Annotated in this window: 15 protein-coding genes and 1 pseudogene; 8 read left to right on the forward strand and 8 right to left on the reverse strand. The window is 71.5% G+C overall.

The features are described from left to right. Positions 1–205 precede the first annotated feature (205 nt). Positions 206–6,745 (forward strand): type I polyketide synthase, encoded by a 6,540-nt coding sequence (locus tag ACFW9Z_RS31100; RefSeq protein WP_384645969.1) that lies wholly within the window; start codon positions 206–208, stop codon positions 6,743–6,745. A gap of 90 nt (positions 6,746–6,835) precedes the next feature. Beyond that, positions 6,836–7,606 carry an SDR family NAD(P)-dependent oxidoreductase gene (locus ACFW9Z_RS31105; RefSeq protein ID WP_384645970.1) on the forward strand — a complete coding sequence of 257 codons (771 nt, stop codon included), beginning with the start codon at positions 6,836–6,838 and terminating at the stop codon, positions 7,604–7,606. Between the two features lie 32 nt (positions 7,607–7,638). Here ACFW9Z_RS31105 and ACFW9Z_RS31110 read toward each other — a convergent pair whose 3' ends face one another. Then, positions 7,639–8,547, reverse strand: coding sequence for a ScbA/BarX family gamma-butyrolactone biosynthesis protein (locus ACFW9Z_RS31110; RefSeq protein ID WP_384645972.1), 909 nt, complete (start codon positions 8,545–8,547; stop codon positions 7,639–7,641). Between the two features lie 108 nt (positions 8,548–8,655). Here ACFW9Z_RS31110 and ACFW9Z_RS31115 point away from each other — a divergent pair, with 108 nt between their 5' ends. Then, entirely contained in the window at positions 8,656–9,333 is a 678-nt protein-coding gene (locus ACFW9Z_RS31115) for a ScbR family autoregulator-binding transcription factor (RefSeq protein ID WP_384645973.1), read from the forward strand. A gap of 14 nt (positions 9,334–9,347) precedes the next feature. On the opposite strand, the gene ACFW9Z_RS31120 is transcribed toward ACFW9Z_RS31115, so the two are convergent. From ACFW9Z_RS31120 to ACFW9Z_RS31130, 3 genes are all read right to left on the reverse strand, one after another. Next, positions 9,348–10,178 carry a BTAD domain-containing putative transcriptional regulator gene (locus tag ACFW9Z_RS31120; RefSeq protein ID WP_384645974.1) on the reverse strand — a complete coding sequence of 277 codons (831 nt, stop codon included), beginning with the start codon at positions 10,176–10,178 and terminating at the stop codon, positions 9,348–9,350. A gap of 142 nt (positions 10,179–10,320) precedes the next feature. Then, positions 10,321–11,499 (reverse strand): IS701 family transposase, encoded by a 1,179-nt coding sequence (locus ACFW9Z_RS31125; protein WP_384645976.1) that lies wholly within the window; start codon positions 11,497–11,499, stop codon positions 10,321–10,323. Positions 11,500–11,976: 477 nt separating this feature from the next. Beyond that, a complete protein-coding gene (locus tag ACFW9Z_RS31130; RefSeq protein WP_384645977.1) occupies positions 11,977–14,832 on the reverse strand; it encodes a BTAD domain-containing putative transcriptional regulator in 2,856 nt (951 codons plus the stop codon). 98 nt (positions 14,833–14,930) lie between these two features. On the opposite strand from ACFW9Z_RS31130, the gene ACFW9Z_RS31135 reads away from it, so the two are divergent. Continuing rightward, complete coding sequence (locus ACFW9Z_RS31135; protein ID WP_384645978.1) at positions 14,931–16,496, forward strand: MFS transporter; 1,566 nt, start codon at positions 14,931–14,933, stop codon at positions 16,494–16,496. Between the two features lie 388 nt (positions 16,497–16,884). On the opposite strand, the gene ACFW9Z_RS31140 is transcribed toward ACFW9Z_RS31135, so the two are convergent. The 3 genes and pseudogenes from ACFW9Z_RS31140 to ACFW9Z_RS31150 form a co-directional block, all read right to left on the reverse strand. Beyond that, on the reverse strand, positions 16,885–17,505 hold the full coding sequence (locus ACFW9Z_RS31140; RefSeq protein WP_384645985.1) for a DsbA family protein: 621 nt from the start codon (positions 17,503–17,505) through the stop codon (positions 16,885–16,887). Positions 17,506–17,670: 165 nt separating this feature from the next. Continuing rightward, positions 17,671–17,820: pseudogene (locus ACFW9Z_RS31145) on the reverse strand (SnoaL/DnrD family polyketide biosynthesis methyl ester cyclase); the annotation flags it as partial. A 280-nt stretch (positions 17,821–18,100) separates the two neighbouring features. Beyond that, positions 18,101–18,697: a dihydrofolate reductase family protein gene (locus ACFW9Z_RS31150; protein WP_384645979.1), complete on the reverse strand. Its 597-nt coding sequence runs from the start codon at positions 18,695–18,697 to the stop codon at positions 18,101–18,103. 212 nt (positions 18,698–18,909) lie between these two features. On the opposite strand from ACFW9Z_RS31150, the gene ACFW9Z_RS31155 reads away from it, so the two are divergent. After that, positions 18,910–19,224 (forward strand): antibiotic biosynthesis monooxygenase family protein, encoded by a 315-nt coding sequence (locus tag ACFW9Z_RS31155; protein WP_384645980.1) that lies wholly within the window; start codon positions 18,910–18,912, stop codon positions 19,222–19,224. 150 nt (positions 19,225–19,374) lie between these two features. Next, the gene (locus tag ACFW9Z_RS31160) at positions 19,375–19,503 is read left to right on the forward strand and encodes a hypothetical protein (RefSeq protein WP_384645981.1); all 129 of its coding nucleotides are present in this window, start codon (positions 19,375–19,377) and stop codon (positions 19,501–19,503) included. Between the two features lie 50 nt (positions 19,504–19,553). On the opposite strand, the gene ACFW9Z_RS31165 is transcribed toward ACFW9Z_RS31160, so the two are convergent. Further along, on the reverse strand, positions 19,554–20,786 hold the full coding sequence (locus ACFW9Z_RS31165; protein ID WP_384645983.1) for a cytochrome P450: 1,233 nt from the start codon (positions 20,784–20,786) through the stop codon (positions 19,554–19,556). 1,018 nt (positions 20,787–21,804) lie between these two features. On the opposite strand from ACFW9Z_RS31165, the gene ACFW9Z_RS31170 reads away from it, so the two are divergent. Next, complete coding sequence (locus tag ACFW9Z_RS31170) at positions 21,805–43,851, forward strand: non-ribosomal peptide synthase/polyketide synthase (RefSeq protein WP_384645987.1); 22,047 nt, start codon at positions 21,805–21,807, stop codon at positions 43,849–43,851. Positions 43,852–43,934: 83 nt separating this feature from the next. Continuing rightward, positions 43,935–47,934: amino acid adenylation domain-containing protein (locus ACFW9Z_RS31175; protein ID WP_384645984.1), on the forward strand; the 4,000-nt coding region annotated here is incomplete at its 3' end.

The following is a 47,934-nucleotide window of genomic DNA, read 5'->3' on the forward strand; positions in this document are numbered from 1 at the left end:
CCCGGACCCCCCCTGCCGCCCCCACCCCCCGGCGGGCGTCGGAACCCCGGGCCGGGTCGGGGGGCAGCCTCCCCCCGCCCGCGGCCCCGGCCCCCCCTTTGCCACAGAGCCACCCCCCCCAGCAGCAACTGAGCCCCCGACCCCCCAGCCTTCGCCCTTCGCCCCCTTCGCTTTTCGCCCTTCGCCCGAGGAGAGCACGAACCCGATGTCGAACCCGTCGAACGAAGAGAAACTGGTCGAGTACCTGAAGCGGGTCACGGTCGACCTGCAGAAGGCGAACCGCAGGATCACCGCCCTGGAGACGGCCGCCTCCGAGCCGATCGCCGTCGTCGGCATGGCCTGCCGCTTCCCCGGCGCGGTGGCCTCACCCCAGGACCTGTGGCGGCTGGTTGCCGAGGGCGGCGACGCCATCACCGGCTTCCCCGCCGACCGGGGCTGGGACCTGGAGCGCCTCTACGACCCCGACCCGGGCCGCCCCGGCACCTCCTACACCCGCGAGGGCGGGTTCCTGCACGACGCCGCCCTCTTCGACGCCGGGTTCTTCGGGATCTCGCCCCGCGAGGCCCTGGCCATGGACCCCCAGCAGCGCCTCCTCCTGGAAACCTCCTGGGAGGCGCTGGAACAGGCGGGCATCGACCCCGACACCCTGCGCGGAAGCCGTACCGGCGTCTTCGCGGGCATCATCGAGCAGAGCTACCTGGGCCTGGAGGGACCCGAGGAGTTCGAGGGCTACCTGCTCACCAGCAAGCTCAGCAGCGTCGCCTCCGGCCGCATCTCCTACAGCCTCGGCCTGGAGGGCCCCGCCCTCTCCGTCGACACCGCCTGCTCCTCCTCGCTCGTCGCCCTCCATCTCGCCATCCAGTCGCTGCGCTCCGGCGAGTCCGATCTCGCCCTGGCCGGCGGCGTCACGGTGACCGCGACCCCCGGCGGGTTCGTCGACTTCTCCCGGCAGAGCGGCCTGGCCCCCGACGGCCGGATCAAGTCCTTCTCCGCCGACGCCGACGGCACCTCCTGGTCGGAGGGCGTGGGCATGCTCCTGGTGGAGAAGCTCTCCGACGCCCGCCGCAACAACCACCAGGTCCTGGCCCTCGTCCGAGGCTCCGCCGTCAACCAGGACGGCGCATCCAACGGCCTGACCGCCCCCAACGGCCCCTCCCAGGAACGCGTCATCCGCCAGGCCCTCGCGGACGCGGGCCTGGCCCCCGCCGACATCGACACCGTCGAGGCGCACGGTACGGGGACGAAGCTCGGCGACCCCATCGAGGCCCAGGCACTCCTGGCCACCTACGGACAGGACCGCCCCCACGACCGGCCCCTCTACCTCGGCTCCCTCAAGTCGAACATCGGGCACACCGTCGCGGCGGCCGGGGTCGGCGGCGTCATCAAGATGATCCAGGCCATCGAACACGGCGTGCTGCCCCGCACCCTGCACGTGCAGAGCCCCACGCCGATGGCCGACTGGGACTCCGGCGCCGTCGAACTGCTCACCGAGGCCCGCGACTGGCCGGACACCGGACGCGCCCGCCGGGGAGCCGTCTCCGCCTTCGGCGTCAGCGGCACCAACGCCCACGTCATCATCGAGGAACCCCCCGCACAGGAGGCACCCGCACCCGCCACGACGGCGCACCCGCCCGTCATCCCCTGGCCGCTGTCGGGCCGGACCCCCGAGGCCCTGCGCGAACAGGCCCGCCGCCTCCACGCCCACGTCTCCGCCGACACCACCCTCTCCGCCCTGGACATCGGCTTCTCCCTCGCGACCGGACGCGCGGCCCTGGAACACCGCGCGGTCGTCACCGGCCGCGACCGCGACGAACTCCTGTCCGGAATACAGGCGTTGGCCGAGGGCGGTACGGCACCGGGCCTGGTGCACGGTGAGCGCACCGGAGGCCGTACCGGCTTCCTCTTCACCGGCCAGGGCGCACAACGGGTGGGCATGGCAGGCGAGTTGCACGCCGCCTTCCCCGTCTTCGCGGCCGCCTTCGACGAGGTCTGCGCCCTGTTCCATTCCGCCCTGGACGGCTCCCTCCCCGAAGTGATCGCCTCGGGCGAGAGCCTGGACGAGACAGGCTGGACACAACCGGCCCTGTTCGCCGTCGAGGTGGCCCTGTTCCGCCTCGTGGAGTCCTGGGGCGTGCGCCCGGACTTCGTGGCGGGCCATTCGATCGGTGAGATCGCGGCCGCGCATGTGGCCGGGGTGTTCTCACTCAAGGACGCGGTACGTCTGGTGGCGGCCCGCGCGGCTCTGATGCAGGGCCTGCCGCGCGGCGGCGCCATGGTCGCCGTCCAGGCGACGGAAGCCGAAGTGGCCGCGCTCCTCACCGGCGGGGCGGCGATCGCCGCGGTCAACGGCCCCCGCTCCCTCGTCATCTCCGGCGAAGAGGCAGCCGTCCTCGAAGTCGCCCGGAAGATCGAGGAACAGGGCGGCAGAACAAAGCGCCTGACGGTCAGTCACGCCTTTCACTCGCCCCTGATGGATCCGATGCTGGAGGAGTTCCGGGCGGTCGCGTCGCAGATCACCTACACCGCTCCCCGTATCGCCGTGGTCTCCACCCTCACCGGCCGGGTCGCCACCGGCACCGATCTGCGCTCCGCCGGGTACTGGGCGGACCAGGTCCGGGGCACCGTCCGCTTCGCCGACGCTGTTGCCGCCATGGCCGCCCAGGGCGTCACCGCCACCCTGGAACTGGGCCCCGACGGCGTCCTGTCCGCCCTCGCCGCCGACCTCGTCCCCGCCGCCGTCGCCCTGATGCGCCGCGACCGCCCCGAGACCGGCACGGCCCTCGCCGCGCTCGCCCGGCTCCACCAGCACGGCGTCCCCGTCGACTGGGCCGGGTTCTTCTCCGGCACCGGCGCCCGCCGCATCCCCCTGCCGACGTACGCCTTCCAGCACCAGCGCTACTGGGTGGACCCGGCGGCCACCGCCCCCGACGCCTCCGGGCTCGGCCTGCGGCCCACCGGCCACCCCCTGCTCGGCGCCGCCGTCACCCTCGCGGACACCGGCCGGACCGTGTTCACCAGCACCTTCTCCGCCCGCACCCACCCCTGGCTCGCCGACCACACCGTCTCCGGCTCCGTGACGCTCGCGCCCGCCGTCCTCGTGGAGCTCGCCGTCCGGGCGGGCGACGAATCGGGGGCGACGGCCCTCGACGAACTCGTCCTGGACGCCCCCCTCGTCCTCGCCCCGGGCACCGCCCACCAGCTCCAGGTCGCCGTGGGCGCCCCCGACGCCACCGGCCGCCGCCCGCTCACCGTCCACGGCCGCCCCGACGACCCCGACGCACCGTGGACCGCGCACGCCCACGGCACCCTGAGCGCCACCGCCCAGGGCCCCGCGTTCGAACCGGTCCCCTGGCCGCCCGCCGCCGCCGAGGCCATCGACCTCGAAGAACTCCACGACCGGCTCGCCGGAACGGGCCTCGCCCACGGGCCCGCCTTCCGGACCCTCACCGCCGCCTGGCACCGGGACGGAGAACTCTTCGCCGAGGCCACCCTGCCCGAACAGGCCCCCGGCACCGGGACGTTCGCCCTGCACCCCGCACTCCTCGACGCCGCCCTGCGCCCCCTCCTGCCCGCCGCCGGGCAGCAGGGCGCCCCGCTCGCCGGGCACTGGCGCGGCGTACGCCTCTACGCGACCGGTGCCACCTCGCTCCGGGTCCGCATCGTCTCCCGGGACGGCGGCGGCGCCCGCGTCGAACTCGCCGACCCGGCCGGGCAGCCCGTCGCCCTCATCACCGAGGCACAGGTGCGCGGGGTCGACAGCACGGCGTTCGCGGCGGCCGCCGCCCGGCACGACGACGCCCTGTTCCACCTGGGCTGGACCCCCCTGGGCATGGAGGGCGCAGAGAGTGCGGCGGGTACGGGGGAGGAGACCCGCCCGGCCACGCTCGGCGACGGCGGCGACTTCACGGGCCCCGCCGAGGTGGCCGCGGCCCTCACCGCAGGCCGGGCGGTCCCCCTCGTCGTCCTGCGGACCCGGCCGGAGGCGGCGGGCTCGCTGCCCGGCTCGGTCCACGCCACGACGGAGAAGGCCCTCGCGCTGGTGGGGGAGTGGCTGGCCGATGAGCGGCTGGAGGGGACGCGGCTGGTGGTGGTCACCTCGGGTGCGGTCTCGACCGCGTACGGGGAGGACGTCACGGACCTGCCCGGTGCGGCGGTCTGGGGTCTGCTCCGCTCGGCCCAGTCCGAGGCCCCCGGCCGCATCGTCCTCATCGACACCGACACCGACATAACCACTGGTACGAGTACGGGTGCGGGTGCGGCCGTTCCCGAAACCCTCTCCGCCCTCCTGGCCACCGGCGAACCCCAGGCCGCCCTGCGCGCCGGGCAGGTGTACGTCCCCCGCCTCGCCCGCACCACCGCACCCACCCCCGGCACCACCGCCCCGGTCTGGAACCCCGACGGCACCGTCCTGATCACCGGCGGCACCGGCAGCCTCGGCGCCCTCTTCGCCCGCCATCTGGTGACCGGGCACGGTGTGCGCCACCTCCTGCTCACCAGCCGCAGCGGCCCCGCCGCGCCCGGTGCGAAGGAGCTGGCGGCCGAACTGACCGCCCTGGGCGCCCGGGTCACCGTCGCCGCCTGCGACACGGCCGACCACAGCGCCCTCGCCGAGCTGCTCCGTACGCTCCCGGCCGGTCTGCCGCTCACCGGTGTCGTGCACGCGGCCGGTGTCCTGGACGACGGCCTGGTCACCGCTCTCACGCCCGAGCGGCTGCACCGGGTGCTGCGGCCCAAGGTCGACGCCGCGTGGAACCTGCACCGCCTCACCCGGGAGGAGAACCTCACCGCCTTCGTCCTGTTCTCCTCCATCGCCGCGGCGGTCGGCGGGCCCGGGCAGTCCAACTACGCGGCCGCCAACCAGTTCCTGGACGCCCTGGCCCAGCACCGCCACGCCCACGGTCTGCCCGCGACCTCGGTGGCCTGGGGGCTGTGGGAGCAGTCCGGGGGGATGAGCGGCCACCTCGGTGAGAGGGACCTGGGGCGGATCGCCCGCAGCGGGTTCCGGCCCGTTCCCCAGGGGCAGGGGCCCGCCCTGCTCGACCGGGCGGTCGCGCTGGGCCGCCCGGCCGTGGTCGCGACCCCGCTGGACATCGCCGTCCTGCGTGAGCAGCCCGGCCGTATCCCGGTGGTCCTCACCGGCCTGGCCCCCGCCGCCGTCCGCCGGGACGCCGCGGACCGGGGCGGGCCGGGCGGGCAGGCCGATTCGCTGGCCGCTCTGGTCGCCGGGCTGGAGGGCCCCGCACGCGAACAGGCTGTCCTGGACGCCGTGCTGGGCCTGACCGCCGCCGTGCTGGGGCATCCCGACACCTCCGCCGTCCAGGCGCAGGCGCCGCTGACCAAGCTGGGCTTCGACTCGCTGACCTCCGTCGAGCTCCGCAACCGGCTGAGCGCCCTGGCCGGCTCCAAGCTGCCCGCGACGCTGGTCTTCGACCACCCCACCCCCGCTGCCCTGGCCGCCTTCGTCTCCGCCCGGCTCGCCGGAGGAGGCGGCCCGGCGGGCGAACAGGACCCGAGCGGCGTGGACTTCGCGGCCGAGACACACCTGGCCGACGACATCCGCCCGGCGCCCGGCACCACAGGCGGCCCGGCGCGGGAGCCGGAGTCGGTCCTGCTGACCGGGGCCACCGGCTTCCTCGGCGCCTTCCTGCTGCGCGACCTGATGCGCACCACCACCGCGAGGATCCACTGCCTGGTCAGGGGCGCCGACCAGGACGAGGCCAGGGACCGGCTGCGGGCCAACATGCAGTGGTACCGGCTGTGGGACGAGGTCGACGAGAGCCGGCTGAGCCTGGTCCTGGGCGACCTCGCGCAGGAGCGGCTCGGCCTCACCGAGGAGCACTTCGACTCGCTGGCCCGGACGGTCGACGCCGTCTACCACAACGGCGCCCGGGTCCACTGGCTGCACCCGTACACGGCGCTGCGCGACGCCAACGTCCGCGGCACCCAGGAGGTGCTGCGCCTGGCGGCCCGTCACCGCACCGTCCCCGTCCACTACGTGTCCACCGTCGGCGTCTTCGACGGCGTACGGGAGCCCGGCGTCCCGCTCGGGGTGGACGACCCGACCGGCCCCGCCGAGGCCCTGCCCAGCGGCTATCTGCAGAGCAAGTGGGTCGCCGAGCAGCTCGTCGCCGCCGCCCGGGAGCGGGGGCTGCCCGTCTCCGTCTACCGGGTCGACGTGATCTCCGGCGACACCCGCAACGGCGCGTGCCAGACCCGTGACTTCGTCTGGCTCAGCCTCAAGGGCATCCTCCAGTCCGCCGCGGTCCCGGCCGGGGTCGAGGGCCGCTTCCACCTGCTGCCGGTCGACTACGTCAGTGCCGCCATCACCACCCTGGCCCGGCAGGACGGCACGGCGGGCCGCACGTTCCACCTGTTCAACCAGAGCTCCCTCAGCCTGACCCAGTGCGTGGAGCACCTGCGGGCCCACGGGTACGCGCTGGCAGAGCAGGACTGGCACAGCTGGAACGAGAAGGTCGGCGCGAGCGGCGACAACGCGCTGCGGCCGCTGCTGCACGCCTTCGAGATGATGACGTCGGACACCGACGGCTTCTACCCGCCGATCGACACCTCCCAGACCCTGGAGGCACTGGAGGGCACGGGGGTGAGCTGCCCGCCCCTGACCGCCGAACTCTTCGCCCGGTACGTCGACTTCTTCGTCGAGGTGGGCCACTTCCCGCCCCTCCCCGGCCAGGAGCCCGGCCGGAAACAGGGCAGGGAGGCGGGCCTGAAGGCGGCGCGCGCGTGAGGCGTACGTACCCCTGAACCTGACACACCGTGCCCCTCATTTCCCGGGAAGGAGGCCGGGGGCCGGGTGCCCGGTGGGAGCATCGGCGCCATGACGGAATCGGGTTGGATACTGCGGGACAAGGTCGTTCTGGTCACGGGGGCGAGCAGCGGGATCGGTGCCGCGGCCGCGTACCTCTTCGCCCGCGAGGGCGCCTCGGTGGTGCTGGCCGCGCGCCGGGAGGACCGGCTCGCCGCCGCCGTGGAGGAGCTGACGGCCAAGGGGTTCCAGGCCTCCGCGGTGGTGTGCGACGTGACGCGGGCCGAGGACGCGCGGCGCGCGGTCGCGCACACGGTGGAGCGGTACGGCCGCCTGGACGGGGCCTTCAACAACGCGGGCGTCGGCGGGGACCAGGCCCCCCTGCACGAGATGGGGGACGAGGTCTACGACACCATCGTCGACACCAACGTACGGGGGCTGTGGAACTGCCTGCGCGCCCAGATCGGCGCGATGCTCGCGGGCGGCGGCGGGGCCATCGTCAACAACAGCAGTGTGGGCGGCCTGGTGGCGATCCCCACCGCCGCCCCGTACGTGGCGTCCAAGCACGCGGTCGTCGGCTTCACCCGCGCCGCCGCCGACGAGTACGCCCGCCGGGGCATCCGCGTCAACGCGCTGGCGCCCGGGTCGACGCGCAGCGAGATCACGGTGGACTGGTACGCGCGCAACCCCGGCCTGGAGGAGGCGATCCACGAGGTCACCCCCCAGGGCCGTACCGCCGCACCGGAGGAGGTGGCCGAGGCGGCGGCCTGGCTGCTGAGCGACCGCTCCTCCTACGTCACCGGCACCGTGCTGCCGGTGGACGGCGGATACGTCAACCGCTGAACCACACCTGAGAAGAAGGGGGGGGCGGGGTGTTACTGCGGGCAGTCCATGGTGGCGGAGAAGGTGCGCTCACCGTTCTGCACCCCGGTGACCTCGATACGGACGGTGTCCGCGTCCGTCGCCGGGACGAGGGCGGCGTCGATCAGGCAGGGCGCGTCGAACTCGACGTAGGAGTCGAAGGTGCTCATGACCCGGACGGGGCCGTGCCCGGGCCCGGCGACCGCGTGGGCGGCCTGGTAGGCCGCCTCGATCAGCACGAGACCGGGCACATGGTCGACCCGGTGGTCGTACAGCGCGGGGTTGGACACGTCCATGCGCAGCTCCCAGCGGTTCACCAGCCCGGTGGACGCGAGCAGGACCTCGTGGTCGTGGGCGCGCCCCACGGTGTGCGCGGGGACGGGGGAGGGCACGACGGCCTCGCCCCAGGGGATCTCGGCGTGTGCCCCGCGCAGCCGGCGGTAGGCGCCCGGAGCGATCCAGCTGAAGTCCAGGAGCGACTCCGCGACCAGGCACCCCTCGGACAGGATCGACAGCTCGACCCGCAGTGACCTGGGGTTGTTCCGCCTGAACGTCAGAAGAATGAACAGGTTGTCCGGTTTATTTTTCGGATCGTAAAAATCGCTGGAGACGCTGAAGTCCATCCACTCCATCAGCGTCTGGTGCGACAGCGGGACCGAGAGCTCGGCGTGCCCGACGAGCAGGCAGCTCTGACGGATCGTCTGGGCGAGCAGCAGCTGCACCGAGTCGCCGAAGATCCCGCCCCGGGGCCAGTGCGCGCTCACGGCGTAGCGGCCGGAGCCGAGGGTGGACCAGCTCGTGACCAGGACGGCTTCCGCCCGGTGCAGATGGACGAACTCTTTGGGAAGGTGCTGCGCTGATGTCGCGATCTCACGGACGACGTGGCTGTGCCGCTGGCGATCGGAAAGCAAAGTCTTAGGCATGATCCCCCCTGGGTCAGGCCGAGATGAGGTGCCGGGGTCCGGCGCGAGATAATATACCGCGCAAGCGGTCCTTTTTTCGATAGTTGGAACCAAGTGCTAGGGGTGGCTGTGGCGCAGCAGGAGCGGGCGATCCGGACCCGGAAGATCATCCTGGAAGCCGCCGCTCAGATCTTCGACGAGCGCGGCTACGAGTCGACGACCATCGCCGAGATCCTTGAGCGGGCCGACGTGACCAAGGGGGCCCTGTACTTCCACTTCCCCTCCAAGGGAGACCTGGCGCGCGGTGTCCTGGCCGCCGCGGTGACCACCGACGGCGTGCGCCCCCAGGCCGTCAAGCTCCAGGAGCTGATCGACATCGTGCTCCTGCTCGCCTACCGGCTGCCGCGCGAGCCCACGCTGAGCGCCGCCCTGCGCATGGCGATCGACCTCCAGTCCCGCCGCCAGTTCGGCACCCGCTGGCTGGACTGGGCCGAACTGCTCACCGGGTTCCTCAAGGAGGCCAAGGAGCGCGGGGAACTGCGCCCGGACGTCGACGAGGCACAGACCGCCCGCATGCTGGTGTGCTGCTGGACCGGTGTCCAGGTGGTCACCGAGGGCCTCCCCGGGGACTACGACCTGCCCAGCGAGATCGCCGCGCTCTTCGGGCTCATCCTGCCCACCATCACGGCCCCCGGCACCCTGCCCCTGCTGGAGGTCTCGGCCGAACGGGCCGCCCACCTCTACGCCGACATGCCCGCCTGGCGCGCCGAGACCCAGGACGCCGTGTCCGCCGGCCTGGCCCCCTGACCCCGCCGGGGGGCTCACCCGGACCGGGCCGACTGCCACAGCGGGACCACGACGCTGCTCCCGCACGGCGGTGTGGCGCCCGGCTGGGCCCGGGTGGGGCTGAGGACCCTCTCGTGCAGCCACTGGATGTCCGGCGACGGCTCCAGCCCCAGCTCCTCGCGCAGGATGCACCGCACCTTCTGGTACGCCTCCAGCGCCTCGGCCCGCCGGCCCGCCTGGTGCAGGGCGGCGATCAGCTGGCCGTGGAACCACTCGTTGAGCGGGTAGTCGTGCACCAGCGTGCGCAGTTCGGGGACGAGTTCACGCAGCCGCCCCAGCAGCCGCATCGCCTCGATCCGTAACTCCAGCGCCCTGATCCGCAGTTCCTGCAGATGGACGATCCGCCCGGCCAGCACATCGCCCGTCGGCACGTCGGAGAGGATCGGGCCGCGCCACATGCCCAGCGAGAGGCCCAGAACGTCGGCGGCCGCCTCGTACCGTCCGGCCCGCAGCTCCTCCCGGCCCCGGGCGACGAGCTGTTCGAAGACCTTGATGTCGATGGAGGAGTCGTCGACGTGCATCGTGTACCCGCCGAACCGTGTGGTCAGCAGGGAGTGCTCGGTGTCGGGGCGGGCGTCGTCCATGAGCAGTCTTCGCGCGTGGTGGACATAGGTCTGCACCGTGTTGAGCGCCGAGCGCGGCGGACTGTGCTGCCACAGCTCCTGGATGAAGGTGCCCGGTGTCACCAGGTCGTTGGAGTGCGTCAGGAGCACGGCCAGGATCTGGGAGACCTTGGGGGTGCTCATCGGCAGGAGCGCACCGTCGTCGGCGATGATCTGGAACGGTCCGATGAGGTTGAATCGCATGACGCACTCTCCTACAGAGCGAATACGGGGCGGACACGGGGCGGTACGGGGCGGGCATCTCGGGTGGTACGGGGCGTCCGGCGCGGGCGGTCCGCGCGGCGGGAAGTGCGGCGGGCGCGGGCGGGCGCGGGGTGTGGCCGGGTCAGCCGGGGCGTCCGGCCCCCAGCAGCAGCGGTGCCGGGGTATCCCGGTGCCGGGCCGTGGTTCCCAGGGCCGCCCGCACATAGGCGAGATGGGCCACCGAGGCCAGCGTGATGTGGCGGTGCCAGCCCTGGAAGGACCGCCCGGCGAAGTCCCGTAACCCCACGCGCGCGGCCACCAGGGCGTCGTCGCGGTCCACGACCCCGGCGAGATCGGCCAGCCGCAGCACCTCCGTACCGCGCAGCGATCCGTCCGCCAGCCACAACCGCGCGGCCGTCAGGTCGGATTCGGGCCACTGGGCCACCAGGAGCCGCTGCCCGCCCGCCCCGCCGCCCCCGCCCGTCCCGCCCGGCAGCGCGACCGGAACGGCCATGGACAGGACCCTGCCGCCGGAGGCGGACCGGGCCCGGGGCCGCCAGAGCCGGCGCAGCGAACCGACCAGCTGGCCCGCGGCCAGCGGCAGAGCACCGTGGCCGGGCACCATCAGGGGGTCCACCCGCAGCCGCAGGCGCTGCCCGACGCGCTGGACCAGCGGGATCCCGGCCTGCCCGAAGCACCGCCCCATCCGCAGCGGATCGAGCCCCGGGGCGTCCAGCACCACGGGCAGAGGCGCCCCCGGCAGCGCGCGCACGGCCCGCAGCGCGACCTCGCCCGCGCACTCCTGCGGGCCCACCGCCCGCCCGGCCGCCCGGACGGGGGCCCGCCGCCGGGAGAGGTCCACGGCCTGGCCGGCCGGAAGGACGAGCTGCCAGTTCACCGGCACACCCGCCGCCGGCGAGGCCAGCCAGGCCCCGAAGGACTGCTGCCCGGTGACGTTCCGCCCCAGCTGCGGCGCGAAGTACTCCGCCACCCCCACCGAGTGCCCGCCCGCCTTGGGCACCACCGTGGGCCGCACCACCCAGCCCCGGGGCGCGAGCAGTTCGCCCGCCCGGCGGGCCAGCGCCCGGCGCACCGGCTCCCACTCCCACGAGGACTCGCTGATGAAGTGATGGACGCTCTGCCGCCGCGCCGCCTGCCCGCCCAGCTGGTTGGCCACATTGCGCAGCGTCTTGCGCCCGTCGGCGCCCAGCAGCCCGGCCACGTACTCCCCGGCCTTGGACCGCTGGTCGTTCCTGGGCAGGGAGTCGAACAGATCGAGAGGTATCTCCGCGAGCGTCCGGTGGAACGAGGGCGAGTCCATGTCCGATGTCTCCCTGCGAAACCCTGGTGTCCTGTGTCCGGTCATGGCAGGCCGAAGGAACGCCGCGCCACGCGGGAAGCCGCACGACGAGCCACTGCTCAAATGAAACCACACACGCGGTTTGTTGTGGTGTCCTTGTGAATTCCCGCCCCTTCCAGCACGCCCCGCCCGCCCCGCCGCCCCCTCCGGCACCCCACGGACACAGACCTGCCGGGGCCGCCCGACACGCCCTCCGACCTGGAACCGGGCCGCCCCGGCGGCACGCCCGGCCGCCCGTTCCCCGGCAAGAAGCTGCCACCGCCGTGGCACGCGCACACCGGCCGCGCCCCACCGGCCCCCAGGGCCGGGAAAGTTGCCCGCACAGGCGGCACGGCTGCCGCAGGCCCCGCCCGCGACGCGCACGGGTCAGCGGGGGAGGGGGCGGGCCACCACACCACCCCCCTCATGCCCAAGAAACCAGCCCCCCCCCGGGGGGACTCACCCTCGGGGCACCAGGTCCAGTTCCGCCAGCGCGGCCGCGGCATCGGCACCATGACCCGACGCATCGCCCTTGGCCAGCGCCCGGTTCAGATGACGCCTGGCAGCCTCCCGGTCACCACGCAGCCGCGCGGCGAGCCCCAGACCGGTCTCCGCACGGATCTCACCCCTGCTGTAGGCCCGCTCCGCCGACACCGACAACGCCCGCCCGTACAGCTCCTCCGCCCGCCGGGCCTGACCACCGGCCAGAGCGGCCCGGCCCAGCCAGGTCAGCGCCTCGACGGCCTCCGTCCACAGCCCGAGCTCCTCCGCCACCACCAGACCCTCCCGGTGCAGCCGCTCCGCCCGCACCGGGTCACCCTCGCGCTCGGCCACGAGCGCGAGGGACCGGGTGGCCCTGAGCTGCCCCCACCGGTCACCCACCTCATGGAACAGCGCCGCCCCCAGCTCCGCCCGGGACGCACCCCGCTCCGGAGCCTGGACCGCGAGCTCCACCAGCGCCGCGGCCTCACCCCAGCGGTCCCGGGCCGCCCGCGCACCGGCCAGACTCGCCTCCACCAGCCGCCGCCCCTCACGCGGATGACCATGACCGGCCAGCCCCGTACCCACGAACCACTGCAACCGGGCCCGCAGCACCGGATCCCCGACACCGGCCGCCGGATCCCCGCCCGCCGCGAGCACCGCCACCCCGGCAGGGGACGTCCGCAGCTCCACCCCGGCCAGCCAGGCCTCCGCCACCACCCGCCCGCCCCGCCCCTCGGCCCGCCCGTCACAGGCGCCCAGCGCCGCCCGGAACGATCTGCGGGCCTCGGTGAACCGGCCCCGCAGGAACCAGTACCACGCCAGCGCGTTCACCAGCCGCACCGCATACCCGCCGGCCCCCTCCGCGACCGCCACCTCAAGCGCCCGGCGCAGATTCACCGTCTCCGCGTTCAGACACTCCAGCGACCGCCGCTGCTCCGGGCCGCGCAACCGCTCGCCCGCCCGCTCGGCCAGCTCCGTGCAGCAGCGCACGAACCGCTCCCGTACGGCAGCCTCCTCACCCGCCTCCGCCAGCCGTTCGGCACAGTAGGCGGCCACCGACTCCAGCAGCCGGAACCGGCCCCCCTCCCGCACCACCAGCGAACGGTCCACCAGCCGGGACACCACCTCGCCCACCCGCCCGGCGTCCAGGACACGGTCCGCGCAGACCATCTCGGCGGACGCCAGGGTGCAGCCGTCCGCATGCACGGCCAGCCGCCGCAGCACGGTCCGCTCGTCCGCCGACAGCAACTGCCAGCTCCAGTCGAGCATCCCCCTCAGCGTCTGCTGCCGGGCCGGAAGCCCTCGCACCCGGACTTCGGGCGGGGCGGCGAACCGGTCCTCCAGACAGACCGCCAGCTCCTGCGGGCTCAGCGCCCGCAGCCGCGGCGCCACCAGCTCCAGCGCGAGCGGAATACCGTCCAGACGACGGCAGATGGCCGCGACCGCCGCCGCGTTCTCCGCGTCGAGAACGAAACCGGGCACCGCCGCCGCGGCCCGCTCCACGAACAGCTCCACCGCACTGGACCGGGCCACCTCCTTGGCCCCCGAGTGCTCCGGCAGCGCCAGCGGCACCACCGGATGCACCACCTCACCCGGCACCCCGAGAACCTCCTGGCTGGTCACCAGCACATGCCCCGCCGGCACCGCCGACAGCACAGCCCCCGCGAACACGGCGACCGGCTCCACCAGATGCTCGCAGTTGTCCAAAAGGATCAGCAGCCGCTTGTCGGCCACCGCCCGGCACAGCCACCCCACCAGATCATCCAGATCCGGCTCCGTCGCCGCCGTATCGCACAGCCCCAGCGTCGTGATGACCCGCTCGGCGATGTCGTCCGGCCCCGACGCCCCGCCCAGCGCGGCCAGTTCGACCAGCCACACCCCGTCGGGAAACCGCCCGGCCATACCCCGCGCGGCGGCGATCGCCAGCCGCGTCTTGCCCACCCCGCCCAGCCCCGCCAGCGTCACCAGCCGCGAACCCCCGCCCGGACCCCCCGAGCCCAGCCGCGCCCGAACCTGCTCCACCGCCTCACCCCGCCCGACCAGCGCCGTCAGCGGCGCCGGAAGATTCGTACGGCACGACACCGCCCCGGCAGCAGGCGCCGCCAGCCCCGGCTCCTGACGCAGGATCGCCTCGTGCAGCGCACAGACCCCCGGCCCCGGCGACACCCCCAGCTCCTGCGCCAGCTGACGCCGCAACTCCTCGAAACTCCGCAGCGCCTCACCCTGCCGCCCCGCCCGGTACAGCGCCCGCATCTGCAGCGCCCGCAGCCGCTCACGCAACGGATGGAGCCCCACCAGCTCACCCAGCTCCGCCGCCACCGCCATGTGCTCACCCAGCGTCAGCCGCACCTCGGCCCGGTCCTCGACCACGGAAAGCCGCAGCTCCTCCAGCCGGGTGATCTCCCCCCGGGCGAACAGCGACCCGGCCACATCGGCATAGGCCGGCCCCCGCCACAACGCCAGCGCATCGGCGAACAGCCCGCCCTTCACCGCCGGCTCCTCCTCGGCCCGGGCCCGCTCGGCCAGCTCCTGGAACCGCAGCGCATCGACCCCGCCGTCCCCGAGCAGCAGCCGGTACCCGGCGGGCTCACGGACCACCTGCTCCCGCCCCAGCACCCGGCGCAGCTGGGAAACCTTGGTCTGCAGCGTATTGACCGACCCGCCCGGCGGACTGCTCGCCCACAGATCCTCGATCAGCCGGTCCGCCGAAACCGGCCCGCCCCCATGGACCAGCAGATTCGCCAGCAGGGCGCGCACCTTCACTTCGGGGACCTTCACCGGCCGCCCCTCGGCGTCCCAGACGGCCAGCGGGCCGAGCACCCCGTAACGCATGGTCACAGTCTATCGCCGGGCGACCCTCAGGAAACCGTGCGCGAGGCCCCGCACAGTGACCAGGCACGCATCTCGCACACGAACACCATGGGAGTGCCATGAGCACAACGACCGTACGCAGGGCCGGCGCCCGGGAGTGGGCAGGCCTCGCCGTCCTCTCCCTGCCCACCGTGCTGCTGGGCCTCGACGTCACCGTGCTGTACCTCGCCCTCCCCTCCCTGGCCGAGGACCTCCAGCCCAGCGGCACCCAGGAACTGTGGATCATGGACGCCTACGGGTTCCTCATCGCCGGCTTCCTCATCACCATGGGCACCCTGGGCGACCGCATCGGCCGCCGCAGACTGCTGATGATCGGAGCCGCCGCCTTCGGAGCCGTCTCCGTCCTGGCCGCCTACTCCGACAGCGCCGAAACCCTCATCGCCGCCCGCGCCGCCCTGGGAATCGCCGGCGCCACCCTGATGCCCTCCACCCTCGCCCTGATCAGCAACATGTTCGCCGACCAGCGCCAGCGCTCCCTGGCCATCGGCGTCTGGGCCACCAGCTTCGCCCTCGGCATGGCCCTGGGGCCCGTGGTCGGCGGCGTGATGCTCAACCACTTCTGGTGGGGCTCGGCCTTCCTCCTCGCCGTCCCGGTCGCCATCGTCCTCCTGGTCGCCGCACCCCTCCTCATCCCCGAATACCGCGCCCCCCGCACCGGCCGCTTCGACCTCCTCAGCGTCGCCCTGTCACTGACCGCGATCCTCCCGGTCGTCTACGCCGTGAAACGGTTCGCCAAGGACGGCCTCGACACCCCCACGATCGCCGCCGCCCTCACCGGCACCGCCTTCGCCGTGCTCTTCGTCCGGCGCCAGGCGCGCCTCACCAGCCCCCTGCTCGACGTACGCCTGTTCACCGACCGCACCTTCAGCGCCGCACTCAGCGTCCTGCTCATCGGCCTCGTCGGCGTCGGCGGCTCCATGCTGCTGATCACCCAGCAGCTCCAGTTCGTCGAAGGACTGCCCCCCGTCGAAGCGGGCCTGTGGATGGGCCCGCCCGCCCTGATGATGTTCCTCGCCGCCATCGGCGCACCCCTGGTCGCCCGCCGCGTCCCTCCGGGAACCGTCGTGGCCGCCACCCTCACCCTGTCCATGACCGGATACGTACTCCTCACCCAGGTCGGCGCTTCGGGCGGCATCCCCCTGCTGGTGACCGGCTTCGGCCTCGTCTACCTCGGTCTCGGCGCCATCGCGGCCCTGGGCACCGACCTGGTCGTCGGAGCCGCACCCCCGGAGAAAGCCGGATCGGCCTCCGCCATGTCCGAGACCGTCCAGGAACTCGGCCTCGCCCTGGGCGTGGCGGTCCTGGGCAGCCTGGCCACCGCCGTCTACCGCACCCGCATCGCCGGCGACATCCCCGCAGGCACACCCTCCGACGTGGCCGGCACAGCCGGCGACAGCCTCGCCGGCGCGGCCTCCTCGGCACAGCAGATGCCCCCGGGCTGGCTCGACCACGCCAAGGAAGCGGCCACCTCCGGACTCAACACCGCCATGCTCGTCGCCGCGGCCTGCACCCTGGTCCTCGCGCTCCTGTCCGCCGTCGTCCTGCGCCATGTCGGCACCATCGGCGGCGACGAACCCGAAACCGACGAAGCCACCCCGCCCGAACCCGCCACCACACAAGCCTGACCCCCCGGAGGGCCCGGCCGCTGCCCGGCGCCCTCCGCCACCGCATTCCGCGCCAACCGAACGAAGGAACGCAACGCCGGACACCGGTTGCCGGTTGCCGGACGCCCGGACCAGATGGACCGGCACCGCAGGCGCATCACGGACAGGGAGACAACGGATCTCCGCATGCGGATGCATCCAGGCAGCGGAGGCCGGCGTCACCCCGATACCGATCCCCGCGGCGAGCCGGAGCCCCATCACCGGCAACTCCTCATACAGACTCCGCCCCCGCGAACGCGCCCCCGAACTGCGCGACGTCCGTGTCCCCACGCAGGTGATCCGGGCGACCGAGGACCCGATCGCCCCACCGCCGCACTTCACCCGCCCCGGCGCCGACGACCGTGCCGTGTCAGCCGGGCATGTCGAAGCGGGGTTCCTCGTTCCGGCTGCGTTTGACCTCGTAGAAGCCCGGAACCGTGGCCATGAGGAGAAAACCGTCCCACAACCGGCCGGCCGTTTCCCCGGTGGGAGCCGGGGAGACGACCGGCCCGAAGAACCCGACCCGTTCGCCGCCGGGCCCGGCGAGCGCCATCACGGGGGTGCCGATGTCACCGCCGGCCAGGGCGACGGCCTGCGCGTGCGAGGAACGGATCGCCTCGTCGTAGTCGGTCGACCCGGCGACCTCCGCGAGCTCCTCGGGCAGTCCGGCATCCGCCAGCGCCGCCGTGAGGTTCCCCCAGTCCTCCTGAAGGTGGAAACGGGTGCCCAGGGCCGTGAAGAGGTCCCCCAGCGCCCGCTGCCCGAACCGCTCCTCCACTGCGGCGCAAACGCGCACCGGCGCCCACATGTCGTCCTCCCACTCGCCCTCGGGGTTGTCGTCCCGGTGCTCGTTGAGCACCGACAGACTCATCACCCGCCAGCGGACGGTCACCGGCCGCACCTTGGCGACCTCCACCAGCCACCGCGAGGCGATCCACGTGTACGGGCACACGGGATCGAACCAGAAGTCGACGCTCTGCTGTTCGGCCATCGGATCGGGCTCCTCGCACAGTCTCGGTCTACGGGCGCCGGCCGCCCGGCTCGGGCCACGGCTCACCGAGCCGGCGGTAGACGCTCTGGCACTCCGGCCAGTCACGTGGTCCCTGATCTTGCCGTCGACGATGCGCAGCAAACGGATCTGCTCCCCGGCGAAGCGGCGGCCGGTCGGCGCGAAGCCCACCACGGGGCCGGCCTGCCGACCGTGGAGCACCAGGGAGGCCCGCACCCAGTCGCCCCGCTCCTCGATCCCGACCTCCCCCAGACGCACGTCCTCGGAGAAGGCCATCCGCACCCAGGCTACCGCCATCGCGAACGACGGGGGCCCTCACCGATGCCGTGCTCGATCGTGGCCGGATTCAGATACTCGGGATGGACGAACTCGTGGACGTCATCGGTACTGCCCGTGTTGTACGCCTTATCATGCCCAGAGCCGATGGTCGCGCCCCCGCGAGCCAGCTCGGGCGCCCCCACACTGCTCGCCTCTGTTGCAGCCGTCCACGGCCTTGGCGCCGCGGCAAGGCGGCGCTTGCGTGACCCTCTGAGCGCGCCCGCGCCCGGCCTCCACGAGCGCCGCTCGTCCGGAGCGTTCAGCTGCCGACGCGCGTGTACGTGAGGAACACCGCGCCGCTCTTGACGGCGGTGTGGTCTGCGAGTGTCCAGGTGCGCGGGTCGAAGGCAGCCTTGCGGGAGAACAGCGGGATCCCGTCGCCGATGGTCAGCGGGCCGAGTTTGAGGATGAGCGTGTCGATCTCGGCGTACAGGGAGCCCGCGAGTTCGGCGCCGCCCAGGAGCCAGATGTCCTTGCCGTCCTGCTGCTTGAGTTCGCGCACGGTCGCCACGGGGTCGTCGGCGACCAATTCGACGGCCGGGTCCGGGCTCTCGGTCAGGGTCCGGGAAAACACCAGGTGACGCAGGTGGGGGTAGGCGTCGGTGATGCCGGCCGCAAGACCGATCTCGTAGCTGCGACGCCCCTCCAGCACGGTGTCGAAGTGCGTGCCCTCCGCCGTGACGGACAAAGCCTGCCGGGCATGGACGGGCAGCGTCTCCGGGTACTCGGCCACGAGGTGCTGTATGTAGTCCTCCGGTATGGGCCAGAAGCCGTTGGGACCGGTGGGGTCCCCGCCGTCCGGGCCCGCGATGAAGCCATCGAGGGTGGTGGCGATGTAGTGGACGAGCCTGCGCATGCCGGGTCCCTTCCGTTGGTCACGCTGTCGCACTACGGCCCGGCACTGCCGGATGGCATGCCGAGGTGCGAGGCCGCTGAGCGATCATGGCATCCGTCCACCCGGCGCGGGCACCGTGCCGTCACATCTCGTGAACATTCGCCCGCGCACCAGGGTTCAACTGCTGCCCGAGCCGGCCGTCAAACGCTGTCACTTGAGGTGGACAGAGCCAGGTGGTCACCTTCATCAACAGGTTCACCGTGCACGCCTCACCGGAGGAATTCGAGAAGACCTCCGCCGACACCGGGCGGTACGTGGCGGATCGTGACGGCTTCCCGCGGTACACCCTGCACCAGCACGCCGAGGACCCGACCCGCTGGGTCAACATCGCCCACTGGTGCGACGCGCACGCCTTCCGCGCGGCGGCCGGCGCCCCCTCCTTTCCGCAACACGCGGCGGCGGCAAGGAAACCGAGCACCAGCGAACCCGGCCTGTACGTCCCCCGGCAGCATGTGCTGGGGGAGCGGGCGGCGACGGAGGACCGCTGATGGCCACCCCCACGGGCCGCCGGGTCATCATCACCGGCATCGGTGTCGCCGCTCCCCACGCCGTAGGGCGCAAGCCCTTCTGGGACGCGCTGCTCACCGCGGGCAGCGGCTTCGGAGGCCTCCAGAGCGCCTCTGCGCGAAGATGCCCGGATGGTGATCACAGGAGGCGCCGACGGCTCGCCGTCGCCCTGGGGCCGGGTCGCGCAGCTCGCGAGCGGCCGGATCAGCACCGTGGACGACCCCGAGCGGGCGTACCTGTCCTTCGACACCGCAGCCTGACCACCACCACACCAAAGGCCCGATCGGCGGTGGCCCCGGCCGCCGTGCGGTCACGCCGGGCGCAGGACGACCGGAAGGCTGGTCATGCCGGACAGAAGGTTGGAGTAGACCCGGCGGGGCTCGCCGTTGGGCTCGATCGAGTCCACGATGTCGCGGAGCGCGGTGAGCATGGCCGCTATCTCGGCGCGCCCCAGGTACGCCCCGAGGCAGAAGTGGGGTCCGTAACCGAAGGCGATGTGCTTGTTCGGTGTGCGGGCGAGGTCGAAGCGCCGGGGGTCCGCGAAGACCTCTTCGTCCATGTTGGCCGAGTTGTTCCAGAGGGTGACGATGTCCCCGGCCTTGATCACCTGGCCCCGGTCGCCGACGGGTACGTCCTCCAGGGCCGAGCGGCCGAAGTGGATCGCGGGAGTGGTCCAGCGCAGGACCTCTTCGACGGCGGTGGAGATATCCAGGTCACCGCTCTTCAACGCGGCCCACTGGTCCGGATGCCGGATGAACGCGGAGACGGCACCGGTCATCGAGAGCCGACTGGTCTCGTCGCCGCCGAGGATCAGGCTGTAGCAATTGACGACGATCTCGTCCATCGTCAGCGGCTTGCCTTCGAGCGTGCCGGTCGCCAGCATGCTGACCGCGTCCGTGCCGGGGTTCCTCCTGCGCTCGGCGGCCAGCTTCTCGAAGTAGGCGAGGATGTCGTTGCGCGCCTGCCAGGCGACGGCGGGGGACTGGTCCGCCCCGTCGGACCCGAGCGCCGCCTCGGTGCACTCCAGGACGAACGGGCGGTCCTCCTCGGGCACGGCCATGAGGTCGCAGATCGCGTTGAGCGGGATGTGCGCGGCGACGTCCTTGGCGAAGTCGCACTCCCCACGGGCCACGGCGCCGAGAAGTAACTTCCGGGTGGCGGCCTGGATGTTCTCCACGACCCCCGTGAGCACCCGCGGTGAGAACGCCTTGAGCAGGATCCGGCGGAGGTCGTTGTGGCGCGGGCCGTCCGTCACCGCGGCCATCATGCCCGCGGCCGAGTCACCGCCGAGGAGGAGCGTGGCGAGGACGTTGCCCTTCTCGGAGGTGAAGCGCTTGGTGTCACGGTAGAGGGCGGAGACGTCCTCGTACCGCGTCACAACCCAGAAGCCGCCGGAGCCGCCGACCGGCCGGTGCTTGTAGAAGGGCTGTTCCTTCCGCAGCCGCTGCCACACCTCGGTGAGGTCGTATTCGGCGTGCGTGCGCGGATCCGCCAGATCCAGTGCGTCCAGGGCACCGGGGTCGGGCGTGATGAGGCTGGACATGCAGAGTGACTCGCCTTCGGTCCGGGGGCTTATCGCCCGATGTGCTCTCCCGCTCTGCCACTCGCGTTCGTGAAGGGCCGGGTTGGGATGTCCTCGTGGTCGACGGCGGCAACCGCCAGTGCCTGACGGCCCGTTCGGACCGGCGCCGGAGAATAGCGCGCGTCGCTCCCCGGGGTGACGTCATCCTCGGCCAGGCCGACGCCGAACCACCGCTGAAATTCCAGGGTATCGAGAGCGCTTCGCCATGCACTGCTTTCTGACATCAAAAACCTCGCGCACCCCGCAAGTCGTCGTGAAGATGGGGACCTTGACGCAGGCGTGTGCGATCACGTTAGGCGACGCCCGCGACCGAGGTGTATGAGGTAGATCACACGTTGAAGTGTGGGAGGCGGAGAGGCCCCCCGGACGGGGCGTCCCGAAGCGGCGAGTGCGACAAACCGGTGAACTGCCCTGGTCAACGCGGCCTTGGCCATCATGCGTCGATGCTGCTCGGTGGTGCATGAATCACCTTGACGAGCCCCGGATCGGCTGCTTGACTCCGGGATGTGGGGCGAATACCGGATGGCCAGGTGCCCTGCTCGACTGAACATCAAAGCACCACGGGGGTTTTTGCGTTGATGGCAGAACTTGGGTTTCCATGCCGCTGTGTCATGCCTGAGGTGGCGAACCAGCGCAGATGCCCGCTGCGCCCTCTGGGTGGCAGACGGTACGAGCGATCCCGTTCTGTCGGGCTTTAGCGGGAATTTCCGCCCGCTTTACTGACGTTGGGGCTATTCAGGCACGCATGCCTGTGACACCAACCGCATGATGAGAAGTTCAGGGTTTCCCGCTTCCTTTCTCATGTCTCATGCCCCTTTCGCTGTCTTCGGCTTTGCTGTCTGCCTTGTCTGCTGACGGCTAATCTGTCGTGTTCTCGTACGCCTTGTTCAACTGACGGTGAAAACCGCCTCGTTTGAACGGCGTGCACGAGGGCCCTTCATCCAACGACTCGGCCGGACCATCGCCCAATGCCTCAGCCCTGCCCGGGGCGAGGCGGAGAAGAAGGAATCAGCCCGTGATCCCGTTGTCCTTCGCGCAGCGCCGCCTGTGGTTCCTGCACAAGCTGGAGGGGCCGTCAGCCACGTACAACATGCCGCTGACGCTTCGGCTCAAGGGCGATGTTGACGCGGAGGCACTCCAAGCGGCCATCCGGGACGTGATGGAACGTCATGAGTCGTTACGTACCGTCTTCCCCGAGGTCGACGGCGAACCGCACCAGCTCGTCCTCGAACCCGGCGCGTTCGACTTCGGCTGGGAGAGCAGGCCGGTCGCCGAGGCCGATCTGCCGCGCACCCTGAAGACGGCCGCGCGCCACGCCTTCGACCTCTCCTCCGAAGTGCCCATCCGGGCCGCTCTGTTACAGATCCGGCCGGACGACAGCGTCCTGATGCTGCTCATGCACCACATCGCCGGTGACGGCTGGTCGATGGCCCCCTTGACCCGCGACGTGGTGGAGGCGTACACCGCACGCGTCGAGCAGCGCGCCCCGCAGTGGCCCGAACTCCCCGTCCAGTACGTCGACTACACCTTGTGGCAGCGCGAGCTGCTCGGCGACGAGGACGACCCGGAGAGCGTCTTCTCCCAGCAGGTCGCCTACTGGGTCGACCAGCTGGCGGACCTGCCCGAGCAGGTGACCTTCCCCGCCGACCGCCCCCGGCCCGCCACGGCCAGTTACGAGGGCGCCCAGTTGACGTTCGAGCTGGACACGGAGCTGCACCGGGGCCTCGTTGAGATGGCGCGCCGCACCAACACGACGGTGTTCATGGTGCTGCAGGCCGGTATGGCCGCGCTCCTCACCCGCCTCGGCGCGGGCACCGACATCGCGCTGGGCAGCGGCGTGGCGGGCCGCACGGACGAGGCCCTCGATGACCTCATCGGCTTCTTCGTCAACATGTTCGTGCTGCGCACGGACACCTCGGACGACCCTGCGTTCGAAGAGCTCCTGGGGCGCGTCCGCCAGGCGAGCCTGGCAGCGTACGAGCACCAGGACGTGCCGTTCGAGCGCCTGGTGGAGCTGCTCAACCCGAACCGCTCGTCGGCCCACCACCCGCTCTTCCAAGTGGCTCTCGTCCTTCAGAACGCGCCTACCGAGGAGTTCGAGCTCCCCGGACTCCAGGTGCAGGCGGAGGTCATCGGCTCCGGCACGTCCCGCTTCGACATGCTCGTCTCTCTGACCGAGCGCCATGACCGGACGCAGGGTCCGGCGGGCATCGAGACGGTGGTCGAGTTCGCGTCCGAGCTCTTCGACCGTGGGACGGTGGAGGGGTTGTTGGGGCGTTGGGTGCGGTTGCTGGAGCAGGTGGTGGCGGATCCTTCGCTGTCCGTCGGTGCGGTGGAGCTGCTGTCGGATGATGAGCGTGGTCGGCTGCTGGAGGTGTGGAACGGCACGTCCGTCGAGGTGCCGTGGGTGACGCTGGCGGGGTTGTTCGAGGCCCAGGTGCGGCGGGACGCGGATGCGGTGGCGTTGGTTCATGGTGGGGTGTCCCTGTCGTACGGGGAGGTGAACGTTCGGGCCAACCGGCTTGCGCACTGGCTGATCGGCCAGGGTGTGGGGCCGGAGAAGCTGGTGGCGGTGGAGTTGCCGCGGTCGGTGGAGATGGTGGTCGCGGTCCTGGCGGTCCTCAAGGCCGGTGGCGCGTACGTACCGATCGACCCGGCCTACCCGGCCGAGCGGCGTGCGTTCATGCTGGCGGACGCGTCCCCGCTCCTCGTCCTGGACCCGGAGGCACTGGCACGGGACCTGTCCGCCTTCCCGGACACCGACCCCCGGCTCCCCGTGGAGTCGGCGCACCCCGCCTACGTCATCTACACCTCCGGCTCCACCGGCACCCCCAAGGGTGTGGTGGTGTCGCATCGTGGTGTGGCGAGCTTGGCTCGTGCGCAGGCGGAGCGGCTGGGGGTTGGTTCTGGCAGCCGGGTGTTGCAGTTCGCCTCGCCGAGTTTTGATGCGGCGTTCTGGGAGCTGGTGATGGCTTTTGGCTCCGGTGCTGTGCTGGTGGTGCCGGAAGAGGGCCGTCTGGTGGGTGAGGACTTTCAGCGGGTGGTGGCTGAGCAGGCTGTGACGCATGTGACGTTGCCGCCGTCGGTGTTGGGTGCTGTTCCTGTGGGTGCGGAGTCGGGGCTGGGGTCGTTGGAGTCGGTGGTGCTGGCGGGTGAGGCGGTGCCGCCGGAGTTGGTCGCGCGGTGGTCGCGGGGGCGGCGTGTGGTGAATGCGTACGGTCCGACGGAGTCCACCGTCTGTGTGTCGATGAGCACCGGTACCGATGCGGCAGCCGCTCCCATCGGCCGGCCGATCACCAACACCCGCGCCTACGTCCTGGACGAGGTGTTGCGGCCGGTTCCGGCGGGTGTGGTGGGTGAGCTGTATGTGTCGGGTGCCGGTCTGGCGCGTGGATACCTGGGCCGGGCGGGGTTGACGGCGGAACGCTTCGTCGCCTGCCCGTTCGAGCCGGGGGTGCGGATGTATCGCACCGGTGATCTGGTGCGATGGCGTGCGGATGGCCAGCTGGAGTTCATGGGCCGTGCTGACGAACAGGTCAAGGTCCGTGGCTTCCGTATCGAGCCGGGCGAGGTCGAGTCCCTGCTGACTGGGTGTGAGGGTGTGCGTCAGGCGGCTGTTCTGGTTCGTGAGGATGTTCCGGGGGATCAGCGTCTGGCTGCCTATGTGGTGCCGGACCTGGCCGTGGCTGCCGCTGTGGGTGCCGTTGAGGACGCGGGCTCCGGTGGGGACGCTCAGGTGGAGGAGTGGCGGGAGATCTATGACTCGGTGTATGCCGGGTCGGGGTCGGGTGGTTTCGGTGAGGATTTCTCGGGCTGGGACAGTTCGTATACGGGTGAGCCGATTCCGCTGGACGAGATGCGTGCGTGGCGTGATGCGGCCGTGGGGCGGGTGCGTGACCTCGGCGGTGAGCGGGTCCTGGAGGTCGGTGTTGGTTCTGGTCTGCTGATGGCGCATCTGGCGCCGGGTGTGGATGAGTACTGGGGCACGGATCTGTCGGGTGCTGTGATCGACAGGTTGACCGCTCAGGTGGCCCGGGCGGGGTTGTCGGATCGGGTGCGGTTGCGGTGTCAGGCGGCCGATGTGGTCGACGGGCTGCCGTCGGAGTACTTCGACACCGTTTTGATCAACTCGGTGGTGCAGTACTTCCCGGACGGGGAGTACCTGGCCCGGGTGATCGACCAGGCCGTCAGCCTGCTGGCCCCGGGTGGCCGTCTCGTGATCGGTGATGTGCGGCACGCGGGTTCGCTGCGGGCGCTGCACGCGGCGGTGAACGCCGATCGTGGTGCGGCGGCTCGTTCGGTGGTGGACCGTGCGGTGCTGCTGGAGAAGGAGCTGGTGACGGCCCCGGAGTTCTTCACCGCGCTGGCTGCGGCCGATGAGCGTGTTGGCGGGGTGGACATCCAGCTGAAGCGGGGTGGCTATCACAATGAGCTGACTCGTCACCGGTATGAGGTGGTGCTGCACAGGGCGCCGGTGCGGGTGCGGGATGTGGCCGGGCTGCCGGGTGTGGTGTGGTCACCGGAGTGGGAGCTGGGGGCTGTCGAGGCGCCGGTGCGGGTGTCGGGGATTCCGAACGCGCGGCTGGTGGCGGAGGTGGCCGCCGAGCAGTTGCTGGATGCCCAGGACTTCGGTCCGGCGGTGGACCCGGAGGAGCTGGTGCTCCGGGGTGCCGAGCTGGGGCTGCGGGTCGTGGTGACGTGGTCGTCCCAGTCCGTGGCGCTCTTCGACGCGATCGTCTTGCCGTCCGGCGCGGAGGAGGGAGTGCTGTCGGGCGTGTACGTGCCGGCGGTCTCAGGTGGTCCATGGGTGAACAGCCCGGTGGCTGCCCGGGGGATCGGCGCGGTGGTGAAGGCCGCCTGTGAACGCCTGGCCGAGCGGTTGCCGGAGTACATGGTGCCGTCGGCGGTGATGGTGCTGGACCGGCTGCCGCTGACCCCGAACGGGAAGCTGGACCGCAGGGCGCTGCCCGCCCCCGACTACGCGGCGACTGCGGGTGGTCGTGCTGCGCGTACGCCGCAGGAAGAGACGCTGTGTGCCCTGTTCGCCGAGGTCCTCGGCCTGGAGCGGGTCGGGATCGACGACAGCTTCTTCGACCTGGGCGGCCACTCCCTGCTCGCCACCCGCCTGGTCAGCCGCATCCGCAGCGTGATCGGCGTCGAGCTGCCGATCAAGGACGTCTTCGAGGCGCCGACCGTCGCCGGACTGGTGGAGCGACTGCGGGGCGACGGCCAGGCCCGTAAGGCTCTGGTGCCTGTGGACCGGCCGGATGTGGTGCCGCTGTCGTTCGCCCAGCGCCGCCTGTGGTTCCTGCACAAGCTGGAGGGCCCCTCGGCGACGTACAACATGCCGCTTGTCCTGCGGCTGCGCGGTGGTGTCGACGCTGAGGTGCTGCATGCCGCTCTCCGGGACGTCGTCGCCCGGCACGAGTCGCTGCGCACCGTCTTCCCCGAAGTGGCGGGCGAACCACACCAGTTGGTTCTGGACGCGCAGAGCGCGGAGCTGGAGTGGCAGCGCTGCCCGGTGACGGAGGAAGAGCTCCCGAAGGCCCTGGAGGAAGCCGCCCGCTACGCCTTCGACCTCGCCTCCGAGATACCCATCCGCGGCTGGCTGTTCGAGACAGGAGCGGACGACAGCGTCCTGCTCCTCCTCGTGCACCACATCGCGGGTGATGGCTGGTCGATGGGGCCGCTGGCGCGGGATGTGGTGACTGCTTACACGGCCCGTTCGCAGGGTGGTGCCCCGGGGTGGTCCGCGTTGCCGGTTCAGTACGCGGACTACTCGCTGTGGCAACGTGAGTTGCTCGGTGACGAGAGTGACGCGGACAGTGTCTACGCCCAGCAGGTGGGCTACTGGCGTGAGCAGCTCGCGGGCCTGCCCGAGCAGGTGACCTTCCCGACCGACCGGCCCCGCCCCGCCGTGGTCTCCTACGAAGGCGCGCACCTGCCCTTCGAACTCGACGCGGAGCTCCACCAGCGGCTTGTGGAGTTGGCGCGGCGGTCGAACACGACGGTGTTCATGGTGTTGCAGGCCGGTCTTGCGGCGCTGCTCACGCGTCTTGGCGGGGGTACGGACGTTCCGTTGGGTTCGCCGATCGCCGGGCGTATGGATGATGCGCTTGATGACTTGGTCGGCTTCTTCGTGAATACGTTGGTGTTGCGCACGGACACCTCGGGTGACCCGAGTTTCGAGGAGCTTCTGGGCCGGGTGCGGGAGACGAGCCTGGCGGCGTACGAGCACCAGGACGTGCCGTTCGAGCACCTGGTGGAGCTGGTCAACCCGCAGCGCTCCACCTCCCATCACCCGCTCTTCCAGGTCATCCTGGGCCTGCAGAACGCCCAGGAGGGCTCCTTCGAGCTGCCCGGCCTCAACGTCACAGCGGAAGGCGTCGACCTGAGCGTGGCCAAGGCCGACCTGGCGGTCAACGTCATCGAGCGCTACGACGAAGCGGGGGCGCCGGCAGGCATCGAGGCCCTCGCCGAGTTCGCCACAGCCCTGTACAACCGCTCCACCGTCGAGAGCTTCGCCACGCGGTGGGTGCGACTGCTGGAGCAGGTGGTGACCGACCCGTCGGCGCCGATCGGCAGGGCCGAGCTGCTGACCGAGGCGGAGCGGGCCCGGATCCTGTCCGAGTGGAACGACACGGCGGCCGAGGTGCCGGGCGAGACACTGGCCGGGCTGTTCGAGGCCCAGGTGCGCCGTGCACCCCAGGCGACCGCCGTCTACTTCGCCGACACGCCCGTCAGCTACACCGAGCTCAACACGCGGGCCAACCGGCTTGCGCACCGGCTGATCGGCCAGGGGGTGGGCCCGGAGAAGCTGGTGGCGGTGGAGTTGCCGCGGTCGGTGGAGATGGTGGTGGCCGTCCTGGCCGTCCTCAAGGCCGGCGGTGCCTATCTGCCGCTGGATCCCGAATACCCGGGGGACCGGCGGGAGTTCATGCTGCGCGACGCGCGCCCGGTGCTGGTCCTGGACGCGGAGGCCATGGCCCAGGACATGTCCGGCTTCCCCGACACGGACCCCGAGGTCGGCATCGCCCTCACGTGCCCGGCGTACGTCATCTACACCTCCGGCTCCACCGGCACCCCCAAGGGCGTGGTCGTCACCCACACGGGCGTCGCCGCCCTGGCGCGCACCCAGGTCGAGCGGCTGGGCGTCCGCCCCCCGAGCCGGGTGCTGCAGTTCGCCTCACCCAGCTTCGACGTGGCCTTCGGCGACCTGTGCACCGCGTTCGCCGCAGGCGCCGCGCTCGTCGTCCCCGAACCGGGACGGCTGTCGAGCGAGGCCCTCCACCGGCTCCTGGCCGATGCGGAGGTCACGCATGTGCAGCTTCCGCTGTCGGTGCTGCGCGCGCTTACCTTCGACGGCATCGAGTCGGCCCTGCCCCGCCTTGAGACCGTGGTCGCCGGTGGCGAGGTGTGCCCGCCGGAGCTGGCCGCGCGCTGGTCCGCGGGGCGCCGCATGCTCAACGCCTATGGTCCGACCGAGGCGACGGTCTGCGTCTCCACCAGCACCGTGACCGACGGCGAGCCGCTCTCCGACGGAGTCGTGCCGATCGGGCGCCCGGTGACCAACACCCGCCTGTTCGTGCTCGATGAGGTGTTGCGGCCGGTTCCGGCGGGTGTGGCGGGTGAGCTGTATGTGGCGGGTACTGGTCTGGCGCGTGGTTACCTGGGCCGGGCGGGGCTGACGGCGGAACGCTTCGTCGCCTGCCCGTTCGAGCCGGGGGTGCGGATGTATCGCACCGGTGACCTGGCGCGGTGGCGTGCGGATGGCCAGCTGGAGTTCATGGGCCGTGCTGACGAACAGGTCAAGGTCCGTGGCTTCCGTATCGAGCCCGGCGAGATCGAGTCCCTGCTGACCGGCTGCGAGGGTGTGCGTCAGGCGGCCGTCCTGGCCCGTGAGGATGTTCCGGGGGATCAGCGTCTGGTGGCCTACGTGGTGCCGGACGGCGCTGCCGCCGCGCTCGACCCGGCAGCGCTCACCGCCCACCTGGCCGAGCGGTTGCCGGAGTACATGGTGCCGTCGGCGGTGATGGTGCTGGACCGGCTGCCGCTGACCCCGAACGGGAAGCTGGACCGCAGGGCGCTGCCCGCCCCCGACTATGCGGCGACCGTGGGGGGTCGCGTTGCGCGTACGCCGCAGGAGGAGGTGTTGTGTGCCCTGTTCGCCGAGGTTCTCGGTGTGGAGCGGGTCGGGATCGACGACAGTTTCTTCGGCCTGGGCGGCCACTCCCTGCTCGCCACTCGCCTGGTCAGCCGTATCCGCAGTGTCCTGGGTGTGGAGTTGCCGATCAAGGATGTGTTCAGCGCGCCGACGGTGGCCGGTCTTGCCGGTCGGCTGAGCGTGGGGGAGGGACGGACCCGTAAGGCTCTGGTGCCTGTGGACCGGCCGGATGTGGTGCCGCTGTCGTTCGCGCAGCGCCGTTTGTGGTTCCTGCACAAGCTGGAGGGTCCCTCGGCGACGTACAACATGCCGCTTGTCCTGCGGCTGCGCGGTGGTGTCGACGCTGAGGTGCTGCACGCCGCTCTCCGGGACGTCGTCGCCCGGCACGAGTCGCTGCGCACCGTCTTCCCCGAGGCCGACGGCGAACCCTGCCAGGTGGTCCTCGACCCGGCCGACGCCGCGTTCGGCTGGGAGAACCGGCCGGTGACGGAGGCGGAGCTGCCGGGCGCCTTGGCGGAGGGAGCCCGCCACGCGTTCGACTTGTCCCGCGAAATCCCGCTTCGCGCCTGGCTGTTCGAGATCACGTCGGGCGAGAGCGCCCTGCTGCTCCTGATGCACCACATCGCGGGTGATGGCTGGTCGATGGGGCCGCTGGCGCGGGATGTGGTGGCTGCTTACACGGCCCGTTCGCAGGGTGGTGTCCCGGGGTGGTCCGCGTTGCCGGTTCAGTATGCGGACTACTCGCTGTGGCAACGTGAGTTGCTCGGTGACGAGAGTGACGCGGACAGTGTCTACGCCCAGCAGGTGGGCTACTGGCGTGAGCAGCTCGCGGGCCTGCCCGAGCAGGTGACCTTCCCGACCGACCGGCCCCGCCCCGCGGTCGCCTCGCACGAGGGAGGCTCCCTCGCCTACGCGCTGGACGTGGGGCTCCACCGGCGGCTTGTGGAGTTGGCGCGGCGGTCGAACACGACGGTGTTCATGGTGTTGCAGGCCGGTCTTGCGGCGCTGCTCACGCGTCTTGGCGGGGGTACGGACGTTCCGTTGGGTTCGCCGATCGCCGGGCGTATGGATGATGCGCTTGATGACTTGGTCGGCTTCTTCGTGAATACGTTGGTGTTGCGTACCGACACCTCGGGTGACCCGAGTTTCGATGAGCTTCTGGGCCGGGTGCGGGAGACGAGCCTGGCGGCGTACGCGCACCAGGACGTGCCGTTCGAGCACCTGGTGGAGCTGGTCAACCCGCAGCGTTCCACCTCCCACCACCCCCTCTTCCAGGTCATCCTGGGCTTGCAGAACGCCCAGGAGGGCTCCTTCGAGCTGCCCGGCCTCAACGTCACGGCGGAAGGCGTCGACCTGAGCGTGGCCAAGGCCGACCTCGAACTCAACGTGGTGGAGCGCCACGGCCACGACGGTGCTCCCGAAGGCATCGTCACGGCCGTCCAGTACTCCGCCGAGCTCTTCGACCGTGGGACGGTGGAGGGGTTGTTGGGGCGTTGGGTGCGGTTGCTGGAGCAGGTGGTGGCGGATCCTTCGCTGTCCGTCGGTGCGGTGGAGCTGCTGTCGGGCGATGAGCGTGGTCGGCTGCTGGAGGTGTGGAACGGCACGTCCGTCGAGGTGCCGTGGGCGACGCTGGCGGGGTTGTTCGAGGCCCAGGTGCGGCGGGACGCGGACGCGGTGGCGTTGGTCCATGGTGGGTTGTCCCTGTCGTACGGGGAGGTGAACGCGCGGGCCAACCGGCTTGCGCACCGGCTGATCGGCCAGGGTGTCGGCCCGGAGAAGCTGGTGGCGGTGGAGCTGCCGCGGTCGGTGGAGATGGTGGTGGCCGTCCTGGCGGTCCTCAAGGCCGGTGGCGCGTACGTACCGATCGACCCGGCCTACCCGGCCGAGCGGCGCGCCTTCATGCTGGCGGACGCGTCCCCGCTCCTCGTCCTGGACCCGGAGGCACTGGCACGGGACCTGTCCGCCTTCCCGGACACCGACCCCCGGCTCCCCGTGGAGTCGGCGCACCCCGCCTACGTCATCTACACCTCCGGCTCCACCGGCACCCCCAAGGGTGTGGTGGTGTCGCATCGTGGTGTGGCGAGCTTGGCTCGTGCGCAGGCGGAGCGGCTGGGGGTTGGTTCCGGCAGCCGGGTGTTGCAGTTCGCCTCGCCGAGTTTTGATGCGGCGTTCTGGGAGCTGGTGATGGCTTTCGGCTCCGGTGCCGTGCTGGTGGTGCCGGAAGAGGGCCGTCTGGTGGGCGAGGACTTTCAGCGGGTGGTGGCCGAGCAGGCTGTGACGCATGTGACGTTGCCGCCGTCGGCGCTGGGTGCTGTTCCTGTGGGTGCGGAGTCGGGGCTGGGGTCGTTGGAGTCGGTGGTGCTGGCGGGTGAGGCGGCGCCGCCGGAGCTGGTCGCGCGGTGGTCGCGGGGGCGGCGTGTGGTGAACGCGTACGGCCCGACGGAGTCCACCGTCTGTGTGTCGATGAGCACCGGCACCGATGCGGCAGCCGCTCCCATCGGCCGGCCGATCACCAACACCCGCGCCTACGTCCTGGACGAGGTGTTGCGGCCGGTTCCGGCGGGTGTGGTGGGTGAGCTGTATGTGTCGGGTGCCGGTCTGGCGCGTGGATACCTGGGCCGGGCGGGGCTGACGGCGGAACGCTTCGTCGCCTGCCCGTTCGAGCCGGGGGTGCGGATGTATCGCACCGGTGACCTGGTGCGATGGCGCGCGGATGGCCAGCTGGAGTTCGCGGGCCGTGCTGACGAACAGGTCAAGGTCCGTGGCTTCCGTATCGAGCCCGGCGAGATCGAGTCCCTGCTGACCGGCTGCGAGGGTGTGCGTCAGGCCGTTGTTCTGGCCCGTGAGGACGTTCCCGGAGACCATCGTCTGGTGGCCTACGTGGTGCCGGACGGCGCTGCCGCCGCGCTCGACCCGGCAGCGCTCACCGCCCACCTGGCCGAGCGGTTGCCGGAGTACATGGTGCCGTCGGCAGTGATGGTGCTCGACCGGCTGCCGCTGACCCCGAACGACAAGCTGGACCGCAGAGCCCTGCCCGCCCCCGACTACGCGTCCGGCCCAGCGGGCCGCGGCCCCCGCACACCTCAGGAAGAGGTGATGTGCCGGCTGTTCGCCGAGATCCTGGACCTGGAGCACATCGGCATCGACGACAGCTTCTTCGACCTCGGCGGCCACTCCCTGCTCGCCACCCGGCTCGTCAGCCGGGTCCGCAGCGAACTGGACGTCGAGCTCCCCTTCCGGGTTCTGTTCGAGTCACCGACAGTCGCTGAACTCGTGGCGCAGCTGGACCTCGGCGGCCCGACGCGCACGTCCCTGGCCCCCATGGACCGCCCCGACACGGTGCCGCTGTCGTTCGCGCAGCGCCGCCTGTGGTTCCTGCACCGCCTTGAGGGCCCCTCGGCGACGTACAACATGCCGTTGCCGCTCCGCCTGAAGGGCACCGTGGACCCGGAGGCGATGCGGGCCGCGCTGCGGGACGCAGTCGGCCGGCACGAGCCGCTGCGCACCGTCTTCCGCGAGACCGACGGCGAACCGCACCAGGTGGTCCTCGACCCGGCCGACGCCGCGTTCGGCTGGGAGCACCGGGCGGTGACGGAGGCGGAGCTCCCGGCGGTGCTTGAGGAAGCCGCCCGCTACGAGTTCGACCTGACCGGCGATGTGCCGTTCCGGGCCACCCTGTTCGAGATCCGGCCCGACGAATGGGTGCTGCTGCTGTTGCTGCACCACATCGCCGGCGACGGCTGGTCCATGGGCCCGCTCGCCCGCGACGTGGTGACGGCCTACACCGAGCGCCTCCAGGGCCGGGCCCCGCAGTGGGCGCCACTGCCCGTGCAGTACATCGACTACACCCTGTGGCAGCGCGAGCTCCTCGGCGCCGAGGACGACCCGGAGAGCCTCTACGCCCAGCAGGTGGACTACTGGCGCGAGCAGCTGGCCGGGCTCCCCGACCAGATCGCCCTGCCCACCGACCGGTCCCGGTCCGCGACACCCTCCTACGACGGGGCGTCCGTCGGCTTCGAGACCAGCGCGGAGGTGCACCAGCGCCTCACGGCCCTCGCGCGGGAGACGGGCGCGACCGTGCCCATGGTCGTGCAGGCGGCCATGGCGGCGCTGCTCACCCGGCTGGGCGCGGGCACGGACATCCCGCTCGGCTCGCCGATCGCCGGACGCATGGACGCCGCACTCGACGACCTCGTCGGCTTCTTCGTGAACACACTGGTGCTGCGCACCGACACCTCCGGCGACCCGAGCTTCCGGGAGCTGGTGGAGCGGGTGCGGGAGACCAACGTCTCCGCGTACGCCCACCAGGACGTGCCGTTCGACCACCTGGTGGAGCTGCTCAACCGGCAGCGCTCGTCCGCCCACCGTTCCCCCTTCCAGGTCATGCTCGTCGTCCAGGACAACCCCACCGCGGGGTTCGAGCTGCCCGGCCTTGAGGTCAGCGGCGAGCCGGTCGACATCGAGACCGCCAAGGTCGACCTCTCGGTGAACGTGATGGAGCGGCACACCGCCTCCGGAGCGCCCGCGGGCATCGCCGGCGCGATGAAGTACGCGACCGACCTCTTCGACCACGCCATGATCCAGAGCGTCCTGGACCGGTGGACGCGGTTCCTGGAACAGGTGGCGGCCGACCCCTCACTGCCCATCGGCCAGGCGGAGCTGCTGGCCGAGGAAGAGCGCGGACAGATGCTGACGACCTGGAACGACACGACCGTCGCGGTGCCGCAGGCGACGCTCTTCGAGCTGTTCGAGACCCAGGTGCGGCGCAGCCCCGACGCGGTGGCGCTGGTCTGCGGTGAGCACTCCCTGGCCTACGGGGAGCTGAACGCCCGGGCCAACCGCCTCGCACACTGGCTGATCGGCCAGGGGGTGGGGCCGGAGAAGCTGGTGGCGGTGATGCTGCCGCGGTCGCTGGAGATGGTGGTGGCCGTCCTCGCCGTCCTCAAGGCCGGCGGCGCCTATGTGCCGGTCGACCCGGAGTACCCGGCGGAGCGGCGTGCCTTCATCCTCGACGACGCGGCCCCCCTCCTCGTCCTCGACGAGGACACCCTCGCCCGCGACCTGTCCGCACACCCGGACACCGACCCCGAAGCCGACGTCGAGATGGAGCACCCGGCGTACGTCATCTACACATCGGGTTCCACGGGCAGGCCCAAGGGCGTGGTCATCGAGCACCGGGCCGTCGCCAACTACCTCAACTGGACCACGCACCACTACCCCGCCGCGCGGGGCGCCACGCTGGTGCCCACCTCGATCGCCTTCGACCTCACCGTCACCGGCCTCTACACCACCCTCGTCGTCGGCGGCCGCGTCCATCTGTCGGCCCTGGAGGACATCCCGTCCGAGAGCGACGGCGTGCCGGTGGCGCTGGCCAAGACCACGCCGTCACACCTGCCGATGCTGAGCGAGCTGCCCAAGCACTGGTCACCCGGCGAGATGCTGATCCTCGGCGGCGAGGCCCTGACCGCCGAGGCCCTCGCCGAGTGGCGCGCCGCACACCGGCGGGTCACCGTCGTCAACGCGTACGGCCCCACCGAGACCACCGTCAACTGCACCGAGTTCCGCATCGGCCCGAAGGAAAAGCTGCCCGCGGGGCCCGTCCCCATCGGCCGCCCCTTCTGGAACATGCGGACCTACGTCCTCGACGCCCGCCTGAAGCCGGTGCCCACCGGCGCGGTCGGTGAGCTGTACGTCGCCGGTGCCCAGCTGGCCCGCGGCTATCTGGGCCGCTCCGGCCTGACGGCGGAACGCTTCGTCGCCTGCCCCTTCGAGCCGGGAGCACGCATGTACCGCACCGGCGACCTGGCGCGCTGGCGCGCGGACGGCCAGCTGGAGTACTCCGGCCGCGCCGACGAACAGGTCAAGGTGCGGGGCTTCCGTATCGAGCCCGGCGAGATCGCCGCGGCCCTGCTCGACCACCCGGACGTGCGGCAGGCCGTCGCCGTGGCCCGCGAGACAGAGCAGGGGGACACCCAGCTCGTCGGCTACGTCGTACCGGCCACCGACCCCGCCGCCGTCGACCCCGCCGCCCTGCGCGCGCACGTCGCCGAGCGGCTGCCGGACTACATGGTCCCGGCCGCGGTGGTGATCATCGACGAGGTCCCGCTGACCCCCAACGGCAAGCTGGACCGCCGCGCCCTGCCCGCCCCGGAGTTCACCGCCCTCAGCAGCGGCCGCGCCCCGCGCACCCCCCAAGAGGAACTGCTGTGCGGGCTGTTCGCCCACGTCCTCGGCGTGGACCGGGTGACCGTCGACGACAGTTTCTTCGACCTGGGCGGCCACTCGCTGCTCGCCACCCGCCTGGTCGGCCGCATCCGCGCGGCCCTGGGCATCGAGGTGCCGATCGCCACGGTCTTCGAGTCACCGACCGTGGCCGGGCTCGCCGCCCGCCTCGACACCGGCGTCCGGGCCCGTACGGCACTCGCGCCCATGCCGCGCCCGGACGCCATCCCGCTGTCCTTCGCCCAGCGCCGCCTGTGGTTCCTGCACCAACTCGAAGGACCGTCGTCCGCGTACAACTGGCCCCTCGCGCTGCGCCTGTCCAAAGCGGTCGACCAGGACGCCCTGCGGGCAGCCCTGAAGGACCTGGTGGCGCGGCACGAGTCGCTGCGCACGGTCTTCGCCGAGACCGACGGCGAACCCCGGCAGATCGTGCTGGAGCCGGCCGAGGCCCCGCTGCGCCTCGACGTCGAGGAGGTACCGGCGCACCTGCTGCACCAGGCCGTGCGGCGGGCGACCGGCCACCACTTCGGCCTGGACCGACAACCGCCGGTACGGGCCTGGCTGTTCCTGCCCACCACGGACGCCCCTGAGCACACGGACGGCACCGGCTCCGCCGACCCGGCCGCACCGGTCCTCGTCGTCCTGATGCACCACATCGTCGGCGACGGCGCCTCCCGGGCGCCGCTGATGCGCGACCTCGCCCAGGCATACGAGGCGCGCCTGACGGGCTCCGCCCCCGACTGGCCGCCGCTGCCCGTCCAGTACGTCGACTACTCGATCTGGCAGCAGCGGCTCCTCGGCCGCACCGACGAACCGGACAGCCTGGTGGCCCAGCAGCTCGCCTACTGGGAGACCGCCCTCGACGGCATCCCCTCCCAGCTCGAACTGCCCACGGACCGGCCGCGACCCGCCGTCGCCAGCTACCGCGGCGACATCCTCACCTTCACCCTGGACCCGGAGTTGCACACCGCCCTGCGCACGCTGGCAGCCGACTCCCAGTCGACGCTGTTCATGGTGGTGCAGACCGCGTTCGCCGCCCTGCTCTCGCGGCTCGGCGCCGGCCACGACATCCCGGTCGGCGTCCCGATCGCGGGCCGCACGGACGAGGCCCTCGCCGACCTGGTGGGCTTCTTCGTCAACACCCTGGTGCTGCGCACCGACACCGGCGGCAACCCCCGCTTCGACGAACTCCTCGGCCGCGCCCGGGACACCGCGCTGACCGCGTACGCCAACCAGGACCTGCCCTTCGAGTTCCTGGTGGAGGCACTCAACCCGGTCCGGTCAATGGCCAGCAACGCGCTCTTCCAGGTGATGTTCCAGCTGCACAACGTGGACGCGCCGACGCTGCGGATACACGACATCGAAGCCACCCCGTACCCGCTGGACGGCGACAACTCCAAGTTCGACCTCTTCCTCAGCCTGGCCGAGGCACAGAGCGACGACGGGCGGCCCGCAGGGCTCACCGGAACGCTGGAGTACGCCACCGAGCTCTTCGACCGCGCCACGGTGGAGAAGATCGCAGAGTGGTACGAGAACCTCCTGCGCGCGATCGCGCTCGACCCGGCGGTGCGCATCGCCGACGCCGAACTGCTCTCCGCCCAGGAGCGGTCCCACACCCTGGTGGCCCGCAACGACACCACGGCACCGGCGCCCACCGAGCCCGCCCACGAGCGGTTCCAGCGGCAGGCCGCCGTGACCCCCCAAGCGCTCGCCGTGCGCGCCGGGGACGAGACGGCCACCTACCGGCAGCTGAACGGCCGCGCCAACCAGCTGGCACGCCTCCTCCTCGACCACGGCATCGGGCGGGAGAGCGTGGTCGCGCTCGCGCTGCCCCGCTCCGTGGACATGGTCGTCGCGCTCCTCGCCGTACAGAAGGCGGGCGCGACCTACCTGCCCATGGACCCGGCACACCCCGCCGACCGCCTCGCCTACGTCCTCAAGGACGCCGCATCCGCCGCGCTGATCACCACCGCGGCCATCCAGGAGAAGCTGCCGGACGCACAACCGGACCTCGTGCTCCGCCTCGGCGACGCCGACGTGGAGGACAGGCTCGCAGCCTGCGCGGTCCACGACGTGACCGACACCGACCGGCGCGCACCGGTCGACCTCGACAGCGCCGCCTACGTCATCTACACCTCGGGCTCGACCGGCCGGCCCAAGGGCGTGGTGGTCTCCTACGGGAGCATCTCCCAGTTCCTCGACTCCGTCGGCGCCCGCCTCGGGCTGACGCCGCGCGACCACATGGTGGCCGCGACCACCATCACCTTCGACATCGCGGCCGTGGAGATCTACGCCCCGCTGCTCGCCGGCGCCAGCGTCGAGGTCGCCACCGACCAGGTCGGCAAGGACCCCATCGCCCTGCACCGCCTGATCCGCGACCGCGGCGCCACGGTCTTCCAGGGCACCCCGTCGGTGTACCGCTCCATCCTCGCCCACGCCCCCCAGGGCCTGACCGGCGTCCGGCTCCTCGTCGGAGGCGAGGCGCTGCCCGCCGCCCTGGCCGAGCGCCTCCACACGCAAGGCGGCGGCGCGGTCAACCTGTACGGGCCGACCGAGGCCACCGTCTGGATCACCGCCGCCGACGTGACCGGCCCGGACCGCCCACCGATGATCGGGCTGCCGCTGCGCAACGCCCAGGTGTACGTCCTCGACGCCCGGCTGCGACCGGTGCCCGACGGCGTCGCCGGAGAGCTGTACCTCGCGGGCCCGTTCCTGGCCCGCGGCTACCTCGGGCGGCACGGGCTCACCGCCGAACGCTTCGTGGCCAACCCCTACGGCGCGCCCGGCTCCCGCATGTACCGCACCGGTGACCTGGCCAAGTGGCGTGCCGAGGGCGGACTCGAATTCGCCGGCCGGGTCGACGACCAGGTCAAGGTGCGCGGATTCCGCATCGAACTCAGCGAGATCGAGGCCGCACTCACCCGGCAGCAGGGCGTCGCCGCAGCCACCGTCGTGGTGCGCGAGGACGACGAGACCCCGCGGCTCGTCGGCTACGTCGTCCCCGACCAGGACTGGGCGCACCGCCGCGACAGCGCAGACGACGGCAGACAAATCGTCTCCTGGCAGGAGGTCTATGAGTCGGTCTACCGCGACCAGGCGGACAACGGAGGATTCTGGGAGGACTTCGGGATCTGGAAGAGCAGCTACGACGGCTCCCCGATCCCGCTCGCCGAGATGCACCAGTGGCGCTCCGCGGCCGTCACGGAGATCCTCCGGCTCGCCCCGCGCAACGTCCTCGAACTGGGCGTCGGCAACGGACTGATCCTCTCCCAAGTGGCCCCGCACTGCACCGCCTACTGGGGCACCGACTTCTCCGCATCGGCCATCGAGAGCCTGCGCGCGAGGACGGCCGAGCAGGCGGAGCTGACCGGGCGCGTCGAACTGCGCGCCCAGGCCGCCGACGACACCACAGGCCTGCCGGAGGGCTTCTTCGACACCATCGTCATCAACTCCGTGGCCCAGTACTTCCCGCACGCCGACTACCTGGCCGATGTCATCCGCAAGAGCCTGCGACTGCTGGCCCCCGGCGGCTCCGTCTTCCTCGGCGACATCCGCAACCTGCGGCTGCTGCGCCACCTCCAGGCAGGGGTCGTCGCCCACCGCCTGGAGGCGGGCGACGAGCCGGAGGCCGCACGCGCGCTCCTGGAGCAGAAGGTCCGGGACGAAGAGGAACTGCTCCTCGCCCCCGACTTCTTCGTGCGGCTCGGCGAGACCCTGGAGGACGCCGGCGGCGTCGACATCCGGCTCAAGACCGGCGACTACGCCAACGAGCTCTCCCGCTACCGCTACGACGTGGTGATCCACAAGGCCCCGGCCGCCCCGGACACCGCGGCCGACCTGCCGGAACTCACCTGGGACGCGGTGGGCGCCGGCACCGAAGGACTCACGACGGCACTGCGCGCACACCCGTCCGGGCTGCGGCTGGCCGATGTGCCCAACGCCCGCCTGCGGGCCGACCATCTCGCACTGCGAGCCATCGAAGGCGGCGGCCGGCCCGAGACCCGGAGCCCGGCCGGCCTGGACCCGGAGGAATTGCGCGAACTCGCCGCCGCCCAGGGCATGGCGGCCGTGACGACCTGGTCCAACTCCGGCCAGGACGCCTGCTTCGACGCGGTCCTCAGGCCCGCCGGCACCAGCACTCCGGTGATCGCCTACCGTGGCAGCGACGCCACCCGGCCCGCCCAGACGCACGCCAACAGCCCCGCCGCGCACCGCCGCGTCGTCGAGCTGAACCGGGAACTGCGCACCGGACTGCGCACATGGCTGCCGGAGTACATGGTCCCCGCCGCCTTCGTCGTCCTCGACCGGCTGCCGCTCACCCCGATCGGCAAGCTCGACCGCTCGGCGCTGCCCGCCCCCGACTACGGCACCCTCAGCGAGGGCCGCGAGCCACGCACCGCGCAGGAAGCCGAACTGTGCACCCTGTTCGCCGAGGTCCTCGGCCTGGACCGGGTCGGCATCGACGACAGCTTCTTCGACCTCGGCGGCCACTCCCTGCTCGCCACCCGCCTGGTCAGCCGCATCCGCGGCGTGTTCGGCGTGGAGATCACCATCGGCACCGTCTTCGACGACCCGACCGTGACCGGACTCGCCCGGCACCTGGCCGGCAGCGGCCGGGCCCGCGCCGCGCTGGTGCCGATGGCACGCCCGCAGGCCGTACCGCTGTCGTACGCGCAGCGCCGCCTGTGGTTCCTGCACAAACTGGAGGGCCCCTCCGCCACCTACAACATGCCGCTGGCGCTGCGCCTCACCGGCCAGGTGGACCGGGACGCGCTGCGCACCGCACTGCTCGATGTGGTCGGCCGGCACGAGTCGCTGCGCACCGTCTTCCCCGAGGTCGACGGCGAGCCGCACCAGGTGGTCCTCGACCCCGACCGGGCCGAGATCGGCTGGGAGACCCGCGCGGTCACCGAGGCCGAGCTGCCCGCGGCACTCGACACCGCGGCGCACCACGGATTCGACCTCGCCACCGAGCCACCCGTACGCGCCTGGCTCTTCGAGACCGGGACGCCCGAGCACGACGAGTGCGTCCTGCTGGTCCTGCTGCACCACATCGCCGGCGACGGCTGGTCCCTGGCCCCGCTGACCAAGGACCTCGCCGCCGCCTACGCCGCACGCAGCACCGGCAGTGCCCCGCAGTGGGCCGGACTGCCGGTCCAGTACGCCGACTTCACCCTCTGGCAGCGGGAGGTCCTGGGCCGCGAGGACGACCCGGACAGCGCCATCGCCCAGCAGGCGGCGTTCTGGCGGCGGATGCTGTCCGGAGCGCCGGAGGAACTGGCCCTGCCCACCTCCCGGCCCCGCCCCGACCGGCCCAGCCACCGGGGCGCCACCGTCGCCATCGAGCTGCCCGCCCACGTCCACCGCGGCCTGGTGGAACTGGCCTCCCAGTCCGGGGCGAGCGTCTTCATGACGCTCCAAGCCACCATGGCGGTGCTGTTGTCCCGGCTCGGCGCCGGTGACGACATCGTCATCGGCGCCCCGATCGCCGGCCGCACCGACGAGGCCCTCGACGACCTCATCGGGTTCTTCGTCAACACCCTGGTGCTGCGCACGGACCTGTCCGGGAACCCCACGTTCACCGAACTCCTCGGCCGGGTCCGGGAGACCGACCTGGCCGTCTACGCCCACCAGGAGCTGGCCTTCGAGCGGCTCGTGGAGATCATCAACCCGGACCGGTCGACATCCCGGCACCCGCTGTTCCAGGTCATGATGTCGCTCGCCAACACCGGCCGCGCCGACCTGACACTGCCCGGACTCGACGTCGGCTTCGTCGACGCCGGAACCGACGCCGCCAAGTTCGATCTGGACTTCACGTTCAGCGAGAGCTTCGCCGACGACGGCTCACCGGCGGGGCTGGCCGGACAACTCAGCTACGCCACCGACCTGTTCGACCACGATGCCGCGGCAGCGATCGTGGCCCGCCTGGGCACGGTGGCCGAGGCGGTGGTCACCGACCCGCGGCGGCCCGTCGGCGAGATCGACGTCATGACCGAAGCCGAACGGCACCAGGTGCTGTGCGAGTGGAACGACACCGACCGGGAAGTGCCCGACGTCACCCTCGTGGAACTCCTCCAGGACCGGGCCGCGGTAACCCCGCACGCGGTGGCGGTGGCGGCCGAGGACGGTCTGCTCACCTACCTGGAGCTCAACGAGCGGGCCAACCGGCTCGCCCGGCACCTGTCCGCGCTCGGAGCGGGCCCCGAGCGGTTCGTCGGCCTCGCCGTGCCGAGCTCGGCCGCGATGCTGGTGGCAATGGTCGCGGTGCTGAAGTCCGGCGCCGCCTGTCTGCCGCTCGACCCCAACCACCCGGCCGACCGCCTCACACACGCCCTCGACGACACCGCGCCCGTATGCGTGCTCACCACCGCCCAGACGGCGGCCCTCCTTCCCCAGGCCCTGCACACCCGCGTTCTCCTGGACTCTCCGGAGACGGCAGCGGCGCTCGCCGCCCTGCCGTCCCACAACCTGTCCGACACCGACCGCACCGCCCCGCTGCTGCCCCGCAACCCCGCCTACGTGATCCACACCTCGGGGCCGACGGGGCGCTCGAAGGGCGTGGTGGTCGAGCACCGCTCGGTGGTGAACTTCCTCAACTGGGCAGTGCGGCACCACCCGGCAGCGCGTGGCGCGACACTGGTGCACTCATCGATCGCCTTCGAACTGACGGCGACCGCCCTGTACACCACCCTCGCCAGCGGCGGCCGGGTCCACCTGAGCGGCCTTGAGGAACTGCCCGGACGGGAACCGGCCGACGACGCCCCCGTGACGCTGGTGAAGGCGACCCCCTCGCACCTGCCGCTTCTGGAAGCGCTGCCCGAGGGCTGGTCGCCCGGCGAAACCCTGATCCTCGGCGGCGAGACACTGATCGGCGAGGCAGTCGCGGCCTGGCGGACCCAGCACCCCCACGTCACCCTGATCAACGCCTACGGCCCGACCGAACTGACCGCCATCTGCGCCCAGTTCGAGCTCCCACCGGAGACGGAACTGCCCTCCGGACCGGTGCCGATCGGCCGCCCGTCCTCCAACACCCGCGCCTACGTCCTCGACGCCGGGCTGCGGCCGGTGCTACCGGGCACGGTGGGCGAGCTGTATATGTCCGGGGCTCAGGTCGCCCGCGGCTATCTCGGCCGCCCGGGGCCTACCGCGGAGCGGTTCGTACCGAACCCGTTCGAGCCGGGCGTACGGATGTACCGCACCGGTGACCTGGCACGCTGGCGCGCCGACGGCCAACTGGAGTTCGCCGGCCGCGCCGACGAACAGGTCAAGCTCCGCGGCTTCCCCATCGAGCCGGGCAAGATCGCCACCGCCCTCGCATCGCACCCGTCGGTGCGGCGGGCAGTGGTGGTCGCCCGAGCGGACGGCCCGGACGGCACCCAGCTCATCGGCTACGCGGTGCCCGAGGACGGAACGGCGGAGCTGGACGGGCGCGCGCTGCGCGCCCATGTGGCGGACCGACTGCCGGAGTACATGGTCCCGTCCGCCGTCGTGGCCATCACGGACGTGCCCCTGACGCCCGACGGCAAACTGGACCGCACGGCCCTGCCCACGCCCGACCTCACGGACGCCGGGCGGGGCCGAGCACCCCGCACCCCGCACGAAGAGGTGCTGTGCGGGCTGTTCGCCGAAGTCCTGGGGATGGAGTGGGTCGGCGTCGACGACAGCTTCTTCGACCTCAGCGGCTACTCCCTGCTCGCCATCCGCCTCATGAGCCGGATCCGCGACGTGCTCGGTGTCGAGCTGCCGCTGCGAGTCCTCTTCGAGGCGCCCACCCCGGCGGGCCTCGCCGCCCGCCTCGACGTCGCCGGCGACGAGAACGCCCTGGAGGTGCTCCTGCCGCTGCGGACCCAGGGCGAGGGCCGCCCGGTCTTCTGCGTCCACCCCGGCAGCGGCCTCGGCTGGTCCTACGCCGGTCTCCTCCAGTACATCGACCGGGACACCCCGGTGTACGCCCTGCAGGCTCGCGGCCTGACGGGCGGAAAGCTCGCGGAGTCCATCGAGGAGATGGCCGAGGACTACCTGGAGCAGATCCTCCGGATCCAGCCCGAAGGCCCGTACCACCTCCTGGGCTGGTCGTTCGGCGGTGTCGTCGCCCACAGCATCTCCGTGCTGCTGGAGGAGCGCGGCGAGCGGGTGGCGCTGCTGACACTGCTCGACTGCTTCCCGGTGAACCCGGTCAGCCGCCGCGAGATCGAGGAGTCCCTGCCGAAGGTGCAGGTCGCCGACGTGCACCGCGCCATGCTGGCCCTCTTCGACATCGAACTCACCGACGAGGAGGCGGCCGAGCTCACCCACGAGGCCACAGCGGAGCTGCTGATCACGAAGAACACCGCCCTGGCCGGCCTCAGCGAGGCCGAGGTCACGGCAATGATGCACCTGACCATCAACCACGCCCTCCTGGAGGTGGACAACAAGCCCCGGCCGGTCTCCGCGCCGACGCTGATCCTGGCCTCCACCGGCGACGAGATGAACCACAAGCTCGAACCCGGAATCTGGGCCCCCTATCTCACCGGCGACATCGAGTTCCAGAAGGTGGACTGCCAGCACACGGACATGATGAATCCGGAACCGCTGCGGGACATCGGCCCGATCGTTGCCGAGAAGATCCGGCAGACGTGTTCGACCCACCCCACCACGTGACCCACCGCATGAGCCGGCCGCCAAAGACCCCATCCGGGCCGATGCACGACGGATTCGAAACCGCCAGAAGAGGGAGCGAGAAGTTGGACGCCAAGGCATCGCGCGAGGAGGTGCTGTGCGCTCTGTTCGCCGAGACGCTCGGCAAGGACCACGTGGGCCCCCACGACGACCTCTTCGAGCTCGGCGGTCATTCACTGACGGCGATCAGGCTGCTCGTCCGGATCCGCGCCGCCCTGGGCACAGAGCTGAAGATCAAGGAGATCTTCGACTTCTCCACACCCGCCGCGCTCGCCAAGCGGCTGGCCGAGACAGCCGACGGCGGCGACACCCACACGCCCCTCGCACACGCCCAACGCCCCGATGTGGTGCCGCTGTCGTTCGCCCAGCGCCGCCTGTGGTTCCTGCACAAGCTGGAGGGCCGCTCGGCGACGTACAACGTCCCCCTGGCCCTCCGCCTCACCGGCACCGTCGACGCCGAGGCACTGCACGCGGCCCTTCTCGATGTCATCGGCCGACACGAGTCGCTGCGCACCGTCTTCCCCGAGGTCGACGGCGAGCCGTACCAGCTGATACGAGACCTGGACGAGGCCGACTTCCGGTGGGAGCGACGATCCGTCCCCGAGGCCGACCTGGAGCGCACGCTGCGCGACATGAGCCGCTACGGATTCGACCTGTCCACCGAGATACCCCTGCGTGGCTGGCTGTTCGAGACGGGGCCCGGGCACAGCACCCTGCTCCTGTTACTGCACCACATCGCCGGTGACGGCTGGTCGATGGCCCCCCTGGCACGCGACGTGGTGGAGGCGTACACCGCACGCGTCGAGCAGCGCGCCCCGCAGTGGCCCGAACTCCCCGCGCAGTACGCCGATTACACCCTGTGGCAGCGCGACCGACTGGGCGACGCGGGCGACCCGGACAGCGTGTACGCCAAGCAACTCGACTACTGGCGCCGGGAGCTGGCGGACCTGCCCGAGCAGGTGACCTTCCCCGCCGACCGCCCCCGGCCCACCACAGCAGGCTACGAGGGCGGCCGGGTCGACTTCCAGCTCGACGCCGAACTGCACCGCGGCGTCCACGAACTGGCGCGCCGCACCAACACGACGGCCTTCATGGTGCTGCAGGCCGGCATGGCCGCGCTCCTCACCCGCCTCGGCGCGGGCACCGACATCGCGCTGGGCAACGGCGTGGCGGGCCGCACGGACGAGGCCCTCGACGACCTCATCGGCCTCTTCGTCAACACCTTCGTGCTGCGTACCGACACCTCCGGGAACCCCACCTTTGAGGAGCTCCTCGCTCGGGTACGGGAGCGGAGCGTGACGGCGTACGCGCACCAGGACGTGCCGTTCGAGGACCTGGTCGAGGTCCTCAACCCGCAGCGCACCACCAGCCATCACCCGCTGTTCCAGGTCGCCATGGTGCTCCAGAACATGCCGTCGGAGGAGTTCCGCCTCCCACGGCTCCAGGTCCGCACCGAGTTCATCAGTACCGAAACCTCGCGCTTCGACATGCTGGTCGAGATGTACGAGCGCCACGACGACACCGGCGGCGCGGCGGGCATCGAGGCGTTGGTCGAGTTCGCGTCCGAGCTCTTCGACCGTGGGACGGTGGAGGGGTTGTTGGGGCGTTGGGTGCGGTTGCTGGAGCAGGTGGTGGTGGATCCTTCGCTGTCCGTCGGTGCGGTGGAGCTGCTGTCGGATGATGAGCGTGGTCGGCTGCTGGAGGTGTGGAACGGTACGTCCGTCGAGGTGCCGTGGGTGACGCTGGCGGGGTTGTTCGAGGCCCAGGTGCGGCGGGACGCGGATGCGGTGGCGTTGGTTCATGGTGGGTTGTCCCTGTCGTACGGGGAGGTGAACGCGCGGGCCAACCGGCTTGCGCACTGGCTGATCGGCCAGGGTGTCGGCCCGGAGAAGCTGGTGGCGGTGGAGCTGCCGCGGTCGGTGGAGATGGTGGTGGCGGTCCTTGCCGTCCTCAAGGCCGGCGGTGCCTATCTGCCGCTGGATCCCGAGTACCCGGGGGACCGGCGGGAGTTCATGCTGCGCGACGCGCGGCCGGTGCTGGTCCTGGACGCGGAGGCCATGGCCCAGGACATGTCCGATCTCCCCGAGACCGACCCTGTGGTGGGTGTGGGGGGTGAGCAGGCGGCGTATGTGATCTACACCTCCGGTTCCACCGGTGTTCCCAAGGGTGTGGTGGTGTCGCATCGTGGTGTGGCGAGCTTGGCTCGTGCGCAGGCGGAGCGGCTGGGGGTTGGTTCCGGCAGCCGGGTGTTGCAGTTTGCCTCGCCGAGTTTTGATGCGGCGTTCTGGGAGTTGGTGATGGCTTTCGGCTCCGGTGCTGTGCTGGTGGTGCCGGAAGAGGGCCGTCTGGTGGGCGAGACACTGCGTGGTGTTCTGGAGGGACAGCGTGTCACGCATGTGACGTTGCCGCCGTCGGTGTTGGGGGCGCTGCCCGCTTCGGCGGAGTCGGGGCTGGGGTCGTTGGAGTCGGTGGTGCTGGCGGGTGAGGCGGCGCCGCCGGAGTTGGCCGCGCGGTGGTCGCGGGGGCGGCGTGTGGTGAATGCGTACGGCCCGACGGAGTCCACCGTCTGTGTGTCGATGAGCGGTGAGCTGGTGGAGGGTGTGGCGCCGATCGGCCGGCCGATCACCAACACCCGTGCCTTTGTTCTGGATGAGGTGCTGCGGCCGGTTCCGGTGGGTGTGGTGGGTGAGCTGTATGTGTCGGGTGCTGGTCTGGCGCGTGGATACTTGGGCCGGGCGGGGTTGACTGCGGAGCGGTTTGTGGCGTCGCCGTTCGAGTCGGGGGTGCGGATGTATCGCACCGGTGATCTGGTGCGGTGGCGTGCGGATGGGCAGCTGGAGTTCGTGGGCCGTGCGGATGAACAGGTCAAGGTCCGTGGCTTCCGTATCGAGCCCGGCGAGATCGAGTCCCTGCTGACCGGCTGCGAGGGTGTGCGTCAGGCGGCCGTCCTGGTCCGTGAGGATGTTCCGGGGGATCAGCGTCTGGCTGCTTATGTGGTGCCGGACCTGGCAGCGGCGGCGGCTGCGGCGGCGGGCGGTGCCGAGGAGGCGGATTCCGGTGGGGATGCCCAGGTCGGTGAATGGCGGGAGATCTACGACGCGGTCTACTCGGGTGCGGGGTCGGGTGGTTTCGGTGAGGATTTCTCGGGCTGGGACAGTTCGTACACGGGTGAGCCGATTCCGCTGGACGAGATGCGTGCGTGGCGTGATGCGGCCGTGGAGCGGGTGCGTGACCTCGGCGGTGAGCGGGTCCTGGAGATCGGTGTCGGTTCTGGTCTGCTGATGGCGCATCTGGCGCCGGGTGTGGATGAGTACTGGGGTACGGATCTGTCGGGTGCTGTGATCGACAGGCTGACTGCTCAGGTGGCCCGGGCGGGGTTGTCGGATCGGGTGCGGTTGCGGTGTCAGGCGGCCGATGTGGTCGACGGGCTGCCGTTGGAGTATTTCGACACGGTGTTGATCAACTCGGTGGTGCAGTACTTCCCTGATGGGGAGTATTTGGCCCGGGTGATCGACCAGGCCATGGGGTTGTTGGCTCCGGGTGGTCGTCTGGTGATCGGTGATGTGCGGCATGCGGGTTCGCTGCGGGCGCTGCACGCGGCGGTGAACGCCGATCGTGGTGCGGCGGCTCGTTCGGTGGTGGACCGTGCGGTGCTGCTGGAGAAGGAGTTGGTGACGGCCCCGGAGTTCTTCACTGCGCTGGCTGCGGCCGATGAGCGTGTTGGCGGGGTGGACATCCAGCTGAAGCGGGGTGGCTATCACAACGAGCTGACTCGTCACCGGTACGAGGTGGTGCTGCACAAGGCGCCGTCGGAGGTGGTGGATGTCGCGGAGTTGCCGTGCGTGTCCTGGACGCCGGAGTTCGATGTCGCTGGTGTTGGTGGCCCGGTGCGGGTGTCGGGGATTCCGAACGCGCGGCTGGTGGCGGAGGTGGCTGCGGAGCGTCGGCTTGATGGGCTGGATGCTGAGGTGTTCGGCCCTGCGGTGGATCCGGAGGAGTTGGTGCTGCGGGGTGCCGAGCTGGGGTTGCGGGTGGTGGTGACGTGGTCGCCGCAGTCGGTGGCGC

The organism is Streptomyces sp. NPDC059452 (assembly GCF_042750035.1).
In the GTDB taxonomy this organism is placed as follows: domain Bacteria; phylum Actinomycetota; class Actinomycetes; order Streptomycetales; family Streptomycetaceae; genus Streptomyces.

Coding starts and splice junctions, on each gene's coding strand:
- ACFW9Z_RS31100 (WP_384645969.1), top strand. CDS start 206: ATGTCGAACCCGTCGAACGAAGAGAAACTGGTCGAGTACCTGAAGCGG.
- ACFW9Z_RS31135 (WP_384645978.1), top strand. CDS start 14,931: ATGAGCACAACGACCGTACGCAGGGCCGGCGCCCGGGAGTGGGCAGGC.
- ACFW9Z_RS31120 (WP_384645974.1), bottom strand. CDS start 10,178: ATGCGATTCAACCTCATCGGACCGTTCCAGATCATCGCCGACGACGGT.
- ACFW9Z_RS31165 (WP_384645983.1), bottom strand. CDS start 20,786: ATGTCCAGCCTCATCACGCCCGACCCCGGTGCCCTGGACGCACTGGAT.
- ACFW9Z_RS31140 (WP_384645985.1), bottom strand. CDS start 17,505: ATGGCCGAACAGCAGAGCGTCGACTTCTGGTTCGATCCCGTGTGCCCG.
- ACFW9Z_RS31110 (WP_384645972.1), bottom strand. CDS start 8,547: ATGCCTAAGACTTTGCTTTCCGATCGCCAGCGGCACAGCCACGTCGTC.
- ACFW9Z_RS31105 (WP_384645970.1), top strand. CDS start 6,836: ATGACGGAATCGGGTTGGATACTGCGGGACAAGGTCGTTCTGGTCACG.
- ACFW9Z_RS31125 (WP_384645976.1), bottom strand. CDS start 11,499: ATGGACTCGCCCTCGTTCCACCGGACGCTCGCGGAGATACCTCTCGAT.
- ACFW9Z_RS31130 (WP_384645977.1), bottom strand. CDS start 14,832: ATGCGTTACGGGGTGCTCGGCCCGCTGGCCGTCTGGGACGCCGAGGGG.
- ACFW9Z_RS31150 (WP_384645979.1), bottom strand. CDS start 18,697: ATGCGCAGGCTCGTCCACTACATCGCCACCACCCTCGATGGCTTCATC.
- ACFW9Z_RS31160 (WP_384645981.1), top strand. CDS start 19,375: ATGGTGATCACAGGAGGCGCCGACGGCTCGCCGTCGCCCTGGGGCCGG.